General features: G+C 40.0%; 47 protein-coding genes and 3 pseudogenes (1 of these 50 running past the window's edge). 7 read left to right on the top strand and 43 right to left on the bottom strand.

Annotation, left to right across the window (positions count from 1 at the left end; all coding sequences use genetic code 11):
- Positions 1-5,228, bottom strand: a 5,228-nt coding sequence (locus QZ114_RS09270) for an alpha-L-fucosidase (RefSeq protein WP_295502517.1), incomplete at its 3' end; no start/stop codon positions are given.
- A 696-nt stretch (positions 5,229-5,924) separates the two neighbouring features.
- Between QZ114_RS09270 and QZ114_RS09275 the strand changes: the two are divergent.
- Positions 5,925-7,614: pseudogene (locus QZ114_RS09275) on the top strand (IS1182 family transposase).
- Here QZ114_RS09275 and purB read toward each other — a convergent pair.
- From purB to QZ114_RS09360, 18 genes and pseudogenes are all read right to left on the bottom strand, one after another.
- On the bottom strand, positions 7,566-8,861 hold the full coding sequence (gene purB / locus QZ114_RS09280; RefSeq protein ID WP_295502519.1) for an adenylosuccinate lyase: 1,296 nt from the start codon (positions 8,859-8,861) through the stop codon (positions 7,566-7,568). The pseudogene QZ114_RS09275 and the gene purB overlap by 49 nt on opposite strands.
- A gap of 158 nt (positions 8,862-9,019) precedes the next feature.
- Positions 9,020-9,871 carry a hypothetical protein gene (locus QZ114_RS09285; protein ID WP_295502521.1) on the bottom strand — a complete coding sequence of 284 codons (852 nt, stop codon included), beginning with the start codon at positions 9,869-9,871 and terminating at the stop codon, positions 9,020-9,022.
- Positions 9,868-11,046 carry a DUF262 domain-containing protein gene (locus QZ114_RS09290; RefSeq protein ID WP_295502523.1) on the bottom strand — a complete coding sequence of 393 codons (1,179 nt, stop codon included), beginning with the start codon at positions 11,044-11,046 and terminating at the stop codon, positions 9,868-9,870. The genes QZ114_RS09285 and QZ114_RS09290 overlap by 4 nt, the downstream gene beginning before the upstream one ends.
- Before the next feature lies 1 nt (position 11,047).
- Entirely contained in the window at positions 11,048-12,139 is a 1,092-nt protein-coding gene (gene purK, locus QZ114_RS09295; RefSeq protein WP_295502525.1) for a 5-(carboxyamino)imidazole ribonucleotide synthase, read from the bottom strand.
- Entirely contained in the window at positions 12,126-12,617 is a 492-nt protein-coding gene (gene purE / locus QZ114_RS09300; protein WP_295502543.1) for a 5-(carboxyamino)imidazole ribonucleotide mutase, read from the bottom strand. Before purE ends, purK begins: the two co-directional genes overlap by 14 nt.
- 31 nt (positions 12,618-12,648) lie before the next feature.
- A pseudogene (locus QZ114_RS09875) lies at positions 12,649-12,741 on the bottom strand (phosphoribosylaminoimidazole carboxylase); the annotation flags it as partial.
- Positions 12,742-12,991: 250 nt separating this feature from the next.
- Positions 12,992-14,257, bottom strand: coding sequence for a phosphoribosylamine--glycine ligase (gene purD / locus QZ114_RS09305; protein WP_295502545.1), 1,266 nt, complete (start codon positions 14,255-14,257; stop codon positions 12,992-12,994).
- A gap of 121 nt (positions 14,258-14,378) precedes the next feature.
- Positions 14,379-15,926 (bottom strand): bifunctional phosphoribosylaminoimidazolecarboxamide formyltransferase/IMP cyclohydrolase, encoded by a 1,548-nt coding sequence (gene purH / locus QZ114_RS09310; protein ID WP_295502547.1) that lies wholly within the window; start codon positions 15,924-15,926, stop codon positions 14,379-14,381.
- 200 nt (positions 15,927-16,126) lie between these two features.
- Positions 16,127-16,672, bottom strand: coding sequence for a phosphoribosylglycinamide formyltransferase (gene purN, locus QZ114_RS09315; RefSeq protein WP_295502549.1), 546 nt, complete (start codon positions 16,670-16,672; stop codon positions 16,127-16,129).
- Complete coding sequence (gene purM, locus QZ114_RS09320; RefSeq protein ID WP_295502551.1) at positions 16,669-17,691, bottom strand: phosphoribosylformylglycinamidine cyclo-ligase; 1,023 nt, start codon at positions 17,689-17,691, stop codon at positions 16,669-16,671. Before purM ends, purN begins: the two co-directional genes overlap by 4 nt.
- A 38-nt stretch (positions 17,692-17,729) precedes the next feature.
- Positions 17,730-19,172 carry an amidophosphoribosyltransferase gene (gene purF, locus QZ114_RS09325; RefSeq protein ID WP_295502554.1) on the bottom strand — a complete coding sequence of 481 codons (1,443 nt, stop codon included), beginning with the start codon at positions 19,170-19,172 and terminating at the stop codon, positions 17,730-17,732.
- 184 nt (positions 19,173-19,356) lie between these two features.
- On the bottom strand, positions 19,357-23,082 hold the full coding sequence (locus QZ114_RS09330; protein ID WP_295502556.1) for a phosphoribosylformylglycinamidine synthase: 3,726 nt from the start codon (positions 23,080-23,082) through the stop codon (positions 19,357-19,359).
- Between the two features lie 69 nt (positions 23,083-23,151).
- Complete coding sequence (locus QZ114_RS09880; RefSeq protein ID WP_366926350.1) at positions 23,152-23,295, bottom strand: phosphoribosylaminoimidazolesuccinocarboxamide synthase; 144 nt, start codon at positions 23,293-23,295, stop codon at positions 23,152-23,154.
- A 1-nt stretch (position 23,296) separates the two neighbouring features.
- Positions 23,297-24,004 carry a phosphoribosylaminoimidazolesuccinocarboxamide synthase gene (gene purC / locus QZ114_RS09340; RefSeq protein WP_295502558.1) on the bottom strand — a complete coding sequence of 236 codons (708 nt, stop codon included), beginning with the start codon at positions 24,002-24,004 and terminating at the stop codon, positions 23,297-23,299.
- 308 nt (positions 24,005-24,312) lie between these two features.
- On the bottom strand, positions 24,313-24,549 hold the full coding sequence (locus tag QZ114_RS09345; protein ID WP_295502560.1) for an acyl carrier protein: 237 nt from the start codon (positions 24,547-24,549) through the stop codon (positions 24,313-24,315).
- Positions 24,550-24,554: 5 nt separating this feature from the next.
- Positions 24,555-25,547, bottom strand: a complete 993-nt coding sequence (plsX, locus tag QZ114_RS09350; protein ID WP_295502562.1) for a phosphate acyltransferase PlsX — start codon at positions 25,545-25,547, stop codon at positions 24,555-24,557.
- On the bottom strand, positions 25,544-26,314 hold the full coding sequence (gene recO / locus QZ114_RS09355) for a DNA repair protein RecO (RefSeq protein WP_295502564.1): 771 nt from the start codon (positions 26,312-26,314) through the stop codon (positions 25,544-25,546). The genes plsX and recO overlap by 4 nt, the downstream gene beginning before the upstream one ends.
- On the bottom strand, positions 26,311-27,480 hold the full coding sequence (locus QZ114_RS09360) for a pyridoxal phosphate-dependent aminotransferase (protein WP_295502566.1): 1,170 nt from the start codon (positions 27,478-27,480) through the stop codon (positions 26,311-26,313). Before QZ114_RS09360 ends, recO begins: the two co-directional genes overlap by 4 nt.
- 148 nt (positions 27,481-27,628) lie before the next feature.
- On the opposite strand from QZ114_RS09360, the gene QZ114_RS09365 reads away from it, so the two are divergent.
- A complete protein-coding gene (locus QZ114_RS09365; protein ID WP_295502568.1) occupies positions 27,629-28,639 on the top strand; it encodes a YeiH family protein in 1,011 nt (336 codons plus the stop codon).
- On the opposite strand, the gene QZ114_RS09370 is transcribed toward QZ114_RS09365, so the two are convergent.
- The 13 genes from QZ114_RS09370 to QZ114_RS09430 all read right to left on the bottom strand — a co-directional run bounded on the left by QZ114_RS09370 (position 28,636) and on the right by QZ114_RS09430 (position 44,290).
- Positions 28,636-28,872: a hypothetical protein gene (locus QZ114_RS09370; protein WP_295502570.1), complete on the bottom strand. Its 237-nt coding sequence runs from the start codon at positions 28,870-28,872 to the stop codon at positions 28,636-28,638. The genes QZ114_RS09365 and QZ114_RS09370 overlap by 4 nt on opposite strands.
- A 40-nt stretch (positions 28,873-28,912) precedes the next feature.
- Complete coding sequence (locus tag QZ114_RS09375; protein WP_295502572.1) at positions 28,913-29,350, bottom strand: CoA-binding protein; 438 nt, start codon at positions 29,348-29,350, stop codon at positions 28,913-28,915.
- Positions 29,351-29,450: 100 nt separating this feature from the next.
- Positions 29,451-32,084: a DNA polymerase I gene (gene polA / locus QZ114_RS09380; protein WP_295502574.1), complete on the bottom strand. Its 2,634-nt coding sequence runs from the start codon at positions 32,082-32,084 to the stop codon at positions 29,451-29,453.
- A gap of 219 nt (positions 32,085-32,303) precedes the next feature.
- Positions 32,304-33,482: an acetyl-CoA C-acetyltransferase gene (locus QZ114_RS09385; RefSeq protein WP_295502576.1), complete on the bottom strand. Its 1,179-nt coding sequence runs from the start codon at positions 33,480-33,482 to the stop codon at positions 32,304-32,306.
- Between the two features lie 375 nt (positions 33,483-33,857).
- Positions 33,858-35,126 carry a D-alanyl-lipoteichoic acid biosynthesis protein DltD gene (gene dltD / locus QZ114_RS09390; protein ID WP_295502578.1) on the bottom strand — a complete coding sequence of 423 codons (1,269 nt, stop codon included), beginning with the start codon at positions 35,124-35,126 and terminating at the stop codon, positions 33,858-33,860.
- Entirely contained in the window at positions 35,119-35,358 is a 240-nt protein-coding gene (dltC, locus tag QZ114_RS09395) for a D-alanine--poly(phosphoribitol) ligase subunit DltC (RefSeq protein ID WP_000351966.1), read from the bottom strand. Before dltC ends, dltD begins: the two co-directional genes overlap by 8 nt.
- Before the next feature lie 12 nt (positions 35,359-35,370).
- A complete protein-coding gene (gene dltB / locus QZ114_RS09400) occupies positions 35,371-36,615 on the bottom strand; it encodes a D-alanyl-lipoteichoic acid biosynthesis protein DltB (RefSeq protein ID WP_295502580.1) in 1,245 nt (414 codons plus the stop codon).
- Positions 36,612-38,162 (bottom strand): D-alanine--poly(phosphoribitol) ligase subunit DltA, encoded by a 1,551-nt coding sequence (dltA, locus tag QZ114_RS09405; RefSeq protein ID WP_295502582.1) that lies wholly within the window; start codon positions 38,160-38,162, stop codon positions 36,612-36,614. Before dltA ends, dltB begins: the two co-directional genes overlap by 4 nt.
- 20 nt (positions 38,163-38,182) lie before the next feature.
- Entirely contained in the window at positions 38,183-38,314 is a 132-nt protein-coding gene (gene dltX / locus QZ114_RS09410; RefSeq protein WP_295502584.1) for a teichoic acid D-Ala incorporation-associated protein DltX, read from the bottom strand.
- A 227-nt stretch (positions 38,315-38,541) separates the two neighbouring features.
- Positions 38,542-39,246: an MIP/aquaporin family protein gene (locus QZ114_RS09415; RefSeq protein ID WP_295502586.1), complete on the bottom strand. Its 705-nt coding sequence runs from the start codon at positions 39,244-39,246 to the stop codon at positions 38,542-38,544.
- 70 nt (positions 39,247-39,316) lie between these two features.
- Entirely contained in the window at positions 39,317-41,143 is a 1,827-nt protein-coding gene (gene glpO, locus QZ114_RS09420; RefSeq protein WP_295502588.1) for a type 1 glycerol-3-phosphate oxidase, read from the bottom strand.
- 53 nt (positions 41,144-41,196) lie between these two features.
- The gene (gene glpK / locus QZ114_RS09425; protein ID WP_033684525.1) at positions 41,197-42,702 is read right to left on the bottom strand and encodes a glycerol kinase GlpK; all 1,506 of its coding nucleotides are present in this window, start codon (positions 42,700-42,702) and stop codon (positions 41,197-41,199) included.
- Positions 42,703-42,862: 160 nt separating this feature from the next.
- Entirely contained in the window at positions 42,863-44,290 is a 1,428-nt protein-coding gene (locus QZ114_RS09430; RefSeq protein WP_295502590.1) for a helix-turn-helix domain-containing protein, read from the bottom strand.
- A gap of 164 nt (positions 44,291-44,454) precedes the next feature.
- Between QZ114_RS09430 and hslO the strand changes: the two genes are divergently transcribed.
- Genes hslO through QZ114_RS09445 form a run of 3 tightly spaced genes read left to right on the top strand, consistent with a single transcriptional unit; the run spans position 44,455 to position 46,847 of the window.
- Positions 44,455-45,327 carry an Hsp33 family molecular chaperone HslO gene (gene hslO, locus QZ114_RS09435; RefSeq protein WP_295502592.1) on the top strand — a complete coding sequence of 291 codons (873 nt, stop codon included), beginning with the start codon at positions 44,455-44,457 and terminating at the stop codon, positions 45,325-45,327.
- Positions 45,314-46,294: a tRNA dihydrouridine synthase DusB gene (gene dusB, locus QZ114_RS09440; RefSeq protein WP_295502594.1), complete on the top strand. Its 981-nt coding sequence runs from the start codon at positions 45,314-45,316 to the stop codon at positions 46,292-46,294. The genes hslO and dusB overlap by 14 nt, the downstream gene beginning before the upstream one ends.
- Position 46,295: 1 nt before the next feature.
- On the top strand, positions 46,296-46,847 hold the full coding sequence (locus tag QZ114_RS09445) for a cysteine hydrolase family protein (RefSeq protein ID WP_295502596.1): 552 nt from the start codon (positions 46,296-46,298) through the stop codon (positions 46,845-46,847).
- 106 nt (positions 46,848-46,953) lie between these two features.
- Here QZ114_RS09445 and QZ114_RS09450 read toward each other — a convergent pair whose 3' ends face one another.
- The 7 genes from QZ114_RS09450 to QZ114_RS09475 form a co-directional block, all read right to left on the bottom strand.
- Positions 46,954-49,221, bottom strand: a complete 2,268-nt coding sequence (locus tag QZ114_RS09450) for an ABC transporter permease (protein ID WP_295502598.1) — start codon at positions 49,219-49,221, stop codon at positions 46,954-46,956.
- Positions 49,218-49,895: an ABC transporter ATP-binding protein gene (locus QZ114_RS09455; RefSeq protein WP_295502600.1), complete on the bottom strand. Its 678-nt coding sequence runs from the start codon at positions 49,893-49,895 to the stop codon at positions 49,218-49,220. The genes QZ114_RS09450 and QZ114_RS09455 overlap by 4 nt, the downstream gene beginning before the upstream one ends.
- Before the next feature lie 8 nt (positions 49,896-49,903).
- On the bottom strand, positions 49,904-50,680 hold the full coding sequence (locus tag QZ114_RS09460; protein ID WP_042901842.1) for an AAA family ATPase: 777 nt from the start codon (positions 50,678-50,680) through the stop codon (positions 49,904-49,906).
- Complete coding sequence (locus QZ114_RS09465) at positions 50,680-51,597, bottom strand: AvrD family protein (RefSeq protein WP_366926351.1); 918 nt, start codon at positions 51,595-51,597, stop codon at positions 50,680-50,682. The genes QZ114_RS09460 and QZ114_RS09465 overlap by 1 nt, the downstream gene beginning before the upstream one ends.
- Positions 51,527-51,679, bottom strand: a complete 153-nt coding sequence (locus tag QZ114_RS09885; RefSeq protein ID WP_135783544.1) for an AvrD family protein — start codon at positions 51,677-51,679, stop codon at positions 51,527-51,529. Before QZ114_RS09885 ends, QZ114_RS09465 begins: the two co-directional genes overlap by 71 nt.
- 97 nt (positions 51,680-51,776) lie before the next feature.
- The gene (locus QZ114_RS09470; RefSeq protein WP_295502605.1) at positions 51,777-52,382 is read right to left on the bottom strand and encodes a response regulator transcription factor; all 606 of its coding nucleotides are present in this window, start codon (positions 52,380-52,382) and stop codon (positions 51,777-51,779) included.
- The gene (locus QZ114_RS09475) at positions 52,360-54,120 is read right to left on the bottom strand and encodes a sensor histidine kinase (RefSeq protein ID WP_295502607.1); all 1,761 of its coding nucleotides are present in this window, start codon (positions 54,118-54,120) and stop codon (positions 52,360-52,362) included. Before QZ114_RS09475 ends, QZ114_RS09470 begins: the two co-directional genes overlap by 23 nt.
- 132 nt (positions 54,121-54,252) lie before the next feature.
- Here QZ114_RS09475 and QZ114_RS09480 point away from each other — a divergent pair.
- Positions 54,253-54,528, top strand: a pseudogene (locus tag QZ114_RS09480) (tRNA-dihydrouridine synthase); the annotation flags it as partial.
- Positions 54,529-54,599: 71 nt separating this feature from the next.
- Here QZ114_RS09480 and QZ114_RS09485 read toward each other — a convergent pair.
- Positions 54,600-55,283 (bottom strand): hypothetical protein, encoded by a 684-nt coding sequence (locus QZ114_RS09485; RefSeq protein WP_295502609.1) that lies wholly within the window; start codon positions 55,281-55,283, stop codon positions 54,600-54,602.
- Between the two features lie 250 nt (positions 55,284-55,533).
- Here QZ114_RS09485 and QZ114_RS09490 point away from each other — a divergent pair, with 250 nt between their 5' ends.
- A complete protein-coding gene (locus QZ114_RS09490) occupies positions 55,534-55,764 on the top strand; it encodes a hypothetical protein (RefSeq protein ID WP_295502611.1) in 231 nt (76 codons plus the stop codon).
- Between the two features lie 72 nt (positions 55,765-55,836).
- Here the strand turns inward: QZ114_RS09490 and QZ114_RS09495 are convergent, their stop codons facing one another.
- The 3 genes in view from QZ114_RS09495 to QZ114_RS09505 are tightly spaced (at most 9 nt apart) and all read right to left on the bottom strand, a layout consistent with a single transcriptional unit that may run on beyond the window.
- The gene (locus QZ114_RS09495) at positions 55,837-56,610 is read right to left on the bottom strand and encodes an NUDIX hydrolase (RefSeq protein ID WP_295502613.1); all 774 of its coding nucleotides are present in this window, start codon (positions 56,608-56,610) and stop codon (positions 55,837-55,839) included.
- Between the two features lies 1 nt (position 56,611).
- Entirely contained in the window at positions 56,612-57,391 is a 780-nt protein-coding gene (gene pnuC, locus QZ114_RS09500) for a nicotinamide riboside transporter PnuC (protein WP_295502615.1), read from the bottom strand.
- Between the two features lie 9 nt (positions 57,392-57,400).
- Positions 57,401-57,671: the end of an AAA family ATPase gene (locus QZ114_RS09505; RefSeq protein ID WP_295502617.1), read on the bottom strand. The gene runs 788 nt beyond the window's last position; only the last 271 of its 1,059 coding nucleotides appear in the window; the start codon falls outside the window, past its right edge; it ends in the stop codon at positions 57,401-57,403.

The raw sequence follows: 57,671 nt of genomic DNA on the forward strand, positions 1-57,671 counted from the left end.
CCTTGAATAGCAGTGATAGCTTGGTCAGTGATTTGAACCAATTTCTTCTTAGCTTCATTGTTAGAAGCGAGTTCAGGTACTTTTTTCTCAATTGCTTCAGTCAAGCTAGCCATAGCTTTTTCATAATCAATTTGAGGCTGTTCAGGTTGTTTAGGCTCAATCGGTTTCTCTGGTTGGCCACCTTGTAATTGATTGATTAGCTCAAGAGCAGTTTGGAGTGCTTTGTTTACTTCCTCTTGAGACTTAGCTCCTTGAATAGCAGTGATAGCTTGGTCAGTGATTTGAACCAATTTCTTCTTAGCTTCATTGTTAGAAGCGAGTTCAGGCACTTTTTTCTCAATTGCTTCCGTCAAGCTAGCCATAGCTTTTTCGTAATCGATTTGAGGTTGCTCAGGTTGTTTAGGCTCAACTGGTTTCTCTGGAGATGGTTCTTCTCCAGCTTTTTGATAGTTTTCATCTTTACTAAGAATATCTTGTAAGACATTGACTGTTGCCATTACGTCCTGAACATTTACAGCATCGGAGCTTAATTGCTGAGTGAGTTTATTAAGATTAGTCGTAAATGCTTGGCGAGCAACTGTAGTATCTTTCAATCCAGTTGGATCAAAGTTAGACAAGTCTTCTTTCCATTTAGTGAGAGATTGAAGAATTTCTGCTTTGCTATAGAGTTCGCTACCTTCTCCATGAGTAATGAATTGGTCGACCTGCATACCGATATTCTTGGTCAAATCATTCTTATCTGGGTCCAATTGAAGTGTCACTGCGTGCAAGTTTTCCTCTAGTCCTTTCAGGTTTACTAGAGTTTGGTCACCTTGGCGCTTAGTAGAATGTCCACTAAAGTATTTCTTGCCGTCAACTGTACTTGCATTGCCCATTCCATCTTGGTAAGTAATTTCTTTACCATCAAGGAATACTTTATATATACCATGACCTGGATCAACAAAACCTTTAATTTCTAAACCTGTACCATAGAAATATGCTGTCACAGATGTCTTTTTCTTCTGTTCATCTGTCAAGTGACCAAATGATACCCATGATTCAGTGTTTTGGTATTTTCCAGAAGAGTTTGTTTCGCGTCTCCAACCAGGACTATAATCCAATTGGCTAGCTTGGTCATCATAGCTTGTTTGTGCATTCTTCAATAAGTCAGCTTTCATGACTCGGATAGTAGACTCAGTAGCAAAACCAAGTAATGCACCGTCGGTCGCAGAAGTAAGTTTAGCTTTGAAGTCAAAGATTGAGTCAGCTTGTTCTGTGAAGTCGATAGTCGGTATGGTGACAGTTTTCTCTGTCTCCCCTTCAGCGAAGGTAACATCTTGAGTTGTGTCTTGGTAAACTTTACCGTGAACACCTGTTCCAGGTTCTGTAATGAAACGTACAGTAGCAGAACCTTTGCTACCTCCAACACGCTTGATTGTGACAGTGGCTGGTTTTCCTTTTTCGACATCGTAAGAAGTTGCCTCAAGTTCAAACATACCTTTACTGTCGTTATTAAGGGTGTAAATTCCTTCTGTAGCAATTGGTGTACCAGTCTTATTCACTAAGGTAATGGTGTGTTCTCCAGGGGTTAAGTCATCTGTTTCATACACTTTTTGGCTACGTTTACGGCTACTGTTCTTAGTTTGTACGTCTGCAACTTTTTGTCCATCCACAAATACAGACATTTCACCGTGATTAGGATCCACTGTTGAGACCACATAGGCTTTGGTTCCAGTGAAATGATAGCTTACTTTTGCATCTTTCTTATTGGTCCACATAGAAGTTCCGCGGATACCTTCAGATTCATTGTACCAAGCTGTGCCTTCCTTATCAGCAGTTATATTTGAATGGTATTCAAGTCCAAGAGGATAACCATCTGTTTTTTCGATGCTAGATGGTGTCTTGTAGACTGAGAAGTTGTTTAGTATTGGTGTAGCTTGCGCACCAGTAATCGTAACGCGTATTTTTTGTGCTTCCACAGGTTGGCCTTGGATTAAACGACGGTAACCTACTGTAGCCCCTTCTCCATATGGAACCCAGCGTCCGTTGATTTCAACTTCAATCTTAAATCCAGAAATCCGTTGGCCTTTAGCGATATCTTCCTTAAGTTCAACAACGTCAAAGCGTCTCTTTTGTCCTAAATCAACTGTGAAGCTACCGCTTGTAGCGTCATTTGAAAGGGCCCAGCTAGTATCATCTTTGCCGTCTGTAAGGTGACTTTCTTTGTAAAGGTGATTCTGACGAGTAGAGCTTGCTGTGACAGTTGCTCCTTTAGCGAAGTCAGTCGCATACATTTGATCTAGTGCTGCTTTAAATTCTTTCAACCGCGCAACGTCAACATCTGCGAACTTACCTTCTTTATTTGGTGGGATATTGAGGAGGAGTGGCGTTCCACGACCAACTGACTTGAAGTAGATATCCATCAACTCTTTAAGGGATTTTGGTTGCTGATTATCATGATAGAACCATCCTGAACGGATAGAAACATCAGCTTCTCCTACAGAGTACATATCACCTTCAGGGTCACCATGGTTGAGGTATTCATTCTTAACATTTTCTGTGATATTTGCTTTTTTAACCTTGTGCCATACAGGGTCTCCAGCGATACCACGTTCGTTTCCAATCCAGCGAATACTTGTTGGCTCAGCAGAGAAGATAGCGATATCACCTTCAGCTTCTTTGATGTATTTGAACCATTCATCAAAGGTGTAGGTTACTTTTTGGGCACCGCTACCACGGGCACCATCCATCCATACCTCAATAAATTTACCCTTGTTACCGTATTTTGGATTACCAAGGATTTCTTTTAATTGGTTGAGATAGTATTCGTTGTATTCTTTTTGAGTAGCAACCTTATATTTAGGACTATTAACATCCCATGGTGATAGGTAAACACCCAAGTTCATATCGTACTTAGTGGCAGATTTAGAGACTTCTTCAAGAAGGTCGCCTTTCCCATCTTTCCAAGGGCTAGCTGCTACTGTATGATTCGTATATTGAGAAGGATAAATAACAAAACCATCATGGTGTTTGACTACCATAATCGTGCGTTTAAATCCGGTCTCTTTTAGAGTTCGAATCCATTGATCAGTATCTAAGTTAGTTGGATTGAAGTTTTTAGGATCTTCATTCCCATGTCCCCATTCAGAATTGGTGTAAGTATTCATACCGTAGTGAATGAAGGCGGCTAATTCTTCCTTGTGGTAGTCTAATTGAGCCTTGCTTGGAAGAGGACCATAATTGCCGATTTCAGTTTCCTTATCTTCTGGATGGGCAACAGGCGCTGTAGGAGGCACTGGTTTTGGAGTTTCTGAAATTTTTTCGTATTCAAAGACAACTTGATTGACTCCTTTATGCTGAATGCTAGCCTCTAATCGTGGAGATAGAGCACGATATCCTTCAATTTCTTTTGCTTCAAAAGTATTTACAAAAGAAACATCGTATTCTTTCCCATCATTATTATCTATAGTTGGAGTTGCTAATTCTTGATCTGAGCCGTTCAAACGATAATGAATGGCAAATGAACCTTTATTCACTTCATAAACCACTTTTATGACACGAGTTCCTGGAGCTGTTTTGCTGACAACGTTATAAGTCCATTCATCTTTAAGTTGTTTGTTGATTGCGACACCATCAATTGAGACAATTTGGTATTTCTCTTGATTTTTTTTGTAGAAGTCTGTCTTAGAGATTTCTCTTTTGAAATCATAGTCAAAAGCAGTTCCGACATCAGTCTTTTCAACAAAAGTATCATCGGCTTTAATAGGGTTTCCAGCTTTGTCTAGGTGTTGAATAACAACACGGCCATAATCAATACCTTTAACTAGTGTGGCAACACCATTTTCATCGAAAGAATATTGATTATCACCAATAACAGCAGTTTTATTTCGGAGCATTTCTCCTTCAGGAGTAAAGTAATATCGCTTGCCATTATCCCCTTGATACCAGCCCTTGATAGCATATTTTTCGATAATATCTCTTACCCATTTAACTTGCTCAGGTGAAAGGACAATTCCTCCACCAAAGCGATCTTTGTCAGGAATTCCGTTTTCAATAGTACCATGTTGATGTACACCAACTACTTTACCATCTCCATTGATAACTCCTCCTCCTGAAAGTCCAGAAACGGAAGTCATGTGATAGGTGATTCCTTTTGATCCTTTATCATCGTAGTTGTCAACAGTTTTCACAACACCGTCAGCCTTATAAAGTTGTCCCACGACAATCGGTTTTTTAAGCTCTGGTGAGCTAGAATCAGTTGGATACCCGATAGTACTAATTGGATCACCAGGTTTGTAATCTTTATTATCTGCTAGTGGTACGAAGGTTGCAGATTTATTTGGACTAGCTATTTGAAGTGGGACAGGAGCTACAACAGCAGCTAAATCATTTTGATAGCCTTTGCCAAATTCTTTCTTATTCCAAAAATGAATATCTTCTTCTTTAAATAAAGTCGTATTACCTGTTACAGGTTGAGAATTGCGAACGGGAGCATTTGAACCCAAGTTATAATAAAACTTGGCAGAATTTCCACCACGGATATGACCTTCTTTAGTATCACGATTAGGTTCTAAAAAGTTGTGAGCGACCGTCAAAATGACATTTGGTGCTACAAAAATACCAGAACCAGAAACAATATAACGTTGGGAACCACCATTGTAGATGGTGTAAATCATACTAGCAGCAGTTGCCGGTTGGCCTTCGTAAGGAATATGTTTCAGATCAAGACCACCGTTGACAATGGCACGATTGCTATTTTCAGGTTCTTTTGGAACATCTTCTTTATTTTTGAGGATGCTTTCTGTGTTTACTTTAGGACTATCCTTTTTCTCTACGATTGCTGTAGTATCTAAGTTTTTCACTGGCGTGTCAGGATAAGCCTGATCGTTTATTTCTTCAGGAAGTAAATCAGCAGTTTGACTGTCCGTTGTTGCTTTTTCTTTCTCTAGTTGAGCAGTGTGAGTGTTTGTCACAGATTTTTCTTCAACTGGTTTAGTTACTTCCTCATTTTTCCCTGTCTCCTGAGGGTTGGCGAGCCCAGTGTTTTCAGTTTTTACACCTTCTGTTGTTCTACCTGAATCTGGAAATTTTTCTACATTTTGTGGACTGCCAGTAGAATCTACTCTTGCTTCTTCAGCTAGCGCTGTTCCAGAAGCAAAGAAAGCGAGTCCAACTATAACCGAAGCAACTCCAACGGTTAATTTTCTGATGCTAAAAGTTTGTCCTTTTTCAAAAAGGTATCGATTCATAATATACTCCTAGTCTGAATAAAGACAGTCAGCTACTGTCTGAGCCCAAGTTTTACTTGGAAACGATATGATTTAGAAATAAATAAGATTTGCTAGTTTGACTATAGCCTCCTGGTTTTAAGCGCTTTCATTTTATAAGAAAAATTAAATTAGCTATTTTATGAATTAAAATGAGCTAAAATTCTTAACGTAACAAATATACTAAATAATTCAAAAAAAAGCAAGAGGAAAAATCAAAAAGAAGGGCTGTAGAAACAATTTTTTATAAGTAAAATGGATATTTTCATGGAAGAAATTTGATATGAATAAAAAGTTAAAAGTCTTGGGACATAAGATTTTCTTTTATAGATAGTTTAGTAAAAATTGGAGAGTAGGCAGAAGTGTTTCCACCTCCTACTAAAAAAGGTATGATGACTTCTTTTTGAACGTATATTAGACTTATATTGTATATTCTGGTATTTTAAAGGCTTGTTTGATTCAACAATTCCAAAGAATCAAAATCGACGACTGAAAGCTTATAACCATGAATCATTTAGACAAAATGCACTACAAAAAGGCCGAGCCCCCATTTCTAACTATCAAAAAAACAGTTGACAAAGAGCCAAAAAACGAGCATTCCCGTAGTTGGAGATACTCGTTTTCTTATGTCATGGTTTATAATTAAAATAAGAACAAAACAATTAGAAAGCCATGACAATGTATAAAGATTATAACACAAATCAGTTAAGTTTGGAAGTAAATCTTGCCTACGATATTCCAACAACTCATGAAGCGAAAATGATCAGCCTCTTTGTGAACAATAGCCCTAGCCAAGTGTTGCTGGAAGAGACATCTCACACTGATCGTCTTGCCTTTCATCCATCCATGCTCATGAAGATGACACTGTTCGCTTATGCTCGTCAAGTGGTCTCTGGACGTAAAATTATTCAAATGAACGAGAAAGTTATTCCAATGAAATGGTTGAGTCAGGATACCTATGTTAGCTATAAAACGATTAATAACTTCCGCTCCATTAAACATGCTAACAACTTAATCAAAACTGCTTTTATTTACTTCACCTTGCTTATGCGTGAGAACGAGATGATTGAGGATGAGTCCTTGTTCATTGATGGAACAAACCTAGAAGCTAATGCGAATCTCTATTCTTTCACTTGGAAAAGAGTTGTTGAGAAATATGAAACGGCCTTGAATGAGGAAATCTCCCAGCTCTATGATTAGCTGATTCAAGAATGAATAAATCTCGCCTTATCTAAAGAAGAACGGGAGACCAGTCAGGGATTGGAAGAGCTACTAGAAAAAATGGAGGCTGCCTTAGCTGAATTAGAACAAACTATTGAAAAAATCCTAAAGTGATAAAGGGTAGGTCTGCCAATAGACAAAAACGCTGTCTGATAAAGAAAATCCGTAAGCAATTAAAGGATGATTTCCTTCCTCGTAAACAGGGAAATGAAGAAGCTAGAAAAATTTTAGAAGACTTCAACTCTTTCTCAAAGACAGATCATGATCCCAGTCTTATGAGGATGAAGGAAAACCCTATTCAAAATGAGCAACTTAAACCTGGATATAATGTCCAAACGGATACTGATGGTCAGTATGCCCTTGATTTTGATACCTTTCTAAATCCAACAGATACTCGCACTCTGAAGCCCTTCTTCCAATCGATTCACCTCCTAGACTTATTCAAATATATTATCTAGATACAGGTTATAGCAACGAAGAAAATTATTGTTTTATCATTGATGAATTGGAAAAGACGCCTCTTATTCCCTATACATACCATGTATCCGAAGGAGTTGATTAAAAAGTACCAGACGAGCACATATAATCCAATAAACTGGGAATATCTTGAGGATACAGATCCGTTTATAAGCCCGACGGTGTAGTTGATTCCTTTAAGAATTACTCTAGTCGAACTGACAAGTATGATTTTCAACGTGATTTCAAGATTTATGGAGCTGATAAAGTTCAAGACACTCCTAAGTTAAAACAGTTAACTAAAACAGATAGTGGAAATCAGAAACAAATCCATTATAATCCAATTTGGAATTACTTTAAGGAACTCCTTAAGCAAACATTACATAGTGACGACGGCTCTCGAATCTATGCCAAACGGAAAATCGATGTTGAACCCGTTCCTGATAGATTGAAGAGTATTTTTGGCGTGCTCAGATTTCATGTTAGAGGCGAGCAAGCTGTCTTAACTGAGATAGGATTCTTCTTTATGAGCATGAATCTCATTAAATTGGCCAAGAATCTATCATCTAGAACATCAACTATTCAAAAACCACACAGTGTTTTTACTTTCCTACTATACGAAAAAATCGTTTTTTATTTCTTTTATTCTAATCCAAGACGCTCAAAGATATCATCCACTCGTTTAGTGTAATAAACTGGGTTGAAAATTTCGTCAATTTCTTCTTGTGTAAGACGTGATGTTACTTCTGGATCTGCCTCAAGGAGCGGTTTAAAGTTCACTTGGTTATCCCATGAGTAGGCTGTTTTTGGTTGCACTAAGTCATATGCTTGTTCCCGAGTCATACCTTTTTCAATCAAAGTCAACATAGCACGCTGGCTAAAAATAAGCCCGAATGTTGAGTGCATGTTGCGAATCATGTTTTCTGGGAAGACCGTCAAGTTCTTGACGATATTTCCAAAACGGTTAAGCATGTAGTCAATCAAAATGGTTGTATCTGGTGTGATGATACGCTCAGCTGATGAGTGTGAAATGTCACGTTCGTGCCAGAGAGCTACGTTTTCATAGGCTGTAATCATGTGACCACGGATAACACGCGCCAGACCTGTCATGTTTTCAGAACCAATCGGGTTGCGTTTGTGAGGCATTGCTGAAGACCCTTTTTGCCCTTTAGCAAAGAACTCTTCCACTTCGCGTTGTTCTGATTTTTGCAAACCACGGATCTCCGTTGCCATACGCTCGATAGAAGTTGCGATGCTAGCAAGAACTGCAAAGTACTCAGCGTGAAGGTCACGAGGAAGCACCTGTGTAGAGATTTCTTGAGCACGAATACCCAATTTGTCGCAGACGTATTGCTCTACGAATGGTGGGATGTTGGCAAAGTTACCAACAGCACCAGAAATCTTACCAGCTTCCACACCAGCAGCCGCATGCTCGAAACGCTCGATATTGCGCTTCATTTCGCTATACCAAGTCGCCAATTTAAGACCAAAAGTTGTAGGCTCAGCGTGCACACCGTGGGTACGACCCATCATGATGGTGAACTTGTGCTCCTTAGCCTTATCAGCGATGATGTTGGTGAAGTTTTCAAGGTCACGACGAATGATGTCGTTGGCCTGCTTGTAGAGATAACCGTAGGCCGTATCCACCACGTCGGTAGAAGTCAAACCATAGTGGACCCACTTTCGCTCTTCACCAAGCGTCTCAGAAACCGCACGCGTGAAAGCCACCACATCGTGGCGCGTCTCCTCTTCAATTTCCAAAATACGGTCGATGTCAAAGTCCGCTTTCTCGCGAATCAAAGCCACATCTTCCTTAGGGATTTCCCCCAACTCAGCCCATGCCTCGTCAGCCAAGATTTCCACCTCAAGCCAAGCACGGTATTTATTTTCTTCACTCCAAATATTCGCCATCTCAGGGCGAGAGTAACGGTTGATCATAGTTAAGATACCAAGGACGACCAGAAAGCGACTGAATTTTAGGAACCCAACGCAGGATGCTTACATCCCAGGCGGGTTATCTAAATTCCGAGCTTTCCGTCCGGGTTCAGTTACGCTGAAATCTGGTGACCTTTCCTTTCTAGTTAGTTATAGTCTATTCAAAAGATATTTTCTTCTAATTCAGCCATATATTTTTGAAATAAATCCATAAATATATTATCAATAAGCACAAGTATAAAAAACCAGACAAAAAAATTTCGTGAACTATCACTTTCATTTTGAAGGGCTTTTAGTGATGGCAAGTTATCTTGGTATGATAAGGTATTATGCGCTAATTTATTCCTATTATCATATAATTCTTCATATTTAATTTTTAAGTTCAACTCTGTGTTAATATAAAAAGATGATATATTATTTTCATACTTCTCTAACTGTTTTTTATAAGCTTTTTCCCCTTTTTCATTTGTCAAATCATATTTTGATTCATCTGGTTCCTTAGGTTCTTTTGGTAAATCTTCAAATAACTTATCATTATTCATAAGAAACTGCTCTGTATTTGTTATGACATTTCCAACGAAGTAATTAAACTTTTTTTGAGTCCAAGTTGCCAAACCAGAGTTTGAAAAAATGTTTTTTATACCTTCTAACGAATCATCAATTAATTTCTGCTTATCAATATCACTAATATCAAATTTTTTATTAAGTGACATTATTAAACTAGTCAAGCGCTGGTAGATTGCTGATTTAGCTTTATAACTTGAATATTCTCCTAAATTATCTTTATTTTGCAAAAGAATACGACGATATTCATAATCATATGTCGCCATTTCCCACGCGATACATTTCATTTTCTGCTCTTGAAAACCTGTCATCTTTAAAAATAAAGAATTCATAATATACTCAGATAAAGCATAGGTTTCTATACCATTACCAATAACATAGCTTGCAGCAACTGCTTCTTTCAGAACGGTAGTTATTGGTGTAAAAATAAATGCTTTATGATTACTCATTTTATATACCTACTGTAAATCTCATAAGATCTTTGAATTCTATTTCTTAAATGCATCAAAGCATTTGGATTCTTAGTATGTTTCATGTCACTTTTAAATGATTGAATTTCGTCTTTCAAATCTAGAACTAAATTATCTATAGATTCAATATCCAGTTTCTTACTTTCAAAGATAGTATACTTTAACAAACCAAAAGCAACTAAATCTATATCAATAATTGAAGTTAAAACTATTTGATTAGTTAGAACCCCCATAAATTCTCCGACTTCTTCTAATTTATTTGAATAGTCTTCTGCTGTTACATATTCTGGTAATGGAGAAAATAAATCGCTATCTTCACCATATGCAACAAAGTAAATGAATTCCTCATATAGCTTTTCCATTCTTCGAGCATATCCATAACCGACCTTATTTATATTGACTTTTTCTTCATAGTGAGATATTAAAGCAACATAACGAACAAAGTCCATTTGCGCATCATTAATCCTAATTGTTTTACTAAATTCTGGTTCAAAAAAATCTACAAGACCATCTCTAAGAAAATACAGTGATTTTCTACTTTCCTGAGGAAGTAATGTTTCACCTTGGATATTTATGTTTCTAAACACAGAAGAATAATATCTTTGCTGTTCAGAGTAAAACTCATCAACACTCTCACTACCCGTAACTTGTGGGACAAGATAACAAAAACCAAGGTAATGTGAACGTAAAAATTCTAGACTAATTTCTGGAATCCTATCATAATTATCTTTTTTTATCTGTGAAAGTATTTGTTCTTTGCTGTTACCTTTCTCCGTTAGCTTCTTCAACGACCACTCTAAAATATTATCAAACTCATCAATATCTATTTCTGAATCATTATCATCAATCAAGTTTGCAATTTTCTTTTTATATTTTTCTTTATTCGGAAAAATACCTAAGAAGCTAAGAAAAATACTAGTCAAACGTTGTTGCCCATCCAAAATTAAATTTTCACGTTCTGTTCCCTTATCATAAGAACCAATAGTAACTGGTGGTACAAATTCATTTTTTCGTATACTATCAATTAATTTCTCTGTTTTCTCCTTATCCCAAACAAATAATCTCTGATAATCTGGAAGAATGATATTTTTTTTCAAAATTAAATTCATCCAATGTTCTAAAGTATATTCACCATAGTATACTTTACTCTCCATACTAAAACTCCTTCCCTTCCCCAAACTCTCCCACACTATCCGGCACATCACTAAACAAAGTCACATGTCCCATCTTGCGGTTGTGCTTCGCTTCTATTTTACCATACATGTGGAGGTGGGCGCTTGGATTTTCTGTGACATATTTTTCAGCAGCTTCGACATGCTGGCCGAGAACATTGAGCATGACTGCTGGTGCATGTAGTTTGATGGCTGGTAATGGTGCGCCCAGAACACCCAGAATATGGGTATCGAATTGCGAGAAGTCGCAGGCTTCGATAGAGTAGTGTCCAGAGTTATGCGGACGTGGGGCAATCTCATTGACAATAATGTCATCAGCAGTCGCAAACATTTCCACACAGAGGGTCCCAGACAAGTTGAGTTGTTCTGCGATTCGCACTGCCATAGTTTTAGCCTTGTCAGCTAGACTTGTTGAAATGCGAGCAGGCACGATAGTCTTAGACAAGATATTGTTACGATGGATATTTTCCTGAACTGGGAAAACTGTCACATCCTTGCCATTCCCTGACACGATGACAGAGATTTCAAGGTCAAAATTAACAAATTCTTCCAAAACACAGTCTGCAGAATCCGCTAGCGTATAGGCTTCTTCCAAGTCTGCTTCTGAGCGAATGACCTTTTGTCCATGCCCATCGTAGCCACCAGTCGCAGTCTTGAGGACATAGTTTTTGGACAGGTCAATCTCCGCCAAGTCTTGGCTAGAATTCACAACCTTGTAAGGTGCCACAGTGACTTGAGCCTTGTTTGAAAGAAAGTCCTTTTCAAAGATACGGTTTTGAGAAATGCGTAGCAGGTCTGTCCCTTGAGGGAGTTGTCCATCCTTGATGACAGCATCCAAACCGTCAGCATCGACATTTTCAAACTCATAGGTGAGGACATCGCATCGCTCTGCCAACTGACGCAGAGCATCCACGTCATTATAAGGCGCCACAATGATTTCTGCCACGCGAGAGGCAGGGCAATCCGCCGCAGGATCCAGCGCAATAACCTTGTGCCCCATGTAGATAGCAGAGATGGCCATCATCTGCCCTAGCTGACCGCCACCGATAATTCCGATTGTTTTAGATGAGCTCATTGGTAGAATCCTCTGCAATTTTTCCTTGTTCTTCTGCAAAATCTGCCAAAGCTGTCGCGATAGCCTGATCCTCTACTGAAAGGAGACGGAGGGCAAAGAGGGCTGCGTTTGTCGCACCAGCTTCACCAATAGCCATGGTTGCGACTGGTACTCCACCTGGCATCTGAACGATAGAGTAAAGCGAATCCACGCCACTAAGAGCACGCGATTTAACAGGTACACCGATGACAGGAAGGGTTGTTTTAGCAGCTACCATTCCTGGCAAATGGGCTGCGCCTCCAGCACCTGCAATAATGACCTTAATCCCACGACTACGTGCTTCTTCAGCATGTTTGAACATAAGGTCAGGTGTGCGGTGGGCAGAAACAACTTTCTTTTCATAGGCTACACCGAAGCGGTCGAGGACTTCGGCTGTTTTTTGCATGGTTGCCCAGTCGGATTTGGAGCCCATGATGATGGAAATTACTGGTTTAGTCATAATTTTCCTTTTCTTTCCTTTCTTTTTTCAATCACCTTAAGTTGTGAGTTACGGCAGCAACCACCAAAGGTGTCTCATGCCTAAATTGGAAGCCCAAGGTCTTCCAATTTCCCTGAAGCCTTGGCTAACAAAGCCAAGCCTTCTTTCACAACGGCGGTGATTGTTCTATATTAGCTCGCTAACGCTCGCAAGGTTATGCGCCCATTAACGTATTTTGTGAATTTTTTCTTTTTTTGATACTGGTCTTAGGTGGTGGGGACGTAAGCAAACCTTCGGTTTCATTCCTAAAATTTGAGCCTAAGGTCTCAAATTTTCCCTAGTGACTATTATCTTAGTTTAGCTCACTTTCGCTCACTATGACAAATTTATATCTGTTAATCTTTTATGGCCTTGTTTCCAATATCTGTTCGGTAAAAAAGGCCTTCTGTTTTTTGTTGGGTGAGTTCTTGGTAGATGGTGTCTTGGGCTTCTTTGACAGTGTCTGCTGTGGTGACGAGCATATAGACACGTCCACCGTTTGAGAGCAGTGCTCTGCTATTTTCCGCAAACTTAGCCCCTGCATAGTAGGTGATGATGTCGCCTTCTGTCTTGGCTGGCAATTCAACACCCTTTTCATATTCTAACGGGTAACCCTTGGATGCGACAACCACACCCAGAGTCACACCCTTATCCGTCCAAGTGATGTTTGGCTCCTTGCCATCGAGGATATCCGTGATATTTTGTGCAAAGTCAGATGTCAAACGAGGCAGAATAATCTGAGTTTCAGGATCTCCAAAGCGTGCATTAAACTCGATGACCTTAGGTCCATCAGCTGTCAGAATCAAGCCTGCATAAAGGACACCCAAATAAGGGCGACCTTCCTGAATCATGCCTTCAAGAACTGGCTTGACAATAGTCTTAACCGCTGTATCAACTACACTCTGTGGCAAGTGTGGAACTGGTGCATAGGCACCCATCCCACCAGTGTTAGGACCCTTGTCCCCGTCGTAAGCACGTTTGTGATCCTGAGCCGTTGGCATGATGTAGAATTTTTCCCCATTGACAAAGGCAAAAAGAGAGAACTCCTCTCCAGCTAAGAACTCTTCGATGACAACACGCGCACCTGAATCACCGAATTTATTGTCCAAAAGCATCTCGTGGGCAGCTTCGACCGCTTGCTCAACCGTTTCTGCAACAACAACACCTTTGCCAAGCGCTAATCCATCCGCTTTAATTACGATTGGAGCGCCTTTTTCTTCGATGTATGCCTTGGCCTCCTCAAAGTCGGAGAAGGTCTTATAGGCCGCTGTCGGAACGCCGTATTTGACCATGATTTCCTTGGCAAAATCCTTAGACCACTCCAGCTCCGCTGCCAATCTTGTCGGACCAAATGCTTTGAGACCAGCAGCATTGAACTCATCCACGATTCCAGCAGCAAGGGCATCATCTGGCCCAATAAAGGACCAAGTAATATCGTTGGCTTTTGCGAAATCAATCAGCTTAGAATGTTCGGAAATAGAGATGTCCACCAATTCCAACCCATCCAAGGTCATACCGTCATTCCCAGGAGCAACAAAAACCTTTTCAACGCTTTTTGACTCAATCAACTTCTTAGCAATCGCATGTTCACGACCACCCGATCCAACAACTAACAGTTTCATTCCTCAACCTCTTTTGCGAATTATTTAATAACATTATATCATAAACGTTCGCTTTAATCCTGTTTCAATTGGTATTTTAAACTAAAAAAGGAAAGAAACTGTTTTCTCCCCTTTAACGTTCTTAATGTCTAAAATGTCTCACACCTGTGAAGATCATGGTCAAGCCGTATTTATCCGCAGCTTCGATAGATTCTTGATCACGGACTGAGCCTCCTGGCTGGATGATAGCCTTGATACCTGCTTTAGCGATTTCTTCCACGTTATCCGCAAATGGGAAGAAGGCATCTGAAGCAAGGACTGCGCCGTCCAGACGGTCTTTAGCTTGGTCAATGGCAATACGAACAGAGGCCACACGGTTGGTTTGACCTGGACCAACACCCAGTGTCATGTGGTCATTAGTGATGATAATACCGTTTGATTTGACGTACTTGATAGCCTTCCAAGCGAATTCAAGGGCAGTCGCTTCTGTCTCAGTTGGTTGACGTTTGGTCACCACTTGCCAGTCAGCCGGTCTTTCCTTGATCACGTCTTGGTTTTGAACGAGGAGTCCACCAACCACGCCTGTGTATTCTGCTTCCACTTCGCTGGCATCTTGAGCGTCGAATGGCAAGGCAAGGATACGCAAGTTTTTCTTTTTGTTGGTCAAAATGGCTAGCGCCTCATCCGTATAGCTTGGTGCAATAATGATTTCAAGGAAAACACCATGCATCTTTTCAGCTGTCGCAGCATCCACCTCACGGTTAAGGACGACAATTCCACCAAAGATAGACACTGGATCAGACTCATAAGCATAGTCCCAAGCAGTCTCGATGTCATCAGCCTGACCGATTCCACATGGGTTCATGTGTTTGAGAGCCACAACAGTTGGACGGTCTTTGAAGTCACGGATGATACGGATGGCAGCATCCGCATCGCGGATGTTATTGAAGGACAATTCTTTACCATTGAGCTGTTTGGCTGATACAATCGAGTAGGCCGTTGGCAAAGCTTTTTGGTAGAAGTCCGCATCCTGTTGAGGATTTTCTCCATAGCGCATGGCTTGTTTGAGGTCATAGGTCAAAGTGAGCTTTTCTGGTTTGCTTTCGCCCACTTGAGCTGTGAAATACTCTGCAATCAAGGCATCATAAGCAGCTGTGTGACGGAAAACTTTGGCTGCCAGACGTTGGCGAGTTTCGTAAGTTGTTTCGCCATTTGCTGACAATTCGTCAAGAACCACAGCATAGTCAGCTGGATCTACCACAACTGTTACACTAGCATGATTTTTAGCCGCTGAACGAAGCATAGATGGCCCACCGATATCGATGTTTTCAACTGCGTCAGCATAAGTCACGTCTTGTTTGAGAATGGTTTCCTTGAATGGGTAAAGGTTGACCACCACAAGGTCGATAAGCTCGATTTGATTATCTTTAGCCGCTTCCAAGTGGCTATCCAAATCACGACGTGCGAGTAAGCCACCGTGGATATTTGGGTGGAGGGTCTTGACACGACCGTCCATCATTTCTGGAAAACCAGTCACATCATCGATAGCAATGGTGTTCACCCCAGCATTATCAAGGGCAACCTTGGTTCCACCTGTTGAGATGATGTCCCAACCAAGTTTTTTGAGTTCTTGGGCAAATTCAACAATGCCCGCTTTGTCTGAGACGCTGATTAAAGCGCGTTTAGTCATCTTTTTTCCTTTCATTTTCAAACTCTCTACCTACGCATTTTTCGATTCATAAAGTGTAGGGAGACGATTACCAAGACTCCCAAAATTACTGTCAGTAAAAATCTCCCCCAATAGGGAATCTCTGGGAAGAAAAAATTTACCAGTAAACGTAGAATGATTACCAGGGTAATCAAGGCAAGTGTTTCCAACCATTTTTTCATTTACTTGTCCAACAATTCTCTAATAACCTCTGGATACAACTTGTACTCTGCCTCATGAATCCGAGCTTCAAAACTGTCAATGGTATCATCAGCTAGTCGTGGTACACGAACTTGTTTGATAACTTTTCCAGTATCCACACCGGAATCCACCCAGTGAATGGTCACACCAGACTGATCCACCCCAGCATTCCAAGCGTCCTCAATCCCATGAGCTCCTGGAAATTCTGGCAGGTAGGCTGGGTGAATATTGATGATTCGACCTTCATAAGCCGCCAATAAGGTTGGCCCAACGATTTTCATATAGCCTGCTAGACAAACCAAGTCAATCTGGTGCTCTTCTAAGAGTTCGACAAGGGCCGCTTCGTAGTCTGCTTTATTCTCAAACTCTTTGAGTTCAAAAGCATAGGATAAAATGCCGAGCTTGTCTGCACGCTCAAGCACATAGGCATCTCGATGGTCTGAGAAAACAAACTCCACTGGAAATTCTTCGGCAATCACCTGAAAATTTGAACCATTACCAGAGGCAAAAACCGCTATTTTTTTCATTTGATGATGACACTTTCGTTTTCTTTCTTGACGATGCGACCAATTTCATAGACTGGTTCATCCAGCAATTCCTTGACACGACCTACATTTTCAGGGCTAACTGCCAACATGAGTCCCACACCCATATTAAAGATTTCAAACATTTCTTCATGTTTGATTTCACCGTATTTTTCAAGAGCCTTGAAAATAGGAAGGACTGGAACCTTGTCCTCCTCAATCTCAGCAGCTAGGTCATCTGCAAACATGCGAGGAACATTCTCGATAAAGCCACCACCTGTGATGTGGGCAATACCGTTGACCAACTCTCCCTTGATAAGGGGCAAAACAGCCTTGACATAGATACGAGTCGGCTCAAGAAGGACCTCCTTGAGTTTCTTGCCTTCCAATTCTGGAAGGACTTCCTCACCTGTGTAATCGGCAAATACACGACGCACAAGTGAGTACCCATTTGAGTGAATCCCACTTGAAGCAAGTCCGAGAAGGACATCTCCTTCAGACACCTTTGAACCGTCTATGATTTGAGATTTTTCAGCCACACCGACCGCAAAACCAGCTAGATCGTAATCATCTGCGCCATACATACCAGGCATTTCAGCCGTTTCCCCACCGATGAGGGCTGCGCCTGCCTGCACACAACCTTCAGCGACTCCAGCAACCACTTGTTCTAGCTTAGCTGGTTCATTCTTACCAGTCGCCACATAGTCGAGGAAATAGAGGGGCTCCGCACCTGCAGCGATGATGTCATTAACACACATGGCCACACAGTCTTGACCGATAGTATCGTGCTTGTCGTATTTGATAGCCAACATGAGCTTGGTTCCGACACCATCAGTCCCTGAAATCAAGACAGGTTCTTTAACCCCAGTCTTGGAAAGGTCAAACATGCCACCAAATCCACCAAGAGCTCCCATGACCCCTGCACGCTCTGTACGAGCCACATGCTTTTTGATCCGTTCAACAACTTCATAACCCGCTTCAACATCCACACCAGATTGAGCGTACGCATTTTTATTTGCCATTTTATTTTTCCTTTTCTTTTATGGAGAATCTCAGTAACTCATTTGTAAAAACTGGTCTTTTCTTCTAAACTGCGACGATATTCTTCTTCGTAGTCGTAGAGAGGTGTTGGGTAATCACCGTCAAAGTAAGCGACACAAAGGCCACCATTTGGTGCATCTGTTTCAATCCCAATCGAATCAATCAAGCCTTCAACGGACAGATAGGTTAGACTGTCCGCACCAATTATTTGGCGAGTTTCTTCAACCGTATGATTGGCCGCAATCAGTTCCTGACGGGTTTGGATATCAATCCCGTAAAAACATGGGTAAGCTAGCGCTGGACTACCAATAGCAACGTGGACTTCAGTCGCACCCGCTTCTTTCAAGAGCTGAACGATACGACGAGAGGTCGTCCCACGTACAATAGAGTCATCAATCATAACCACACGCTTGCCTTTGACAACACCTGAAACAGCAGATAGTTTCATCCGCACCCCTTGCTCACGCAATTCTTGAGTCGGTTGAATAAAGGTACGCTGGGTGTATTGATTCTTAATAAGACCCATTTCATTTGGCAAACCAGATTCTTCCGCGAATCCCATAGCTGCGCTAAGTGAGGAATTGGGTACCCCCACTACAATGTCTGCTTCGTGCTTGAATTCACGCGCCAATTGGGCACCCATACGTTTGCGAGCTGTATGGACATTGACTCCATGGATGTTAGAATCTGGACGTGCGAAGTAAATATATTCCATGGAACAGATGGCCAATTGCGTCTCATCTGTATAGCTATCATAATGGATGCCATTGTCATCAACGATAACAATTTCCCCTGGTTTCAAATCGCGAATCCATTTTGCACCAATGACTTCAAAAGCACAAGTTTCAGAGGAAACAACCACCGCTCCATTAGCCATTTTCCCGATTGAAAGAGGACGAAAACCATTTGGGTCAAGAGCAGCAATCAACTTATCCTCAAACAACAGGATATAAGCAAAGCCACCTTTGACAAGGCTGAGTGCTTCCTTGATTTTACCCATTAGATTAGGATTGTGACTCCGACGAATCAAGTGGGCTAAGATTTCTGAATCAGAAGTCGCACTGAAAATGGCTCCTCTTTCTTCTAACTCTTTCTTAAGAGAGGCCGCATTGGTCAAATTACCGTTATGAGCCAGACCAAATTGCATGTCATGAAAGCGAAAGAGAAAAGGTTGGATATTATCTACAGAAGCTTCGCCAGCAGTCGCATAACGCACATGTCCAATCGCACTCGTTCCAGTCAATTTATCCAAATTAGCAGGATTTCTGAAGACTTCTGATAAAAGCCCCATATCGCGATGACGCTTTAGTTTTCCTTGGTCATTGGAGAGGATACCTGCCCCCTCCTGGCCACGGTGTTGTAGACTATGAAGACCAAAATAAGTCAACTTAGCCGCATCTGGATGTCCCCAAATACCGAAAACACCACATTCTTCATTAAGAGATTTTACTTCGTATGTCATTTTTTATACCTAATTTTTATTTGTGTATCATTCTGTTAGTAGGAGGAATGCTCCTAACAGTACTAGTGCAGAATGATACAGTAGAAACTCGTTTCACTTGCAAGACAAACAATTTATAAGCACCAAGAGCTACATCTACTTGACTTTTTCATTATTGATATTATCTATTTAAAAACTGCAAATCTTATTTTCCAGTGAAATATTTAACCGCTGACGCGAACAGCTGCTGGTCTTTATTTCCTGGGATGTTTTGGAAAAGACCGTCCTCATACCGCTCTGAGTGGGCCATTTTCCCAATAATCTGACCGTTTTTGCTGGTAATTCCTTCGATAGCGTTGACAGAACCGTTCGGATTGTATTTAGAATCCATGCTTGGTTTGCCGTCAAAGTCAACGTATTGGCTGAAAATTTGTCCATTATCACGGAGTTCAGCAAATTCCTCAGCCGTCACGACAAATTTCCCTTCTCCATGTGATACAGGAATGGCGTGGATATCTCCCACTTTCACACCAGAGAGCCAAGGTGAATTAGTATTGGCAATACGGGTTTCTACCATCTTAGCTACGTGCTGGTTAGCATCATTGTAGAAGAGAGTTGGGCTAGTGTTGCTTGCATCTTCAAAATTTCCGTATGGAAGGAGACCTGATTTGACCAAGGCTTGGAATCCGTTACAGATACCGATAATCAAACCGCCACGAGCGATAAAGCTATCAACGGCTGCACGCACTTTTTCATTGAGAAGGATGTTGACGATAAACTTAGCGGATCCATCTGGCTCATCTGCAGCTGAGAAACCACCTGCAAAGAAGAGAATATTTGCTTTCCCAATATTATCAACCATGGTTTCAACTGACTTGACAATGGCTTCTTCATTCAAGGTCACAAATGGCACCAAGTTAACCTCCGCCCCTTCTTTTTCAAAAGCCTTAGCTGAGTCATATTCTGAGTTGGTTCCTGGGAAGACTGGGATATAGACCACCGGTTTTTCAACAACTTCTTTAGCCGTCATCACTACTTCAGAAGCGATAGCTGGAACCTCTTCCAGTTCTTTCGCTTGGGTAAATTCTGTTGGGTAAACTTCTTCCAGTCTTCCTTGGAAAGCACTGTCAAGCTTTTGTCCATCTAGCTTCACACCATTAACAGTTAGTGTAAAGTCTACTGTTGTTTGTCCAATCTTCTCCACTCCAGCGATTTCTTCAGGAGAAGTGAAGACAAATCCACCCAATTGAGCTGTCAAAGTCGTTTCAAGTTCAGGCAAGGTCACCTCTGCACCGATATGGTTTCCAAAGCTAGCAAGTGCCAAACTTTCAATAACACCACCGTATTTAACAGCTGAAGCTGCTGTTACTTTGTGAGCCTTTTGAAGAGCTTCAAACTGAGCAAAATTAGACTTAATCAAGTCAAAATTAATCTCTGCAGAGAGTGCTTGGCCTGGAATATAGTAGATATTTTCACCAGCAGTCTTAAATTCAGGCGAAAGCACCTTACGGCTATCTACTGTTGCCACACCAAAGGCAACCAAGGTAGGTGGTACTGTCAATTCTTCAAAAGTACCAGACATGGAGTCCTTACCACCGATGGATGGCAATCCGAGCTGGATTTGTGCCTCAATAGAACCGAGTAGAGCTGCTACTGGCTGACCAAAACGCTCTGCTTGTTTATCCATACGCTCGAAGTACTCTTGGTAAGAGAAGCGAGCCTTAGACCAGTTGGCACCAGTAGCAACCAAACGAGCAGTTGCTTCGATCACCGCATAGGCAGCACCGTGGTATGGAGACCATTCAGCTACATATGGGTTGAATCCTTGAGCCATGACGGATGCAGTATGAGTCACACCGTGTTGAACTGGTAATTTCTGCACAGATGCCTCAGTTGGTGTGAGTTGGTAACGACCCCCAAGTGGGTGGTTTACCGTAGAGCGACCAACAGAGCAATCAAAGATCGTTTGCAATCCTTTTTGACTGGCATGATTGAGATCAGATAAGACTGCAAGAGTATCCGCTTCAAGGCTTTCTGCACTTGTTTTGCGTTCTTCTGGAAGTTCGACATCCTTGTCCACAACCTTGGCATCAACGACCACGCGCACACCATTGGTATCAAGGAAACGACGCTCCAAGTCCACGATTGTCTCACCATTCCAGTGCATGACTAGATTTGGTTTTTCAGTCACTGTCGCCACAACAACGGCGTCAATATTTTCTTTGTTACATTCTCCAACAAAGGCATCTACGTCCTCAGGACGAACCACAACAGCCATCCGTTCTTGAGATTCAGAGATAGCAATTTCTGTACCATTCAAACCTTGATATTTAAGCGGTACCTTGTTGAGGTCGATTTCAAGACCGTCTGCCAATTCACCGATAGCTACACAGACACCACCTGCCCCAAAGTCATTAGATTTCTTGATGAGACGCGTCACCTCACCATTACGGAAAAGGCGTTGAATCTTACGTTCTTCGATGGCATTCCCTTTTTGAACCTCAGCACCAGCAGTCTCCACAGACTCAACCGTTTGAACCTTAGAAGACCCTGTCGCACCACCGACACCATCACGTCCAGTCTTACCTCCAAGGAGGATAATCACATCACCAGCTTCCGGTTTTTCACGGACAACGTTGCCCTTAGGAGCCGCACCGACAACCGCACCAAGCTCCATGCGTTTAGCAACGAAACCTGGATGGAAATACTCCCGAACATAGGTCGTCGCAAGCCCAATCTGATTACCATATGAAGAATAACCATGAGCCGCTGTCTTAGAAATGACTTGTTGTGGCAATTTCCCAGCACGCGTTTCCGAAATCGGTGCTGTAATATCACCCGCACCTGAGATACGCATTGCCTGATAAACGTAGGAACGACCTGACAATGGGTCACGAATAGCTCCACCAATACAGGTAGCAGCCCCACCAAATGGTTCAATTTCTGTTGGATGGTTGTGGGTTTCATTCTTGAACATGAGAAGCCATGGCTCTTTCACACCATTAACGTCCACTTCGATTTCGACCGAACAAGCATTGATTTCATCTGACACTTCCATATCGTCCAAACGTCCATTAGCACGCTCATAACGACCGAAAATAGTCGCCATATCCATTAAGGTTTGTGGTTTCTCCGAACGCCCCAACTCCTCACGCATAGCAATATACTTGTCATAAGTTGCTTGTAATTGTTTTTGGAATTTAGAAGCTGAAAAGTCGATGTGTTTTAGCTCTGTCTCAAAAGTCGTGTGACGACAGTGGTCAGACCAGTAAGTATCCAAAACCTTGAGTTCAGTCTCAGTTGGCACGCGCCCGATTGACTTAAAGTAGTCTTGGATAAAGAGCAAGTCATCCACTTCCATTGCCATCCCTTGCTCGGCCTTGTAGCGGGCAAAGTCTTCTGCCGTATAGCTTTCAAAGAAAGTCAATTTGGGAATGGTCTTGTCTGACTCTGAAAATTCCTGCTTAGCAATCCCTGTCGTGATATCCTTGAAACGAGAATCAACTGGATTGAGCAAGTAGTTCTTGACCGCTTCTAGCTCAGTCGCATCAATATCTTTATTAACTAAGTAAAGTTGAGCAGTATTAACCCTCACGTCACTCGAACTACCTAGCAACAGCAAAGCTTCTTGAGAAGATGCTGCACGCTGATCAAACTGACCTGGCAAGCTTTCAATGGCAAAGAAAGCATAATTGGCAAGGTCTGCCAGTACAGTTGCTTCATCCAATACATGGTCTGTCACCTGCTCAGAGAAAATGTGTTTTTCTGCTCGCGCAAATAGGTCATCTGCCAAATCAAAGACATCATAAACCTGCACAATGCGAATATTTTTCAAGGTAGACAAACTCAAATTATGCTGAAGTTCTCTCACCAAACTTTCTGATTTAATCTGAAAATCAGCCTTTTTCTCAACAAAAATACGTTTATTCATTCGTTCTTATTCCTCTATTTTAGCTCTTACATATTTGGAGCAATTCCTTAGGCACCCAAACATAACAGTCTATTTCAAAGCCTGCAACTTTTCCCAAACAATCTCATAGACATCTGTTAATTCACCTAGTCCTCTACGGAGTGAAAAGGTCTGGGGGACCTTTTCAGCCTGAGTCCTTTTATTTGAGAGACGAAGGTTTTCCGTTGCTAACAGATTATTTCAACCCCTGCAACTTATCCCAGACAATCTCATAGACATCTGTTAATTCACCCAATCCCCTACGGAAAACATCCTTGTCCATGTGATTGCCCTCAGCGTCCCATAAACGGCAGTTATCAGGTGAAAATTCGTCAGCCAAGATGATCTTGCCATCCTTATCAAAACCAAACTCTAACTTAAAGTCAATCAACTTCAGACCAATCTCAACAAACCAAACTTTCAAAAGTTCATTGATACGACGCGTTTCTTCCTTCAAATAAGCAATCTGTTGCTCATCTGCAATATTTAGGAATTTTACATGCTCATCATTGATAAAAGGATCGTCCAAATCATCATTTTTATAGTAAAATTCGACAATTGGATTCTCCAATGCAATACCCTCTTCCACTCCAAAGCGTTTTGAAAATGAGCCTGCCGTATAATTACGAAGAACAACTTCCAAAGGAATAATCTTCACTTTTTTATTGAGTTGCTCTGTATCTGAAAGTCTTTCGATAAAGTGAGTTTCCACGCCAGCAGCATTCAACTTCTCAAAAATAAAAGATGAAATCTGATTATTCAAGACTCCCTTACCTGCAATCTGCTCTTTCTTCACTCCATTGAAAGCAGTTGCCTGATCCTTATAACTTGAAATAATAAGATTTTCATCCTCAGTTGTATAGATATCTTTAGCTTTTCCCGAATATATAAGTTGTTTTGACATTTCAAAGTTCGCCTTTCATATTATTTGAGCACATTTTACCATAAAAACGAGAAAAACACAAGAATTTTAGCGAACAAATAGATGGAGGATTTATAGATTGTAAATAAATAGGTGCGAAAGGTATGAATTTTTTTCATAAATTCTATATAACCCCTAGTAATTTGCGAACAGTATTCTATTTTTAACAATTTGAAAAAATGACTTATATTTCCTTTTTTTGAAAGCAATATCTACTTGAAATATTAAAGCTATTCTTCAATAAAATACAACAAAAAAGCAACATGACTTGAATGTTGCTCTCTACTATTTTATTTTTTATTTTTTACTACTTGTACCACATCAGCAACACTTTGCAGTTGATCAATTTCCTCATCGCTGATTTCGATATTAAATTCATCTTCCAGTGTCAAGATAAACTCCATCAAGTCAACTGAGTCAGCATCCAAATCGTCTTTCAGACTCAAGGATTCTGTCACAACAAAGTCCTCTCCCTGTCGCTCTTGGATAATGGTCACAATACGGTCAAAAATTTCTTTTTCTGTCATCTCTTTTATTCTCCTGAAAATTCACGCGCAGTTTGCGCAACTACGTCTGTCTCTAGCATGGTACGAATCTGGCGAATTGTACTATACACAGCCTTGGCATCACTTGAGCCGTGGGTCTTAACAACCGGTGCTTTGACACCAAACAAGACCGCACCTCCGACATCTGAATAGTTAAGCTGTTTTTTCAAACCTCTGAGACTATCCTTGAGAAGAAGTGCACCTAGTTTTGCTCGAAGTCCACCACCAGTAATAGAGGTTTTAAGCAGGCCCATAATTCCCATGGCTGTTCCCTCAATGGCTTTAAGAACAGCGTTTCCCGTGAAACCATCTGCGACGACAACATCTGCAACTCCCTCCATCAAATCACGCGCTTCCACGTTTCCGATAAAGTTCAAGCTCTCGTCAGCAGCTAACAATTCATAGGTTTCCTTGCGGAGTAGGTCACCCTTACTACTTTCTGTTCCATTATTAAGTAAGCCAACACGAGGCTTTGTAATCCCACGAACATTTTTAGCATAGAAGGATCCGAGAACAGCGTACTGATAGAGGTGCTGGGCTGTATTTTCAGCATTGGCGCCTAAATCTAGCATATCAAAGCCTTTTCCATCTGTAGTTGGTAGGGTTGACATGAGTCCAGGACGGTCGATATTCTTGATCCGACCTACGATGAAAAATCCTGCCGCTAAAAGAGCACCTGTATTCCCAGCAGAGAGAACGGCATCCGCATCCCCATCCTTGACAGCCTTGGCCGCCAAGATCATACTGGCATTTTTCTTCTTCCGAATAGCTCTCGTAGGTTCATCATCAGAATCAATTTTCTCCTCCGTATGGATGATGCTGACGCGCTCTGTAGCTGTTAGATATTGCTTGATTTTAGCTTCATCTCCGTAGAGTTGAACTTCAATATCTGAAAAGTCAGCTAGGGCTTGATTGACACCCTCAACGATGGCTTGGGGTGCGTAATCGCCTCCCATGGCATCTATTGCGATTTTTTTCATTTGTCTTCCTCTTTTAGTAATTGTCCCCAGTCTGCTAGGGAATCAATGAATTTCTTTGATTTTAGGTGAATCCCGACATACTCTTCATAAATCTGATCCATAAACTTGCGTAAGTCTTGCTTGATTTCAGGATTGAGCGAAATGGTCTCCAAAGTCTCGAAATCAATAGCTTGAAATTGATTGAGCAGATAAGGAATGTTGGGATTTAGATGACAACGTTTCTCATCTTCATGGTAATGATCTGGGCAGAGACAAGCTCCGTATTTAAATGAAAAGTCAAAGGCTTGTCCAACTCGATGGCAAAAGACACACTCATTAAAATTGAGGCTGATTCCAAATCGAGTCAAGATTTGAATTTCAAAAATATTGGTCAAGACCTGATAATCCAAGCCCGCTTCCATTAACTCCAAAGTCTTTTGCAAAAAAGCAAACAAGGGAGCATCCTGCTGATTGTCCTGCAAACTAGCATCGGCAAGAGCTGCCACGTAGGTCGCATAGGCCATGACAAAGAGGTCACTATTAATCTTTGGAAAAGTCACAACCTCATGATAGTCCTCAATGTAACTGAGCCCATCATCATTGATTCGCAGGAGAAAACGAGCTAGTGCCAAAGGCTGAATAACAGGGGCTAGTTTAGATTGGCCTGCATGTTTGACGAAAAACATCCTCTTGCCAGCCTGCTCTGTAAAGATTTTGACAAGTTTGTCATCCTCTCGAAAATTGCGATTGTAGAGCACCAAACCTTGACTCGTGATAGACTGAATCATGCTTCTCCCATATACTCCTCAAGTCGTTTAATGGCTTCTTTGATAGTCTCCATGCTAGCTGCATAAGACAGACGCACATAGCCTTCCCCGTAACGTCCAAAAGCAGCACCCGGAATAAAGGCAACAGCCTTCTTCTGAGCAAAATCCTTCAGAAAAGCAAAGGAATCTTGATTGTAACCAGCTGGAATCTTAGCAAAGATATAGAAAGCGCCGTCTGGTTTAATAATCTCAAAACCAAGAGCAGTCATCTTTTCAATAATATAATCCCGACGCTGGAGATATTCCTTCTTCATCGGCTCCGCATCGTTTTTACCAGCCGTCAAGGCTTCCACCGCAGCATGTTGGGCCATGGTGTTGGCAGCAGTCACCAAGTACTGATGACTCTTGATCAACTGGGCTGTAAAGGTCGCAGGAGCGAAAATCAGCCCCAAACGCCAACCTGTCATGGCATGCGATTTAGATAAACCATTGATAATAATAGCCTGATCTCTCAGCATCGTTCCTAGAGACACATGGGCTTGGCTTGTATAGGTCAATTCTGAGTAAACCTCATCACAGACCACAAAAATCTCATACTTGCGTAAAACAGCTGCCAAGGCTTCCAACTGCTCCCGACTATAGGTAATTCCTGTCGGATTGGCTGGATAGTTGAGGATGACGGCCTTAAGTTTATCCCCCTGCTCAAGAATGGCTGCCTCTAACATTTCTGGTGTTAAAACAAATCCATTTTCAGTGGTATCAATCTCTACAATCTCAGCCCCAACTAGATTAACAATTGGCTCATAGCCTGGATAGGCGGGAGCTGGCAAAAGCACCTTGTCCCCTTCTTCCAAAATAGCTGTCAAAGTAGCAGATAAAGCCTCTGTCGCCCCAATGGTGACTAAAATTTCATTTTCAGGATTATAGTCTAGTTGGTACTTTTCTCTGACAAAATCGCTAGCTGCTTGTCTTAAAGCTATTAAACCACTCATACCAGTATAGTAGGATTGGTTCTGGTCAATAGCTTTCTTAGCTGCTTCTTTTATATGATTCGGCGTTGTAAAATCAGGTTCTCCCAAAGTCAAACGCAAGACCCCAGGAATCTCAGAAATAGCCTGGTCAAACTGACGAATCAAGGAAACTTGAATCTTATCTAACTGTTTATTAAAGCGCTTAGTTAAGTCCATAGATACCTCCTACTTGCAAAATATATCTCTATTATACTATAAAAGCATCTTATCCGCAAAATTACATGAAAGAATAACTTCCTACTTCCCATTTTACATTTCATTCTTACAGGTCTATAATAGTAACAGATTATTCTTGGAGGTTTTTATGTCATTTTTATCAAAAAATGGAGCAGGCATCTTGGCCTGCCTTCTCATTTCAATCGTATCTTGGTACTTAGGAGGATTCTTCCCTGTGATTGGCGCATCCGTCTTTGCGATTTTCATAGGCATGCTTCTCCATCCCTTTCTCTCGCCCTATAAACAACTGGATGCTGGATTGACCTTTAGTTCTAAAAAATTGCTCCAGTATGCCGTTATCTTGCTCGGCTTTGGACTTAATATCTCGCAAGTCTTCGCAGTTGGGCAATCTTCGCTCCCTGTTATTCTTTCCACCATCTCAATAGCCTTGATTGTAGCCTATCTTTTCCAACGTTTCTTTGCACTAGATACAAAACTGGCTACCTTGATTGGGGTAGGTTCTTCCATCTGTGGGGGTTCTGCCATTGCTGCGACAGCACCCGTTATCCATGCCAAGGAAAAGGAAGTAGCCCAAGCTATCTCCGTTATCTTTTTCTTCAATGTCTTGGCTGCGCTCATCTTCCCAACCCTCGGCACCTGGCTTCACTTATCTAATGAAGGATTCGCCCTCTTTGCAGGAACAGCCGTCAATGACACTTCCTCCGTAACAGCTACAGCTAGCGCCTGGGACAGCCTTTACCAAAGCAATACCCTCGAGTCTGCAACCATTGTCAAACTCACACGAACCTTGGCCATTATCCCTATCACGCTCTTTCTCTCCTACTGGCAAAGTCGCGAGCAAAAAAATAAGCAAGGTCTGCAACTGAAAAAAGTCTTCCCACTTTTTATCCTTTACTTTATCCTCGCATCTCTCCTAACCACCCTACTGACCTCTCTTGGTGTGTCCAGTAATTTCTTTACCCCTCTCAAACAATTTTCCAAATTTCTTATTGTCATGGCTATGAGCGCTATCGGTCTCAAAACCAATCTCATTGGATTGGTCAAATCCAGCGGCAAATCCATTCTCCTTGGAGCACTTTGCTGGATCGCCATCATCCTCACCAGTCTTGGTATGCAGACCCTTATCGGTATTTTCTAATACCCTTCTAAAATTTCTTCAAACCACGTCAACGTCGCCTTGCCGTAGGTATGGTTACTGACTTCGTCAGTTCTATCCACAACCTCAAAACTGTGTTTTGAGCTGACTTCGTCAGTTCTATCCACAACCTCAAAACTGTGTTTTGAGCTGACTTCGTCAGTTCTATCTACAACCTCAAAACAGTGTTTTGAGCAACCTGCGGCTAGTTTCCTAGTTTGCTCCTTGATTTTCATTGAGTATAACACAAAAGGTAGCCCATCAGCTACCTTTTTCTTATGCTTCCTCAATCAAGCGTGTATGTTCTCTCTTGATACAGCGATTCATGACAATATCATCACATCCCCCAGCACGCAAGATCTCTTCTGCTTCTGAACTTTCAAGCCCGAGTTGCGCCCAGAAAATCTTGGCATCTGCTTTTAGAAAATCACGCGCCACATCTGGCAGAAACTCACTGCGGCGGTAAACATTGACAATATCTACAGGAAAAGGAAGCTCTGCTAAGCTTGCATAGGCCTTTTCTCCCAAGATTTCACTACCTGCAGCCTTGGGATTGACTGGGATGATTTTATAACCCCGAGCCTGCATTTCCTTAGTCACTCGATTGCTGGTCGTTTCCTCACGATCAGACAAACCCACCACAGCAAGGGTTTTACTCGTTGCTAAATACTGACGAATCACGCCATCACTTGGATTGATAAATTCTTGACTCATAGAAATCCTCCTTTTTCATCAGTATAGCACATTTTGAAAAGGCTTGCAGATTTTTGCTATAAAAGGAGGGCTTTGTCCCTCCTCTTCATCATAACAAAATTTATTTAGCCTCGTACCAGGTCGCCCCGTCATTTTCATCTGCAATCAGAGGAACACTAAGCTCGATCGCTTCTTCCATGGTTTGTTTGACCAATTTTTTCATCTCTGCCAATTCAGATTTAGGAACCTCAAGGACGATTTCATCGTGCACTTGCAACAGCATCTTGGTCTGATAACAGCCTGCAACCAAGGCTTTATCCAGCTGAATCATAGCAATCTTGAGAATATCTGCCGCCGAACCCTGGATAGGAGAGTTGATGGCAGTCCGCTCCGCAAAACCACGAATATTAAAGTTTCGCGAATTGATATCTGGCAACTCACGACGACGCTTGAAGAGGGTCTCTACATAGCCCTTATCACGCGCCTCACGCACCACTTCATCCATGTAGTTTTTAATACCTGGGAAGCGTTCAAAGTAGGTATCAATGTAGGCTTTGGCTTCCTTACGGCTAATGCCCAGATTATTAGACAAACCAAAATCTGAAATCCCATAAACCACTCCAAAGTTAACGGCCTTGGCATTGCGACGATCGTTTGCAGTCACATCCTCCGGGCGTTCAATTCCAAATACCCGCATAGCTGTCGAAGTATGGATATCCGCTCCCTCTTTAAATGCTTGAATCAGGTGCTCATCCTTGGAAATATGCGCCAAAACACGCAATTCAATCTGAGAATAGTCCGAGCTGAGAAGGACACTATCCTCCCATTCTGGAACAAAAGCCTTCCTAATCAAGCGCCCTTGCTCCAAACGCACAGGGATATTTTGCAAGTTGGGATCCACACTAGACAGACGACCTGTTTGTGTCAAATCCTGCACATAACGAGTATGAATCTTGCCATCTGCTAAAATCCAGTCCTGCAAGCCAATCACATAAGTAGATTGAATCTTGGCAATCTGACGGTAATCTAAGATTTTCTTAACAATCGGGGCAATAGGTGCCAGGCGTTCCAAGACATCCACCGCAGTCGAGTATCCAGTTTTGGTTTTCTTAGTGTATTCTAAAGGTAACCCCAATTTTTCAAAGAGAAGTACACCCAATTGCTTAGGCGAGTTGATATTAAATTCCTCACCAGCCAGTTCATAAATCTCCTGAGTGAGTTTTTCAATAACAAGCTCATTTTCAACCTGCATCTCAAGCAAGGTCTCTTTTTTAACCTTAATCCCAGCAATTTCCATCTTAGCAAGGACAAAGGCTAGAGGTTGCTCCATATCATAAAGAAGCTCTGATTGCCCATTTTCGCTGAGTTTTTCAAGCAAAACAGGCTCTGTTTCGACCAAAACAGCAAGCTTACGAGCCAAATGTTCCAAGAATGTCTCACGTGCAGGAATGGCTCTCTTGACACCCTTACCATAGAAAGTTTCATCATCGACCAAATAAGTCTGACCATAAAGACTAGCAATAGTCGCAATTTCATTGTCCTCCACAGTCGAAAGGAGGTATTTAGCCAAACGGCTATCAAAGGCAGGAGCCTGCAAATCCACACCCAAACGATGCAAGAGAACTTTAGCCTTTTTAAAATCATAAACTCTCAAAGGTGTTTTTTCTAGAAAATCCTTGAAAATCGAATCTTTCAAAAGCTCAAGCTTGTCTGTTGCATAGAGCTTATCGCCACAAGACCAAGCAAAACCAACCAAATCATCCGTGTGGTAATTCTCACCAAAAAGCTCAAAGTGGAAGATAGACTCTTCACTCAGCATATCTTGACTAATTTGGTCAACAATAGTAAAGTCCAAGCTCTCAGCCACATCAGCTGACGACACATTTAAAGCCTGCTTGAGTTGTTTAAAACCCATCTCATCGTAGAATTTACCAAGATTCTCTACATCTGGACCACTATAGACCAAATCCTCCAAACCAATCTCAATCGGTGCCTTGGTATCAATGGTCGCCAGTGTTTTAGACAAAAAGGCCTGCTCCTTGTCATTGATAAGGTTTTCCTTCATCTTAGAAGCCTTCATCCCATCAATGTTTTCATAAATTCCCTCAAGCGAACCATAATCCAACAAAAGCTTGATGCCAGTCTTTTCACCAATCTTGGTTACACCAGGGATATTATCCGACTTGTCCCCCATAAGTGCCTTAAGATCGATAAACTGAGTCGGTGTGATCCCCATCTTTTCCATGAGATAATCTGGCGTAAAGGCCTCAAACTCAGCCACACCTTTCTTGGAAATCTCAACCACCGTATGCTCATCCGTCAGCTGAATCAAGTCCTTATCCCCACTGACAATGGTAATATCAAAACCATCCTGCTCAGCTAGCTTATCCAGCGTCCCAATGATATCATCCGCTTCATACTGAACTAACTCATAATGACGAATCCCCATATGATCCAGCAATTCACGAATGAAAGGAAATTGCTCACGAAACTCATCAGGAGTCTTAGCCCGACCACCCTTATAGTCCGCATACATCTCTGTACGGAAGGTCGTCTTTCCCGCATCAAATGCCACCAAAATATGACTTGGCTCAACCCGCTCCAACAAATGGCTCAACATCAACTGAAATCCATAGATAGCATTGGTATGCAAACCAGCCGCATTCTTAAAACGGTCCAACTGCTGATAGAGAGCAAAAAACGCCCGAAAAGCAACAGAAGAGCCATCAATCAATAATAATTTTTTCTTATCCATACTCCCATTATAAAGGAAAGCGAGCAAAAATACCATTGAGAATAACTAGACCTACTATTTTTCTATCTTTCCAAATAAATAGCTAGATTCCCAATTAATGAAGTAGAAGCTAACAAAAAATACTCTATCAAGCAATCGTTAAGCCGCTTAATAGAGCATTCTAACTATAACCCATTTCTTTTTGCTTCTCGTAACAACAAAGCAAGTAGCTAGGCTCTCTTAGCGCTCGACGATAAGAGCAGTTCCCATTCCTCCACCGATACAAAGCGTTGCAAGCCCACGTTTTGCATCACGTTTTTGCATTTCATGAAGAAGGGTAACCAATATACGGCAGCCTGAAGCTCCGATTGGGTGACCTAGTGAAATAGCTCCACCATTAACATTCACTTTTTCTAAGTTCAGATTTAGTTCTTTAGCAACTGCACAGGCCTGAGCAGCAAATGCTTCATTTGATTCTACTAAATCAAGATCTGCAACCGTAAGCCCAGCTTTTTCAAGTGCTTTACGAGATGCATAAATGGGACCACATCCCATCACTTTTGGATCTAAACCTGCACTTGCATAAGATTTGATAGTTGCTAAGACAGGGACACCCAATTCTTTGGCCTTTTCAGCACTCATCACTACAACTGCTGCTGCACCATCATTGATACCTGAAGAATTACCAGCAGTGACACTCCCATCTTTTTGAAAGGCTGGACGAAGTTTCGAAAGACCTTCAAGTGAAACATCTTTTCTGGGAAATTCATCCGTATCAAATACAAGAGACTCACCTCGTCTTTGTGGAATCTCAACTGGAATAATCTCTTCTTTAAACCGACCAGTCTCAATTGCCTCAAGAGCACGGTTTTGAGATCTGAGGGCAAAGTTGTCTTGATCTTCACGAGTAATTCCATATTGTTCAGCAACATTTTCAGCTGTAATCCCCATGTGATAATCTTCAAATCCATCTGTCAAGCCATCCCGAAGCATAGTATCCACTACTGTAGCATTTCCCATTCGAGAACCCCAACGTTGATTTGGAAGAATATAGGGAGCTTGGCTCATATTCTCAGCGCCACCAGCAACAACTACTTCTGCATCTCCACATAAAACTGCTTGGACTGCCAATTGAACAGCTTTCAAACCAGACCCGCACACTTTATTGATTGTGAATGCTGGAACAGTAACAGGTACACCTGCATGAATACTCATTTGACGGGCTACATTTTGTCCTAGACCTGCCCCCAAAACATTCCCCATGATTACTTCATCAACTTGCTCCGGTTCCAAGCCAGCTCTTTCAATCGCATTCTTGATTACCAAGCTTCCTAAATCAACAGCAGAAATATCTTTTAAACTTCCTCCAAAAGACCCTATAGGGGTACGAACTGCCGCAACAATAACTACTTCTGTCATCTCTTTCTCCTTATTATCTTAGTTCTAAAAAATCTATCTTAGTCAACATTCAAAGTTCTCTACTTCAATATTTTTCTTCAATCAAAGTACTAGACCAATCACAATCATAAATCACCTATTAAATGTAAAAATTATTTCTTTTTGAAAAGATTTCTCAAGCATATTCACTATAACACAAATCAGAGCACTTTACCATCAGAACTTAACAGTAGAATACTTGGTTCATACAATGTATTTCTAAAACATAAAAAGAGCTCCACTTCAAATTAAAAATAGAGAATCACTAAAAATTTTTATTAGGAAAAAGAAAAACCCTAAAAATCAGACTGATTGCCTAACCTTTAGAGTTAAATCATTAATCATTTTGTCGTTCACCTATTGAAATTCCTTGACATCCCCATCGTAGGTCGCCCAGTCTTTACTGAAGAAACGATCGTTTAAGTGATAGTCGGGAGCTGAAGTTGAATTGGACAAGAAAGGATCAACTGCCTTGTCAAAAGCAAGCCAACCCAACCAACCAATATGGATGGTATCCTTAACAAAATAAGGATCTCCTCCATTTTTTGAAAAGTCAGCAATATTAGTAAATCCTTGACTCTCTAATTGATGGCGAATTTTTTGCACCGTTTGTTGGTACATATCCTCTCGTAGACCAGCGTAGTCCATCCATTTTTTATTAACAGGTGGAATGATAAAAATCGGATTTACCTTGGATTTAGAAAACTGGGTTAAAACCAACTGCAAGTCATTATACTCTGGCGACTTGAGATAGGTATGTGTTTTCTGAGAACCTTTTAATTTCTTCAAATCCTTTTTAATCTGAGTAGTATAGAAATAATTTTCTATTCCTAAATCATTATTAGAAGTATTCTTTTCGGCATCTGCTTTAACAATATCTTCTATGGCTTGATAAGAAAACTGATCTGGTAAGGTTTTTAAATATCTACCCACATGCTTATCATAATTGGCATAGCCCCTAACAGAAAACTGACCAAAAAAGGAAGCTTGGCGTTCATTAAACCGAGCCAATAATTCAATCATTTCATTGTCTGTATTCGACAATTCTTCTTTACTTGCCAACTTCTGAACCAGTTTCTTCATAGCTACGTTGGGAAACTGCTGTAGTAAGCGAGTCGCTGCATATTGACTAGCCTGATCTCCAGATTGATGTTCCAGAAAACTGGTCAACTGGTCTCCATTAAAATATTCCTGGAAAGCTGCTGGCTCATAACCGTTTTTACTGAACCACTGAGGTGAGATAACATACACAACTTGTTTATTCTCTAGCTGTGGCAACATCTGTTGCATCCCAAAATACTGGTTAAGCGATGCAGCTCCCCTCTGTCCTAAAAGATAGGGGCGGTAGGAGCGATTGTATTTCTCAGCCAAGACTGCAGGATGAGCGCCGTCAAAACGAAGCCATTCACTGGAGCCAAAGAAGGGAACAAAACGCATATTTGGATCAGATAGTGCTCTGACCTTTTGACTTCGCTCCTTAAAACTACCGATAGTAGTAGCCACTGCTGAACGCTTTTCAGATCCTAGATTATGACGCATCTCAGTAGGATAAAAGAAAATGAGCAGAAAAACCAACAAACCAGCTATCAAGACCGGTCCGAAGATCATCCATAGACGCTTAAGCATTTTGCAGCTCCGCAATGCCTGCTATGATTTTATTAGCTGTATTCCAGTCATCGCGACCAAACTCTGTCACAGGGACACGAATATCAAAACGGTTTTCAATCTCAACAATCAACTCAACCGTTCCCATACTATCCAAGACACCTGCATCAAAAAGATCTTCATCCATCATGTCAGAAACATCTTCCATAAACAACTCATCAATAATTTCGATAACTTCTGATTTGATATCCATATTTTATTTCCTTTATTTTTTAAACCATAGATCATTCAAAAATCCAGAAAAGATTAAGAATGACAACATGACGACATGGAAGGTGACAACCATGCCAAACAATTGAATCCATCTATTCTCAGGTAGAGCAGCCTTCCCAGCTTTTTTCCGTTCTTTATTGAGCAATTTTTTCTTTCGAATCCAGGCATCGTTGATAACCAAGCCCAATCCATGAAAAAGGCCATAAGCAATATAATACCAAGTAATACCATGCCAGAATCCCATTATCAGCATATTGAGTATGTAAGCCACGCTAGAAGTCACATTGCGATTTTTAAAGACCTTCTTTCGGGTCATCACTAGAACCATGCGCATAAAGACAAAGTCACGAAACCAAAAAGATAGACTCATGTGCCAACGATTCCAGAACTCTTTTAAGTCTCTTGATAAAAATGGTTTGTTAAAGTTTACGGGACTGCGAATGCCCATCAAATTTGAAATAGCAAGAGCAAACATAGAGTAGCCTGCAAAATCAAAGAAGAGTTCTAAACCAAAAGTATACATGACTCCAAGTGCGTAAAGATTAAAGACCCCTCCTGTTTGCAAGGCCAAGTTCTTCAAAGGAGGCAATAAAATCTCTCCTAAAATGTGTGCTAGGATAAATTTATATAGAGAACCAAGCATGATATACTTGACAGCCTCTTCGAGCATATCCATCAAGTCTTCTCGGTCTGGGATTTGCTTATAATTTTCATTAAAACGCTTAAAGCGATCAATCGGTCCGCTAGAAAAAGTTGGCATGAAGAGAAGGAAGCGGAGGAATTCCCAAAAAGTCAAAGACTCGATGACTCCATCTCTTAGTTCGATAATAAGCCCGACCGAACGAAAAGTTAGGTAAGAAATCCCCAAAAATCCTAGTAAAGACTGAGTCCCATTGATAGCTGGTTGGAACTTTACAAAGATAATCGGAAGTAGGGATAGAAAACTAACTAGGTAGAAAACCCATTTGCTATCCTTACTTTTTCGATAATACTTGTAAAACAGAATAAGAAGTATCTGCCAGCATAGATAGATAGCTAAAGCAGCTAATTGATTGGTCTTCCCACCTATCAGCATAGTACTGATAAAGAAAAGACTAACCAGCACTTCATACCAGGCAAAGCGTTTCTTGAAAAAGAGGCCAATAAAAATCGGTAAGATCGCTGCAATCACATACACAAAATACTGGGGATTCCCATATGGTTCTAAATGAGGAAGCTGTTTCAAAAACTCCATCATCTGCTATTCACCTCGTTTATCAAGCCCTTGATATCAATCTTCCCATTTGGAGTTAGAGGTAGGCTGTCTCGATAAAGAAATTTCGAAGGCATCATATAAGACATCATGATGTCTGTCAAGTCCTCCTTGATAGCCTTGGTAATATCCATATCACGTTCAAACTGTTCGCGAACACCATCCTTTAAGATGACATAGGCTAGTAGATTTTGTACCTTGTGATCCTTATTGTAACGTGGAACTGCAACAGCTGATTCGATAAAACGAGACTTATTAAGATTTTGAGAAACATCTTCTAACTCTATGCGGTAACCGTTGAACTTAATCTGGAAGTCCATGCGTCCACCGTAGAGAAGCAACCCCTCATCCGTCATGGTTCCCACGTCTCCTGTGTGATAAGCTGGTAGCCCTTCAAACTCAAAGAAGGCTTCCGCTGTTTTTTCCGGATTGTTCATATAACCTTTTGAAACAGCTGGTCCAGAAACGATGATTTCTCCCTGCTGGCCATTTGGCAGTTTCTTGCCCTCCTCATCAATGATAAAGGTTGGCGAATCAGCCTTGGTATAGCCGATTGGTAGGCGTTTGAGAGTCGCTAGCATTTCGTCTGTCACAGCAACTGCTGATAGGGCTACTGTCGCTTCTGTGGGACCATAGGCATTAATAATACGGGCATTTGGGAAACGTTCGCGTAATTTTTGAGCTGTTTTAACCGTCAATTCTTCCCCATCAAAGTAGAAATGGGTGATCGCAGGCATTTTCTCACTATTAAAGTCTTCTGACAGCATGGCCATGTCGGCAAAAGATGGCGTTGATGTCCAGATAGCAATTGGCAATGAAAAGATAGCCGCAAATAGCTGCTTAAAGTCCTGAGTAATAGTCGAAGGAAGAGCAAAAAGCGTCCCACCTAATGCCAAGGTCGGTGCCCAATACATAACAGACAAGTCAAAAGAATAAGGTGGCTGAGCTAGCATTTGCGGACGACTAGGGGTTGCAAATTCTTCATCTGTAATCATCCAGTTGGTAAAGCTGAGAAGATTATCATGGGAAATTTGAACTCCCTTAGGCTTACCAGTCGTACCAGAAGTAAAGATAATGTAGTAATTATCATCACCCTTTACTGGATGCGTGATATCATAGCTAGAACCTTGAGCAAAAGCTTCATGGACTTGCTCTAAATGCAGCACTGGTATACTTGTTTGCTCTAAAGGAAAGTCAGAAATAGCAATAATCAAGCTTGGCTCTGCTACTTCTACAATAGCAGCTACTCGCTCCAAGGCTGAATGATTATCAATTGGAATATAGGCATGCCCCGACTTTGTCAAAGCTACGAAAGTAGCTAACATTTCATACTCTTGACCACCAAAAACAACTACAGGGGATTTTGCAGGTAAGGCTAGTTGATCAATAGCTACAGCCAAACTATCCGAATCTGCCTTTAAATCTCCATAAGTATGCTCTCGTCCCAAAATATTGTAGACAGGATAAGTAGGTTGTATATGAGCAAAATGCTCAATGATTTCAATCATATCTGCTATTGGTTTATGTGACACAATAGGGGTTCTCCTTCGAGTTAAAATTCATTATAAATAAAGCTGCCCTGACCCTGACCAAGATAGCTAAAAAAGTAAAGCAGCCCTAAAAGTATAAGAAAATACAAGGCTGTCCTACCAAGAAAGAGGTAGAGTTCTTTTCTCTGTTTCATCAAGAAAAACCATTCATTTCTGTATTTTTTGTTAAATAAGATGAACTCTTACTATAGTATTTTTCTACCATTGTACCATTTTTTAGGGTAATTTTTCAATTGTTTGCCGTACATTTTCACTGCATTTAAGCTAATTTTAAAGATTATGCGGTTTTTCTATGAATATTTTAAATAAAAAGAGCCTAAGATATTCATCTTAAACTCTTTCAACATAATCATTTTCTAAATTAGAAAAGTGAGAATACAAGCACGGCCAAGACTGCACCGATAACAGGTCCCACAACAGGAATCCAAGCATAAGACCAGTCTCCGTCTCCCTTGTTTGAAATTGGAAGGATACTGTGCATGATACGAGGACCAAGGTCACGAGCTGGGTTCAAGGCATAGCCTGTTGTCCCACCTAGTGATAGACCGATACCGACAATCAAAGTACTCACTGCAAAGGTTCCGATACCTGCCTGAAAATCGTAAAGACCCAAAGCAAAAATTGTCAACACCAAAACAAAGGTTCCAAGGATTTCACTAATCAAGTTTGATACAGTGTCTTTGATAGCTGGTCCTGTGCTGAAAGTAGCCAAAATATTCCCAGCATTTTCTTCTGCTTGATAGTGAGGTTTGAATTGTAACCAAACCAAAATCTGAGCCACCATAGCTCCTGCAAACTGAGCTAAGATATAAGGGAATACTGAAGCCCAAGGTAAGCCACCTTTTAAAGCCACACCAAGCGTCACAGCTGGGTTTAAATGAGCTGGACTGAGTTTTCCAGATACAAAGACTGCAACCGCAACTGCAATCCCCCAACCCATGGCAATGACAATCCAGCCTGAGTTGTTGCTCTTGGTTTTAGGAAGTACCACACCTGCTACAACACCATTCCCTAGAAGAATAAGGATCAAAGTCCCTAGGAATTCTCCAAATAATTCTTTCATCATGTTTCTGTCTCCATTAAAAAGGAGGAGAGGGTAGACTAGGAGTCCTGCCCTCTACCTCTTTTATTTTTCCTTAATTTTTTAATTCTGCTAAATCATTGTTAGCGAGGGCTGCTTGTAAATCAGCACGGTAAGCTGCTTTTTCTTCTTCTGTCCAGTCATAGAATCGTCCCATTTCATCCAGAACTGGCTCTACGATGCTATCCAAGCTGTCACGCATAAAGAGCATATGGTTGGTACGACGAAGAAGGAAGTCAACTGGGCTAAGAGTTAACTCATTTCGCATTGCATAGTGAAGAGACAAGGTATCCGCCAAGCTAAGTCCTGGTGCTTGTTCTAAACTATGAGCAAGAGCAAAGACCTTAGGTACATTTGAACCATAGAGATTTGCTAGGTAATGAGCTTCCTTGCTATCCAAACCACGAGATACTCCGAGCTCAGCAAAAGCTGCGATTTCTGTATCCACACTTGCTGGGTTCAATTCCCCACCTGAAACAGGGTATGTCTTAGAGTTGATGAGTTTAAAGCTACGGTCAAATTCTGCTTTCAAGATCTCAAGCACGCGCTCCATAGCCCCCTCTGCCATCTTACGGTAATCTGTAATCTTACCACCAGCAAGGGTCAAGAGGCCATTGTCGTCACGGTCCAAACTAGAACCACGAGAAACTGCTGATGGATCCAAGTGTTTCTCAGAAGTACTGCTTTCAAGCTTGCTGACAGCGGCTTCAACATCTTCACGTGTTTTTTCTTTAGAGAGGTAAGACTCAACAGTTGCAATCAAGTTGTTAAAGCTTTCATCACTGATGGTACCGTTATTTCCACCATTGTAGTCAGAGGCACTGTTCCCTGCAATCAATGGACGAAGACCAGCCCAGCTACTTTCAATGTCAGCAACAGTAATGTTTGCATCTGGGAAGCGGTTGTTAACAATACCAAGTAGATAATCTACATCTTCTTTAGTCACTTTTGGATGTTCTAAATCACCCGTGTAGTCTGTGTCTGTTGTACCGAAGTAAGTCTTGTTTTCACGTGGAAGTACAAAGACCATACGACCATCTCCCAAACCTGTATCAAAGTAAACTGGTTGAGAAACCTTGATCTTACTTGAATCCACTACCAAGTGAACTCCCTTAGTTGGGCGCATTTGTGAGAATTGTGTTCCCTTATTAGACAAATTGCGTACTTTATCACTCCAAGGACCTGTTGTATTAATAACAAGGCGTGCCTTAATTTCAAAGACTTGGTCTGTCAAGAGATCACGAGCTACCACACCTGTAATCTTGCCACTTTCGTCAAAGAGAAATCCTTCTGCCTTCACATGGTTGGCAATAAGGGCACCATCTTGGTTAGCACGTTTGATGTTTTCAATCACAAGACGCGCATCGTTGTTACGGAAGTCAAGATAAACTCCGCCTCCTACCAAGCCTTCTCTCTTCAAGTTTGGCTGGCGTTCCAAAACTTCTTCCTTGCTCAAAACCTTGTTTGCAGCAGGCGTATTGCTCACACCTGCCAAGAGGTCGTAAAGGTCCATAGCTACTTTCAGACGGAAGAGGCTAAAGGTCGCTCCATCTTCATCGTAAACTGGCAAGAGCATTGGGTCTGGTTTTGGAATATGAGGCGCAATTTGTTGGACCACTGCACGTTCTGAAACCGTATCTGATACAACTTCTACGTCAAATTGCTTAAGGTAACGCAGCCCTCCATGAACCAATTTAGTTGAACGGCTAGATGTTCCTTCTGCGAAGTCTTGCATTTCAATCAAACCAGTATCTAGACCACTAGCTGCAGCCTGTAAAGCTACACCAGCACCAGTAATCCCCCCACCGATAATCAAGAGATCCAAGGTTCGTTCCTGCATTTTTTGAATTGATAATTCACGTGTTTTCTTTGAAAATTCCATATCTACACACTTTCTAATTAAGTCCTGTCATTGTTGAACTGATCTCGTCAGTATTAGTCTTCTTCTGCAAAAACTTGAGTTGCTTTCACAGCTTTCTTCCAACCCTTGTAAAGTTGTTCCTTACGAGATTCATTCATAGATGGCTCAAAGAGTTCTCCAGTTTCATTCAAGAGCTTCAACTCATCCAAGTCTTTCCAGTAACCAACTGCTAAACCTGCGAGGAAGGCTGCACCTAGAGCTGTTGTTTCCAAGTTTTTAGCACGAGCAATGTCAATTCCTAAAATATCAGCTTGGAACTGCATGAGGAAGTTGTTCATGGCTGCGCCACCATCCACTTTCAATACTTGAATAGCTGTTTGAGAGTCTACCTGCATTGTATCAATGATATCACGCACTTGATAAGCAATTGATTGAAGAGTTGCCTTAATAAAATCTTCCTTGCTTGTTCCACGAGTCAAACCAAAGACTGAACCACGAGCATTTTGATTCCAGTATGGTGCACCCAGTCCTGTAAAGGCTGGAACTACATACACTTCATCATCATTGTGTGAATCACGAGCATATTTTTCAGATTCTGGTGAGTTCTCTACCATACGAAGTCCATCACGAAGCCATTGAATCGCACTTCCCGCGATGAAGATGGATCCTTCTAAAGCATAGTAAACCTTACCATTGATACCGTAACCGATAGTTGTCAAAAGATTGTTTTCAGACAACTGCATTTCTTCACCAGTATTCATGATGATGAACGAACCTGTTCCGTAAGTATTTTTAACCATACCAGGTTCAAAGGCTAACTGTCCAAAGAGGGCTGCCTGTTGGTCCCCTGCCATACCTGAGATTGGAACTTCTCCACCATAGAAGTGGAATGGAGCTGTCTTGCCGTAGATTTCAGAGTTAGAACGAACTTCTGGCAACATAGCCTTAGGAATATTGAGGATTTCTAAGATTTCATCATCCCATTTAAGTTCCTTGATATTATAGAGCATAGTACGGGCTGCATTTGAATAATCCGTTACATGAGACGCACCGTCTGTCAATTTCCAAACCAACCAAGTGTCAATAGTACCAAAGAGCAATTCACCCTTTTCAGCTCTCTCTTGCGCTCCCTCTACATGGTCCAAAATCCAACGAACTTTAGTAGCAGAGAAGTAAGCATCGATAATCAAACCAGTCTTTTCATGGAATTTTTCCACATAGCCTTTGCTTTTTAGTTGCTCAGCCAAAGGAGCTGTCTGACGAGATTGCCAAACGATGGCATTGTAGATTGGAAGTCCTGTTTTCTTATCCCAAACAACTGTTGTTTCACGTTGGTTAGTGATCCCGATTGCTTCGATTTGACTTGGTTTCACACCGCTGTCAATAAAAGCACCAGCAATAACAGACTGTACAGAGTTCCAAATTTCATTGGCATTGTGCTCCACCCAACCTGCGTGAGGGAAAATTTGAGTGAACTCTTTTTGACTAGAGCTAACTTTTTCACCTTTTTTGTTAAAGATAATGGCACGAGAACTTGTAGTCCCCTGGTCAATGGCCATAATGTATTTTTCTTGTGACATGTGATGTCCTCCTCATAAAGATCTTGAGGATGTCTCCTCTTTACACTAACTAGTATACAAAATAAAGCGTTTTCCTGTTTATCAACTTTTTTTAATTTTTAAAAAAATGTGAGGAGATTGTGTAAATTTCACAAAAAAAGACCTAGTTTCACTAAGCCTTTTAGCTAAAGAGTAACTGACGAATAGCTGCCAAATCTTCCAAATCCAAGTCGTTTTTTAAATAATAAATCGGAGTCTGTTCTTTCTTATGAACCGGGTTATTTGTAACCAGTATATCGTAATGGCGAGTAGGATTATAGACTTCTATTGTAATAAAACGATTGTATTCTAAATAACGTTTCAAAATAGCTGACATTCTCGAAAAGACAAGAAAACCAGAGGTTAAATCTAGGCCAATCTTCATATGTTGGCCACCATTTTCAGCCATATATTCCATCAACTGGAGCCATTCCCAGATAATCTTTTTATCCAGGTCTGTTCCCTTATGAAAAGCAGGCAAAGCATTAAAAATATCCTCTGCTGTATTTCTAAAATCATGCTCCATCAGCAAATAAGGATGACGATTGTCTAGCTGATACTTGTATTTATCCTGCAAGATATACCCCTTATATAGGTAAACTTGACCACAAAGTTGACTAAGTTCATAAGTGATGTAATCTTCTGTATATTCTCCAAGTAAGTCCTTTTTCTTCATTTCTTGTATCATCTGCGTCAAAAGATCTGCAAGCTGACCACCAAAACCAAGGATATACTCCATACTATGAAGGGGTAAAATACGATGAGAGAGAAGAAAAGAGAAGAAAATCATCATCTCACCATCTTCAGATCCCAAAGGAAGATGTTGTCCAGCAAAAAAGGAAGTAGCTTTTCTCAGTAACCGAATGTAAAAAATATTATCAAAATACCCACGCATTTTTTCTTCTATAACTTGAAACTGGCAGGCGTTCACTCGAAGACGCTGTTGACTAATGTGATTCCACAAAACCAAGTCCAATTTCTGACCTGAAGATAAGCTAGCACCACAGATTTCTTCTAGTATAGCAATCTCCTGCTTTCTCGCAGGCTTTTGCATATGCATTTCCCACTCCTTGCCAGACCAAATCTTGCGGAAAAGACAGAAATAAAAGTAACGAATCTGATGTTCTGGGCCTCGCAAACGACCGTTTTGAATAGACAAGTCAAATTCTGATAAAATATGATTTAAACTTGATAAATGGCGACCAAGCGTTGCCTCACTAATCATCAATTCTTGAGATAATTGATGGGCTAAAAACTGCTGATGATAGAGGAGATAAACTAAAATTTGGTATTTTATGGCATTTTCCAAGAATAAGCTCCGAATTTCTCGCCCTTTGACTGCAGGACCAATTGATAAACTCAAAATTTCATCAGCCAAGCGAATTTTCAGATCCAAGCCTTTTTCCTGAGCCTTGTCGTTGAACAAGACGACATACTTGGTCAAGGTTGCTTTTGAAAATCCAGTTTCTTCCATTGCTTGCTTGACAGTCGTCTGGGATTCTTGTAATAAAAAGGAAAGTACTAAAAATTGACCAGATTCTGCTTTTTCCATCAAGTCGCCTAAATACATTTGTTACCCCTTTCATTTTCTCCCTTTAGCATAACACAAATCTTAAAAATCATGAAATAATCTGTTCATTTTTTTCTTTAAATCCCTACTCAAAACTAGAATATAGCTAGAAACAATAAACACATGGCACCCTCTTTAGTCCTTTTTATGCTAAAATAGTAGCTATGGATAAAATTATTAAAACAATATCAGCAAGTGGGACTTTTCGTGCCTTTGTGCTCGATAGCACTGAGACCGTCCGTGAAGCTCAAGAAAAACATCAAACGCAGGCCAGCTCAACTGTAGCACTTGGTCGCACACTTATCGCTAGCCAGATTCTCGCAGCAAATGAGAAAGGAAATACAAAACTAACTGTTAAAGTACTAGGATCTAGCTCACTTGGTGCCATCATCACTGTTGCAGATACCAAGGGGAACGTAAAAGGCTACGTTCAAAATCCTGGAGTGGACATCAAAAAAACAGCAACTGGCGAAGTACTCGTAGGTCCTTTTGTCGGCAATGGCCAATTCCTCGTTATCACAGACTACGGCATTGGGAATCCTTATACTTCCTTGACCCCACTCATCTCTGGAGAGATTGGGGAAGACCTTGCTTTCTACCTAACAGAAAGCCAACAAACCCCTTCAGCAGTTGGACTCAATGTCCTCTTGGACAAGGATGACAAGGTCAAGGTTGCAGGTGGTTTCCTAGTCCAAGTGTTACCAGGTGCCAAAGAAAAAGAGATTGCCCGCTTTGAAAAACGCATCCAAGAAATGCCTGCTATCTCAACACTTCTTGAAAGTGAAGATCATATTGAAGCGCTTCTAAAAGCTATCTATGGGGACGAACCCTATAAACGTTTATCTGAAGAAGACATCCGTTTTGAGTGCGACTGCAGTCACGACCGCTTTATGAATGCCCTTGCTAGCCTTCCAAGTTCAGATCTTCAAGAAATGAAAGAGGAAGACCACGGTGCAGAAATCACTTGTCAATTCTGCCAAACAACCTACAACTTTGACGATAATGACTTGGAGGAACTCATTCGTGAAAAATCTTAATACACCTTTTATGATTGGCAATGTTGAGATTCCCAATCGTACTGTTTTAGCACCCATGGCTGGCGTGACCAACTCAGCCTTTCGTACCATTGCAAAAGAGCTTGGAGCTGGACTCGTTGTCATGGAAATGGTGTCTGACAAAGGAATTCAATACAACAATGAAAAAACTCTTCACATGCTCCACATTGATGAGGGAGAAAACCCAGTTTCTATTCAACTTTTTGGTAGCGATGAAGATAGTCTCGCGCGCGCAGCAGAATTCATTCAGGAAAATACCAAAACCGATATCGTCGATATCAATATGGGATGCCCTGTAAACAAAATTGTGAAAAACGAAGCGGGAGCTATGTGGCTCAAGGATCCAGACAAAATCTACTCTATCATCAACAAGGTCCAATCTGTTCTTGATATTCCCCTCACAGTTAAAATGCGTACCGGCTGGGCTGATCCTTCTCTAGCAGTAGAGAATGCTCTTGCTGCTGAGGCAGCAGGTGTCTCCGCCCTTGCCATGCATGGCCGTACCCGTGAGCAAATGTATACAGGTCACGCAGACCTTGAAACCCTTCACAAGGTCGCTCAAGCTCTGACCAAGATTCCATTCATCGCTAATGGTGATATCCGCACTGTTCAAGAAGCTAAACAACGTATCGAAGAAGTAGGTGCTGACGCTGTCATGATTGGACGAGCTGCTATGGGCAATCCTTACCTCTTCAACCAAATCAACCATTACTTTGAAACAGGGGAAATTCTACCTGATTTGACCTTTGAAGACAAGATGAAAATCGCCTATGAGCATCTAACACGCTTGATTAATCTCAAAGGAGAAAATGTTGCAGTCCGTGAATTCCGTGGACTAGCACCTCACTATCTCCGTGGAACATCTGGCGCTGCCAAACTCCGTGGGGCTATTTCACAAGCCAGCACTTTGGCAGAAATTGAAGCCCTCTTGCAATTGGAAAAAGCTTAAAATGGTTCATACTGCTCTACTGGTTATCGATATGCAAAAAGCATTTGATAGACCTATCTGGGGAGAACGCAATAACCCTCAAGCTGAACATCAAGCATTGAGAGTACTTGCATATTTTCGTAAACATGCTCTTCCAGTCTTACATGTTCAACACATATCTGACAATCCCCAGTCGCAATTTCATAACAAACAAAATCAGGAGTTTAAAAGTGGATTTGAACCAGTTGCCTCAGAACCTGTCTTTCAAAAAACGGTTAATAGCGCCTTTATTGGAACAAATCTTGAAACATATTTACGAAAAAATCAGATTTGTCATTTAGTCATTGTTGGCTTGACTCTGCCTCATTGTGTATCTACTACGACACGAATGGCAGCAAATCTTGGTTTTGAAGTCACTCTACTAGCAGATGCTACTGCCAGTTTTACCCTATCTAACAAAAACGGTCAGACCATCCCTCCTGAAACTATCCACGAGATTAATCTCCTCTCTCTACAAGATGAGTTTGCTCGAATTCTTACTACAGAAGAATTTTTAACCCAAGTACAAGTATAAAATAATCCGTCAACTCTTATTGAGCTGACGGATTTTCTTTGAGTATTAGAACTGATGATTAACAATTATTCATAAAGGTCTATAGATTCAGTCAGAACTGACCATACTAGTCTACCCCCTTTAGAGCGCTAATCATGTCAATCTTTCTCATACGAAGACTAATAAAATAAGCAGTCCCTAAAGATGTAAACCAGACCAATAACGTAGCAGAAGCAAGGACATACATACTGACATGAGCGGTATACTCAATTCGAATCGTCGAAAATGTTGCTACATATTCTTTCAAAAACCATATGCCTAAAGGAATTCCTACTAGCCACCCAATAAAGGTAGTTAGTATAGTCTCAAAAAGAGTTACCATCTGTAGATATTGATTAGAAAATCCTAATACTTGCAGTGTAGCATAGTCTCTCATTCTCTCTACAAAGTTTAAAGAACCTAGATTATAGAGAACAATAATAACAAGTAATAAAGCAAAGCCAATAATCATTAGAAATACACTCATTAAACTAGCTACAAAATCATAGGCATTTTTTTCTTGGCTCCCTTTTTCAATGACAGATAGAACACCTTTGTCTTGCTTAATAGTATCTTGGTCCACCTCTGACCCAACTAATAAAGTACGGGGAGTAAAATCTCCCCCTGCTTTTTCAAAGACTCTAGCATGAAGATAAGCCCCTTGATTGGTTTCACTTGTGACAATCCCTTTTACTTCAAACTTGTAAGTATGACCATCTTGATAAGGAGTTACAGTTAAAAAATCTCCGACTTTAATACCTGCCAAACGGGCAAATGATCTAGTTACATACAAACCATCATCTTTCAAAGATTCAGCACTCTCTGTTTTTGCTTGTATCATATCTCCATCATCAAATATAATCAATAAACGGTTGTATCCATCATCTGGACTAAAATGTGCTTGTGAAATTTGTACACCTTGCCCACCATATTTAGACTTAGAAGTAGGATAATCCGCCACAGTCAGTCGTTTTGAGTAAGAAAAATCTTCATTATATGCCTTATCAACAAGATGATTCATAGATACAGGCATACCAATTCCAGCAATCAGTAACATCATACTTCCTGCAACTCCCACGATTCCCATCAAAACTCGAATACGATTAAACGAGGCATCCCGAATTGCCCATCTTGAAGGATAAGAAATCCGTTGCCAGATAGAGGAAAATCTTTCCACAAAGACAGGTTTAGCAAGTTTTTCTTTACCTCTTAAAAATATTGCTGGTAAGCCTCTAGCTGACTCTCTAGAAGCTAAATAGGCAGCTAAAATACAAATAATAATGACTACAATACCAACAACTATTGATGAAGATGAATAAGAGATTTGCCATTTTGGAAGTGTAAACATTGACTTTTGAGTTTCTAGTACAAACCATGACATCAAGGGAGATATAGCAAATCCTGTGAAACTTCCTAATAAACTGACTACTAAGCCAAATAAAATATAATGTAAACTGATAGCCTGATTTGAAAAACCTAAAGCCTTTAATACAGCAATCTCTTTTGTTTGGCCATCAATCAAACGCTGAATGGTTGTAAACATAGCTAAAATAGCTAACAAAATAAAGATAAAAGAAAATAAGTAAGATAAATTTCTAATTTGCCCAACTCGATCGGTAGCTTCTGATATTTCAGTTAAACTTTTTTGATCTTGATAAGAAACTAAATCGCCCCCAAAAATAGACTCTAAATCTCCTCGCAAATCTATCTTAGAGCCATAAATTTCTAAGGCATTATCTGACGATAAACCCAGAATTCCTTTTGCAATTTCATTATCTGCAATATAACCGTAGGCATCATTATCAGGATTTGGAGCGATATATTCCATACTACCTGTAAAATAAATCTTATCTGTCGCCTGAACAAATCCTACAATTTCTAAATCTGTCTGTTTCCCTCTTGATGAAATAGAAATTAGATCTCCAATCTGTAATTGATTCTTCTTAGCATAATTCCCATCAATCCAAATCGAATCTTGTTTTCCTTCAGAAAAAGGACTTCCTTCTGTTACTGTAACCAGTTGATTATCTGTAATCGTTTCAAGATTGATTCGTCCGTCAGTCTTGTCTAAACGGACAATATTAGCAAAGCCTTTCTTTTTACTGATAACTTTTTCAACAGAAGATAATAGTTCAACCTGCTTAATTTTTGATTCATCAATTTGTCTCGCTTGAACCCAAACAACAGGAAGTTCAGATTGTTTCAAATAACTCTCTAGACTCTTTTCAAGTCCATGCCAAGCTCCTTGTAGCCCTACAAAGATTAATACACTTAATAGAGACATCAGAAAAACAGAGAAAAATTGTTGCCAGTTTTGCCGAAGATCTCTTAATAATTTTATATGAAGATACCTCATTCCAGCACCTCCTCATTATTCTCTATTTTTTCAATACTTCCATCTTTCAAATATATCACTCGATCTGCAAATTTAGCAAACTCTCTATTATGTGTAACCATTACAACTGCAGCATTCCCATTTCTAGAAACTTCCTTCAATAAAGTTAAAATACTATCACCTGTCTTTGAATCTAACGCTCCTGTAGGTTCATCACACAATAATAGACTAGGCTCTTTAGCCAATGCCCTTGCAATTGATACACGTTGCATTTCACCTCCAGAAAGTTGATTAGGAAAATTATTTTTTCTATGGAGTAAACCAACTTGATCTAAATACATATCGATTTCTTTATTGTTTTTCACTAAATTGGCTGCAATACCTATATTCTCCTTGGCTGTTAAACTTGGAACTAAATTATAAAATTGAAAAACAAAACCAATTTTATCTTTTCGATAAGCAGATAATTCCTTGTCTGTAAATTTTGTTACTAGTTCCTCATCAAATATAAAGGTTCCCGATGTCGCACGATCCATCCCACCAAGTAAATTTAGTAACGTACTTTTCCCTGAACCTGATGGACCTAAAATAACTGTAAATTTCCCTTTCTCAATAGAAAAACTAACTTGATCCAAAGCACGAACTTCTTGATCTCCTACCTTATAAATCTTACTAATATTTTGAAACTGAATCATACATACTCCTAATATCTTGTCATAAATTTTATTTTTTCCTTTAATGTAGGCTCTTCATACTGTTCTATGATACGTTTAGATACTGCTTCCCTGTTTTCTCGTATAACCTTTTCAGCTAAGGAAATAGCCTCATCTACTGGAACAACTATTGGCAACTCATAATGTTGAATGATTTGATTTAACCGTTCTTCCTGACTACCTTTGACGCAATAAGGTGTCAGACCCAAATTCCTATAAGCTTCATATAATTCCTCATCTGATAAATTCCGATACTCTTCAGATACTGGTCTATGCCCATCTGGATCCATTGCAAACTCTACTGGTAGATGGACAACATCTGTATACCACAATTTCGCATGATTCTTAGAGACAACTCCATAAGCAGTCAAATATTTTTTGAAAAATGTTCGACCAGGAATACCTAAAATAGATTTCATCAGTCGATGAATGAATGCTGAGCCTGGATTAATTCCTACCCTCATTCGAACAGTCCCGTAAATCCATTCATTCAATACTGAACCATCTGATAGAAAACTTCCATGTTCCTTGTATAAAATTCCTTCTGTACGAATTCTCTCCTCAAAACGCTTTAGTCCTAGTGCCATCAATTCAGTTGATGACATATCCTGAAATCTTCTGCCAGGATATAAATCTGTCAAAATTTCCCTCGCAGACAAAGCGTCGATTAAGGGAAGTCCCGTTGCAATCGAAAGAGCTGTAGCAGTTGTTGTCTTACCTGTAGAATAAGTGCCTGATATGACTAACCTTAATTCTCTATTTCCCATCACTGTCCCCCTCCATCAGGTAATTTTTGAGCTATTTTACTTTTAAAGACTACCTTATGATCTATATCATATCCGGACATTTCGTAGACTTTCCAATGTTCTTCTCTAATTTTTAACAATCTATTTTTTGAAACACTACCACTAAGCTCCACTACTCCGTTTAAAATTGGTGAATCCAAGTCTGCACTTACTTGCTTCATCCACATGGTATTGCTCTCCTCTCGAGATATCTCTTCAATATGGTAGGCTAACATCTCTGCCATTTGAGAAAAAATAATCAGAAGCTCTAACAAACTATAATAATTCTGTTCTAGACTACCTACACCACTATATTCAATATCTTTGATCAGTACTTGCTCTGCTTTACAAGATATACTACTATCTGAAAACTCAACATCGTATATATCATGTTGTCTATCTCTCAAATGAGTTGATAAAAAATCTCTACCTTGTTCTCCTATAGCAGCTACATTTTCCATACATTCTAATAATTGATATCCTAAACAAACTTTCATATCCATTACCAAGCAATCAAATTCAATTACTTGGTTCGTCATTTTGAAATTTTGTAATTCTAATTTTAAATTTACTAATTCTTCTATAGCTTTTATCCCTGACTTTATCTCAAAATGGCTTAACCTATACTGATTTAAGCTCACTCCTATTCTTTTCAGTATTTCACTTCCAAATAAATGAGCTAATACTATTCCATCTAATGTACTCAGGTGCTGCTGTATGATTTCAGATTGTTTACTAGACCACAAACCTTCTTGATGAAGAGACCCAACCCCTTCTAAAATATTTTTCAACTTATACTCAATGAAAATCAAAGAGCAAACTAGGAAGCTAGCCGCAGGCTGTACTTGAGTACGGCAAGGCGACGCTGACGTAGTTTGAATTTGATTTTCGAAGAGTATTAACTTCATAAGTCGTCCTCTTATACCCTCTGCCAAAATAACGATTTTTATTGTCTCCAAGTAAATAATCTACTGTCAGCATATACTTCTCCAATCTTTTAAACTGACTCTATCTTAAACAAAAAAAGACAAGAAAGAATCCGTAATTTACGAAAACCTTCTTGCCTTTTTAGGATAAATTATAAAGATACGAGATTTAATCGAATAGCCTCACGTACAGCTCCAACTCTACTCGTCACTCCCAACTTTGAACAAATATTTGAAACATGGGTATCCACTGTTCTCCTGCTAACAAATAAACTATTTGCTATCTTTTCATTAGAATATTCTTTTACAATAAGTTCCAATACACTTAACTCCGTATCTGTCAATAGATTATTTTCTTGCTTTTCTAACAAACCATCTGGGATAACGTGATTTCCCTTATAAACAGCATAAATTGCACTTTTAACATCCAAATAAGAACTTTCTTTGGGTAAAAAAGCTTGAATCCCAAAATCCATCGCTCTCTTATGTAACAAAGTGTCATAAAATCCTGATAAAAGAACTATCTTGGGAACTGTATTCAGAAATCTATTTATCTGACTAATAACATCAAATGCCGTTACTCCTTTCAACATAAAATCCATAACTAGCACATCTACCTTTTCATTCTTAAGACAGAGAAGTAAATCTGCTACTTCTGTATAGGACCCAACAATTTCAAAATCATCTTCCTTTAAAAAATAGTTCTCCAATCCTTGTAATACTAAACTGTGATCATCAATCAAAACCAAACGAATCATTTTTCTTCCCTTCTATAGGTATCCGTATCTTCACACTTGTAGGTTCTATATTTATCTGAACAGTTCCCCCCAGTAAATGAACCTTCTCTACAATTCTATTTAAACCAAAATGATGTTCATTAGACTGATAGTTTCCCTTAAAAATACCATCATCTATAACTTCAATTGATAAAATCTTTTCTTTTGTAGATAAATCTACAGTAATTTCTCTAGCATTCCCATGAAGAATACTATTATTTACTAGTTCTTTAACTGTTCTTAATACAAACGTGCCCACTTTATCATTAACTTTTTCTTCATCTATTGAAAAAGTTGTCATAATCGAAACAGTTTCCATCTTCATGAATTGATTTAATATGCTAGTAATAGATTCTTTCAACCCTAATTCATGCACCATTAAAGGATAGATATTGGAACATAAATCTCTTAATTCAAAGACAATATCATCCAACATCTCTAATAAAGCTCCCCTATTAATTTGTTCACTAATTTCTAACTGCTTTTTATAATAAATAACCTTCTGAATTGTAGTATCATGTATAAACGTTGCAATTTCTTCCCTCTCCAATTCAGTAGCTACAAAAGTATGAAAACTACTAAAGATTCCCTCCATCTTATGGCTAATCAACATCATTTTCCTTATTTCAGGTAACAAAGCTAGCGAAAAAAGAAAAGTGTAAAGAACGAAAAAAATTGGAGAAAATTCTCTTAACAACAGACTAAAAAGAATAATTAGACTAGTAAAAAAAACGGCAAATATCAAGTTATATATGAATGGATTCCACTTCCAAGCAACATATATCATTCGTTCTAATATCAAGTTATTCACAATAGAGAACAAAATAAGCAACAATAGAGGAATACTATAAATAAACGAAACTTCCTTACCAATCGGAAAAATATATCCAAAAAATAAAGGAAATAAGGCAAGAACTGCTAAAAATAAAGTATGAATTGGCAACATTTCTCTTCTCTGATAGTAATTTATAAGTATCTTTAACAGTAGGATAACTAAAAAGAAAAATACTAAATAAAATACTCCCCTAGAAAAAAAGATGGTTAAAAAATCAATGGGCTGTATAAGATTATAAACATACAAAAGTTGAGTTATGAGTGAATAGCCCAGTATAATACGAGAAAAGTTAGAAATGGTTGAACCTTTTATCTTTAGGACTAACACTCTAATGAAGATATCCATGAATAATGGAAATAAAGTCAAGTATGAAATTAATAGACTACGACCAAATACATCTCCTATACTTGATGGAATAATAGATAATAACATCAGACTAGTATAAATAATAAAATAAAAATATCGTTTCCCAGTTTTTCCTCTACTTCTGCCTTTTGTGTATGAGCGAAATAACAGTAGAATCAGAAAAGCAATGATTGATAAAACAAGAAAGATAATTTGGCTTGTTCTTTCAGATTCTACTATTAAAATCTTTGAGATTCCTCGATTTAACACTGTCACAGAATGAAGTGGCTCAACAATTAAAAATCGAGATAACAAAAAATCACTATCTGGATTATGCCCATCTATTTGTATAATAGATGATCCTATTATCTCTTGATGATTCGCAAAGCTTCCCAGATTATGGACTTGTCTAACTATCCACTCATTATCATGTTTATCTGCAGTAATTCCACTATACGTTCGGTTACATGTTATAAATAAAAAATAAAGAAAGAAAATAAATAACAAAACTAAAGAAAATCGAAACATTTTTGACTTCATTGTTTGTAACACTCCATATTTCACTTTATTTATATTGATGTTTATTCTACCATTTTTTTATTTAATAAGACAAGTTTTATAGTTAAATTTACCCCTTCTTCTTTCGAGATATAACTGATATAATCTTCGTTCATGGGAAATCCCTACCTCTTCAACCAAATCAACCATTACTTTGAAACAGGAGAAATCCTACCTGATTTGACTTTTGAAGACAAGATGAAAATCGCCTACGAACATTTGAAACGCTTGATTAACCTCAAAGGAGAAAACGTAGTAGTTCGTGAATTCCGTGGCCTCGCTCCTCACTACCTCCATGGAACATCTGGCGCTGCCAAACTCCGTGAAGCCATTTCCCAAGCTAGCACCCTAGCAGAGATTGAAGCCCTCTTGCAATTGGAGAATGTTTAATAGTTTAAAACCCGTAACTATCTTAAAGTTTACGGGTTTTTGACTGTAAAAAATTCAAATACTAAGGGTTATTATTGACTCAAAGCAACACTGGAAACCTTACCATCTGCTCCTGTTGTAATTTGGATGATTTTTCCTCCACCGATTTTGGCATTATACTTACCATCGTCAAGGGTATATGAATAGCCTTTGATAGAGTAATTTTCCTTCTTGCCATCAGCAGTTTCTACTGTAAATTTACCCCCTGATAATACAGTAATCGTTTCACCATTAGCTCCCTTCCAGTTACCTGCTGCAGATGAGAAATCACCATCAACCATAGTTAAGACACCCTTGTAACGTTTGTTACTTTCTGCCTGCTTATCTTGAAGTTTGCGGTCAGTTGCTGGATTGTAAGCTTTCTGGTTAGCTTGTGATTGAATAGCTTGTTGATTCTCAGAAGTTTGAACAGAGACTTTTTGATTAGATACTTCTTGTACTTTCTTTGGTTCAGAAACTAGTTTTACTTGAGATCTGATTTCAGCGGTTGAGGACTGATTAGGAGATACTTTAGATTTTTCTACGACAGTTGCACCTGAAGATTTCTGAGTCTCATTTTCTTTTTTAGAAGATACTGTTTCAGATCTTGATAATTGACTGGTTTTTGCGGAACTGTTTGCTGGAGTCGTTTCTTTTTTGTTGCCACAAGCTCCTAATAGTATAGTTGATGCTAATACTGTAGCTGCCATTAATTTGATAGAGGTTTTCTTTTTCATTTTTCTACTCCTTGTTACTATTTTTGACTCATTTAGCTTAGCATCTTTATACAAGCTAGATACACTAACAAAAAACTTAGACAACTTAACTAAACTTGCTCCTACTATTCTATTCGTAATCTAATAGAAAAAACAGAAAAAGTTTCCTATTTTGTTTAAAATTTTTTAAATCGCTCTTGTGTAATCGCTTGCATCTTTAAATGCAAAGGAATATAATGACATTGAAATAGAATATAGGAGGTGTAGGCTTATGTTAAGCAAATATTACAAGTATCTTCCTTGGTTGATTTTGGGAGCTTTCTGGTCTTATCAGTCTGCAATTCGCTACGCTCAGACTACATTTGATTTATTTTACTTAATAACCATTTTTATGATTGTAGATATAGCTTTATTGTACTTGCACGAAACCTATTTAAAATATAAATACAAAGATTTATTCATTCGCATCATGAGCAATTCTAAGAAAGATAGCCACCCATAAAAATAGTCGCAAGAGAAATTTCATCTCATGACGGTAAATAAAGAGGCCGGGAACTTTTTCCCGACCTTGTTTTTATTTCAATCGATAGGTTTTTCTTGGTTTCTTTTTAGGAACTCGTTTAAGTCCGACCTCTTCTACAAAATCTCCATATTTTACAAGAAAATTATTGCTGACGATTGGTCGACCTGGATTGATAAGATTGACTAATTCTGTCCCTTCATAGACAGTAAACTCCTCCTCTAACAGATAGAGAAAGGTCGGATTCCAGTCGAGACGCCCTTGGATTCGTCTGATAGACTCTTGGATAATCGCATAATGATCAAAGGCAAAATCCTTCTCTTCCAACTCTAATCCGTCCAAGTAGCATTTTCCTGTCTGAAAATCCATATCTACAAAGACCACATCCTTAGCATCATCCCCTGCTTGCGCCAAATCAAGTGCTTGACTGGGCAAATAAATCAAGTGAGCAATGGTCACTGTCCAGCCACGTGGATCACGGCCGGGGGTCGATACGGTCATCAATTGCTCGATTTTTTCTAAAGGAAGATCGAGATTGACCTCTTCTTTCACCTCGCGCTGACAAGCATGTGCAGCATCTTCTCCCTTGTCCATAAAGCCTCCAACTAAGGCCAAACAGTTCTGATAAGGGTGAGCCTTGCGACGAATTAGTAAAAGCTTGATCTTTCCTTCGAGAAAGCAATATGCCACCATATCTACTGTCACACTAGGCTTTTCATATTGAGGAAGTTCTTGCTTGTAGTACCAGTCTAAAAATTCTTCCTGACTTGCATGAATTTCAAAATATTCTTTTTCTGTCATCCCAGCTGGAATCATCGTGTCTGCCATGTTAGGCCTCCTTACGAACTGCCTTAGTCCATTGGTACCAACCCACTAGACTGTTGAGTGTGTAGACCCAGTACATCCCTTGAATATGGATATTTTCACCCCACCAAAGGTAGATACTAAAGAGGTTGGTTGCAATCCAGAAAATCCATTGCTCACGGTAGAGACGAGTCATCAAGAGCTGGCCAACACCATTGGTGGCATCAGTAATACTATCACGGAAAGGGCGAGCACTATGGATACTTTGGTAAGCTAAGCCCATACCAATCCAAATGATAGCAGTCAAGACCAAGTACTTGAGCCAATCCACCAAGGATAATTTCTTGGCTTCAAAGTGGGATTCTGCTGCTTTTTCTTGTTCATTGATACGATTGGATAACCAAGCATAAAGACCGATTGGTTGCATGACAAAGAAATAAACAGTTGTCAAGACTTCTCCATAGAAGGTCGCATTCATAGCCAAAATCAGATAGATAGCCGAATTAATAGCACCAAAGAGATAGTTGCTAGCCCGTCCTTCTGCAACTAAGATAACACAGACAATCCCCGTCCAAGAGGCAAACAAGCTTAACCAATCGTGACTATCCGTATTTTGAGTGAATTCCAAGATTAAAGGAACACTCGACAAGGCAATTAAATACAACCACTGGAAGAGACTACGTCCCATAAAGAGATCTTTCCAGAGCAGGTTCATGATTCCTGCAAAACCGATCTTACAAGCTTCTGCATGGACATTTTTAAAGTTTTCGATAAATTGTGTGATTTTTTCAGTTAATTTTTTCATATTTTTCTCCTAATCTGCTTGGTAAATGGCATCAATAGCCTCTTTTGCAGTTTCGTAATTTCCAAGATAATCACTAGATAGATAAACTAGTGGAATGGTTGGCAAGTAGCGCTCCCTCATCTGATCCAAATGTTGTGAGAAACTGTGACGAATGTGATCTTCTGCCATGGTCATATCTCTAAAACCGTCATTGACATAGGAGCCTACAGGTTGTACAAAGAGAATCAAGTCCCATTTTTCCTTGGATAAAATCGAGGCAAAAAGATTGTCAAAAGTCTCT

The sequence above is a fragment of the uncultured Streptococcus sp. genome (assembly GCF_901875575.1).
Taxonomy (GTDB): domain Bacteria; phylum Bacillota; class Bacilli; order Lactobacillales; family Streptococcaceae; genus Streptococcus.

Coding starts and splice junctions, on each gene's coding strand:
- QZ114_RS09330 (WP_295502556.1), bottom strand. CDS start 23,082: ATGAATAAACGTATTTTTGTTGAGAAAAAGGCTGATTTTCAGATTAAA.
- purD (WP_295502545.1), bottom strand. CDS start 14,257: ATGAAACTGTTAGTTGTTGGATCGGGTGGTCGTGAACATGCGATTGCT.
- purM (WP_295502551.1), bottom strand. CDS start 17,691: ATGGCAAATAAAAATGCGTACGCTCAATCTGGTGTGGATGTTGAAGCG.
- QZ114_RS09495 (WP_295502613.1), bottom strand. CDS start 56,610: ATGGCAGACACGATGATTCCAGCTGGGATGACAGAAAAAGAATATTTT.
- purF (WP_295502554.1), bottom strand. CDS start 19,172: ATGACATACGAAGTAAAATCTCTTAATGAAGAATGTGGTGTTTTCGGT.
- QZ114_RS09375 (WP_295502572.1), bottom strand. CDS start 29,350: ATGAGTCAAGAATTTATCAATCCAAGTGATGGCGTGATTCGTCAGTAT.
- QZ114_RS09885 (WP_135783544.1), bottom strand. CDS start 51,679: ATGCTGACAGTAGATTATTTACTTGGAGACAATAAAAATCGTTATTTT.
- dltD (WP_295502578.1), bottom strand. CDS start 35,126: ATGCTTAAGCGTCTATGGATGATCTTCGGACCGGTCTTGATAGCTGGT.
- QZ114_RS09345 (WP_295502560.1), bottom strand. CDS start 24,549: ATGACAGAAAAAGAAATTTTTGACCGTATTGTGACCATTATCCAAGAG.
- dltB (WP_295502580.1), bottom strand. CDS start 36,615: ATGATGGAGTTTTTGAAACAGCTTCCTCATTTAGAACCATATGGGAAT.
- QZ114_RS09370 (WP_295502570.1), bottom strand. CDS start 28,872: ATGAAAATCAAGGAGCAAACTAGGAAACTAGCCGCAGGTTGCTCAAAA.
- pnuC (WP_295502615.1), bottom strand. CDS start 57,391: ATGAAAAAATTAACTGAAAAAATCACACAATTTATCGAAAACTTTAAA.
- QZ114_RS09460 (WP_042901842.1), bottom strand. CDS start 50,680: ATGGGAAATAGAGAATTAAGGTTAGTCATATCAGGCACTTATTCTACA.
- QZ114_RS09290 (WP_295502523.1), bottom strand. CDS start 11,046: ATGGAGAGTAAAGTATACTATGGTGAATATACTTTAGAACATTGGATG.
- polA (WP_295502574.1), bottom strand. CDS start 32,084: ATGGATAAGAAAAAATTATTATTGATTGATGGCTCTTCTGTTGCTTTT.
- QZ114_RS09385 (WP_295502576.1), bottom strand. CDS start 33,482: ATGACAGAAGTAGTTATTGTTGCGGCAGTTCGTACCCCTATAGGGTCT.
- QZ114_RS09455 (WP_295502600.1), bottom strand. CDS start 49,895: ATGATTCAGTTTCAAAATATTAGTAAGATTTATAAGGTAGGAGATCAA.
- QZ114_RS09430 (WP_295502590.1), bottom strand. CDS start 44,290: ATGTATTTAGGCGACTTGATGGAAAAAGCAGAATCTGGTCAATTTTTA.
- purB (WP_295502519.1), bottom strand. CDS start 8,861: ATGATCAACCGTTACTCTCGCCCTGAGATGGCGAATATTTGGAGTGAA.
- QZ114_RS09415 (WP_295502586.1), bottom strand. CDS start 39,246: ATGATGAAAGAATTATTTGGAGAATTCCTAGGGACTTTGATCCTTATT.
- QZ114_RS09360 (WP_295502566.1), bottom strand. CDS start 27,480: ATGGACTTAACTAAGCGCTTTAATAAACAGTTAGATAAGATTCAAGTT.
- glpO (WP_295502588.1), bottom strand. CDS start 41,143: ATGGAATTTTCAAAGAAAACACGTGAATTATCAATTCAAAAAATGCAG.
- purC (WP_295502558.1), bottom strand. CDS start 24,004: ATGTCAAAACAACTTATATATTCGGGAAAAGCTAAAGATATCTATACA.
- QZ114_RS09365 (WP_295502568.1), top strand. CDS start 27,629: ATGTCATTTTTATCAAAAAATGGAGCAGGCATCTTGGCCTGCCTTCTC.
- purH (WP_295502547.1), bottom strand. CDS start 15,926: ATGACTAAACGCGCTTTAATCAGCGTCTCAGACAAAGCGGGCATTGTT.
- QZ114_RS09470 (WP_295502605.1), bottom strand. CDS start 52,382: ATGATTCGTTTGGTTTTGATTGATGATCACAGTTTAGTATTACAAGGA.
- dltX (WP_295502584.1), bottom strand. CDS start 38,314: ATGAAACAGAGAAAAGAACTCTACCTCTTTCTTGGTAGGACAGCCTTG.
- purE (WP_295502543.1), bottom strand. CDS start 12,617: ATGACTAAACCAGTAATTTCCATCATCATGGGCTCCAAATCCGACTGG.
- hslO (WP_295502592.1), top strand. CDS start 44,455: ATGGATAAAATTATTAAAACAATATCAGCAAGTGGGACTTTTCGTGCC.
- recO (WP_295502564.1), bottom strand. CDS start 26,314: ATGATTCAGTCTATCACGAGTCAAGGTTTGGTGCTCTACAATCGCAAT.
- purK (WP_295502525.1), bottom strand. CDS start 12,139: ATGAGCTCATCTAAAACAATCGGAATTATCGGTGGCGGTCAGCTAGGG.
- QZ114_RS09490 (WP_295502611.1), top strand. CDS start 55,534: ATGTTAAGCAAATATTACAAGTATCTTCCTTGGTTGATTTTGGGAGCT.
- plsX (WP_295502562.1), bottom strand. CDS start 25,547: ATGAAAAAAATCGCAATAGATGCCATGGGAGGCGATTACGCACCCCAA.
- QZ114_RS09445 (WP_295502596.1), top strand. CDS start 46,296: ATGGTTCATACTGCTCTACTGGTTATCGATATGCAAAAAGCATTTGAT.
- QZ114_RS09285 (WP_295502521.1), bottom strand. CDS start 9,871: ATGAGTAATCATAAAGCATTTATTTTTACACCAATAACTACCGTTCTG.
- dltC (WP_000351966.1), bottom strand. CDS start 35,358: ATGGATATCAAATCAGAAGTTATCGAAATTATTGATGAGTTGTTTATG.
- purN (WP_295502549.1), bottom strand. CDS start 16,672: ATGAAAAAAATAGCGGTTTTTGCCTCTGGTAATGGTTCAAATTTTCAG.
- QZ114_RS09485 (WP_295502609.1), bottom strand. CDS start 55,283: ATGAAAAAGAAAACCTCTATCAAATTAATGGCAGCTACAGTATTAGCA.
- QZ114_RS09450 (WP_295502598.1), bottom strand. CDS start 49,221: ATGAGGTATCTTCATATAAAATTATTAAGAGATCTTCGGCAAAACTGG.
- QZ114_RS09475 (WP_295502607.1), bottom strand. CDS start 54,120: ATGAAGTCAAAAATGTTTCGATTTTCTTTAGTTTTGTTATTTATTTTC.
- glpK (WP_033684525.1), bottom strand. CDS start 42,702: ATGTCACAAGAAAAATACATTATGGCCATTGACCAGGGGACTACAAGT.